46 protein-coding genes (1 of these 46 only partly in view) are annotated in these 57,671 nt (G+C 34.2%); 12 read left to right on the forward strand and 34 right to left on the reverse strand.

Features of this window, described 5'->3' with window-relative positions; genetic code table 11:
• Positions 1-7: 7 nt before the first annotated feature.
• The 4 genes from Q0871_RS12430 to Q0871_RS12445 all read right to left on the reverse strand — a co-directional run bounded on the left by Q0871_RS12430 (position 8) and on the right by Q0871_RS12445 (position 4,698).
• Positions 8-649: a response regulator transcription factor gene (locus Q0871_RS12430; RefSeq protein ID WP_299323853.1), complete on the reverse strand. Its 642-nt coding sequence runs from the start codon at positions 647-649 to the stop codon at positions 8-10.
• Between the two features lie 681 nt (positions 650-1,330).
• A complete protein-coding gene (locus tag Q0871_RS12435) occupies positions 1,331-3,106 on the reverse strand; it encodes a type IX secretion system membrane protein PorP/SprF (RefSeq protein ID WP_299323857.1) in 1,776 nt (591 codons plus the stop codon).
• A 65-nt stretch (positions 3,107-3,171) separates the two neighbouring features.
• Positions 3,172-4,398: a cell envelope biogenesis protein OmpA gene (locus Q0871_RS12440; RefSeq protein ID WP_299323861.1), complete on the reverse strand. Its 1,227-nt coding sequence runs from the start codon at positions 4,396-4,398 to the stop codon at positions 3,172-3,174.
• 171 nt (positions 4,399-4,569) lie between these two features.
• On the reverse strand, positions 4,570-4,698 hold the full coding sequence (locus tag Q0871_RS12445; protein ID WP_299323865.1) for a hypothetical protein: 129 nt from the start codon (positions 4,696-4,698) through the stop codon (positions 4,570-4,572).
• A 240-nt stretch (positions 4,699-4,938) separates the two neighbouring features.
• Here Q0871_RS12445 and Q0871_RS12450 point away from each other — a divergent pair, with 240 nt between their 5' ends.
• The 3 genes from Q0871_RS12450 to Q0871_RS12460 all read left to right on the forward strand — a co-directional run bounded on the left by Q0871_RS12450 (position 4,939) and on the right by Q0871_RS12460 (position 8,389).
• Entirely contained in the window at positions 4,939-5,391 is a 453-nt protein-coding gene (locus Q0871_RS12450) for a PA2169 family four-helix-bundle protein (RefSeq protein ID WP_299323870.1), read from the forward strand.
• Between the two features lie 282 nt (positions 5,392-5,673).
• Complete coding sequence (locus Q0871_RS12455) at positions 5,674-6,138, forward strand: (2Fe-2S)-binding protein (RefSeq protein ID WP_282050515.1); 465 nt, start codon at positions 5,674-5,676, stop codon at positions 6,136-6,138.
• 46 nt (positions 6,139-6,184) lie between these two features.
• Positions 6,185-8,389 (forward strand): molybdopterin cofactor-binding domain-containing protein, encoded by a 2,205-nt coding sequence (locus Q0871_RS12460; protein WP_299323883.1) that lies wholly within the window; start codon positions 6,185-6,187, stop codon positions 8,387-8,389.
• A gap of 71 nt (positions 8,390-8,460) precedes the next feature.
• On the opposite strand, the gene Q0871_RS12465 is transcribed toward Q0871_RS12460, so the two are convergent.
• The 10 genes from Q0871_RS12465 to Q0871_RS12510 all read right to left on the reverse strand — a co-directional run bounded on the left by Q0871_RS12465 (position 8,461) and on the right by Q0871_RS12510 (position 21,002).
• Positions 8,461-9,339 (reverse strand): DUF6268 family outer membrane beta-barrel protein, encoded by an 879-nt coding sequence (locus Q0871_RS12465; protein ID WP_299323887.1) that lies wholly within the window; start codon positions 9,337-9,339, stop codon positions 8,461-8,463.
• A gap of 108 nt (positions 9,340-9,447) precedes the next feature.
• Positions 9,448-10,923: a malate dehydrogenase (quinone) gene (gene mqo / locus Q0871_RS12470; RefSeq protein ID WP_299323891.1), complete on the reverse strand. Its 1,476-nt coding sequence runs from the start codon at positions 10,921-10,923 to the stop codon at positions 9,448-9,450.
• Between the two features lie 148 nt (positions 10,924-11,071).
• The gene (locus tag Q0871_RS12475; protein WP_299323895.1) at positions 11,072-12,397 is read right to left on the reverse strand and encodes a DUF3570 domain-containing protein; all 1,326 of its coding nucleotides are present in this window, start codon (positions 12,395-12,397) and stop codon (positions 11,072-11,074) included.
• A gap of 23 nt (positions 12,398-12,420) precedes the next feature.
• Positions 12,421-12,633: a DUF4266 domain-containing protein gene (locus Q0871_RS12480; RefSeq protein ID WP_299323899.1), complete on the reverse strand. Its 213-nt coding sequence runs from the start codon at positions 12,631-12,633 to the stop codon at positions 12,421-12,423.
• Positions 12,630-13,568 carry an FAD:protein FMN transferase gene (locus Q0871_RS12485; protein ID WP_299324769.1) on the reverse strand — a complete coding sequence of 313 codons (939 nt, stop codon included), beginning with the start codon at positions 13,566-13,568 and terminating at the stop codon, positions 12,630-12,632. Before Q0871_RS12485 ends, Q0871_RS12480 begins: the two co-directional genes overlap by 4 nt.
• 43 nt (positions 13,569-13,611) lie before the next feature.
• Entirely contained in the window at positions 13,612-14,052 is a 441-nt protein-coding gene (locus Q0871_RS12490; RefSeq protein WP_299323903.1) for a thioredoxin family protein, read from the reverse strand.
• A 73-nt stretch (positions 14,053-14,125) separates the two neighbouring features.
• Positions 14,126-15,268 carry an efflux RND transporter periplasmic adaptor subunit gene (locus Q0871_RS12495; RefSeq protein ID WP_299323907.1) on the reverse strand — a complete coding sequence of 381 codons (1,143 nt, stop codon included), beginning with the start codon at positions 15,266-15,268 and terminating at the stop codon, positions 14,126-14,128.
• 11 nt (positions 15,269-15,279) lie between these two features.
• Positions 15,280-19,617 carry a CusA/CzcA family heavy metal efflux RND transporter gene (locus Q0871_RS12500; protein WP_299323912.1) on the reverse strand — a complete coding sequence of 1,446 codons (4,338 nt, stop codon included), beginning with the start codon at positions 19,615-19,617 and terminating at the stop codon, positions 15,280-15,282.
• Positions 19,618-19,694: 77 nt separating this feature from the next.
• Positions 19,695-20,057, reverse strand: a complete 363-nt coding sequence (locus tag Q0871_RS12505; protein ID WP_299323916.1) for a hypothetical protein — start codon at positions 20,055-20,057, stop codon at positions 19,695-19,697.
• Between the two features lie 177 nt (positions 20,058-20,234).
• Positions 20,235-21,002, reverse strand: coding sequence for a TIGR00730 family Rossman fold protein (locus Q0871_RS12510; RefSeq protein ID WP_299323919.1), 768 nt, complete (start codon positions 21,000-21,002; stop codon positions 20,235-20,237).
• Between the two features lie 294 nt (positions 21,003-21,296).
• Here Q0871_RS12510 and pta point away from each other — a divergent pair, with 294 nt between their 5' ends.
• From pta to Q0871_RS12535, 5 genes are all read left to right on the forward strand, one after another.
• The gene (gene pta / locus Q0871_RS12515) at positions 21,297-23,390 is read left to right on the forward strand and encodes a phosphate acetyltransferase (protein ID WP_299323923.1); all 2,094 of its coding nucleotides are present in this window, start codon (positions 21,297-21,299) and stop codon (positions 23,388-23,390) included.
• 10 nt (positions 23,391-23,400) lie between these two features.
• Positions 23,401-24,585 (forward strand): acetate/propionate family kinase, encoded by a 1,185-nt coding sequence (locus Q0871_RS12520; RefSeq protein WP_299323928.1) that lies wholly within the window; start codon positions 23,401-23,403, stop codon positions 24,583-24,585.
• Between the two features lie 128 nt (positions 24,586-24,713).
• Complete coding sequence (locus Q0871_RS12525) at positions 24,714-25,043, forward strand: YtxH domain-containing protein (protein ID WP_299323934.1); 330 nt, start codon at positions 24,714-24,716, stop codon at positions 25,041-25,043.
• Positions 25,044-25,048: 5 nt separating this feature from the next.
• Positions 25,049-25,393: a phage holin family protein gene (locus Q0871_RS12530; protein WP_299323939.1), complete on the forward strand. Its 345-nt coding sequence runs from the start codon at positions 25,049-25,051 to the stop codon at positions 25,391-25,393.
• 2 nt (positions 25,394-25,395) lie between these two features.
• Positions 25,396-25,647 (forward strand): DUF6327 family protein, encoded by a 252-nt coding sequence (locus Q0871_RS12535; RefSeq protein ID WP_299323946.1) that lies wholly within the window; start codon positions 25,396-25,398, stop codon positions 25,645-25,647.
• Between the two features lie 68 nt (positions 25,648-25,715).
• Here Q0871_RS12535 and Q0871_RS12540 read toward each other — a convergent pair whose 3' ends face one another.
• From Q0871_RS12540 to Q0871_RS12575, 8 genes are all read right to left on the reverse strand, one after another.
• On the reverse strand, positions 25,716-27,020 hold the full coding sequence (locus Q0871_RS12540; protein ID WP_299323949.1) for a TolC family protein: 1,305 nt from the start codon (positions 27,018-27,020) through the stop codon (positions 25,716-25,718).
• Between the two features lies 1 nt (position 27,021).
• Positions 27,022-30,102 (reverse strand): efflux RND transporter permease subunit, encoded by a 3,081-nt coding sequence (locus Q0871_RS12545; protein ID WP_299323953.1) that lies wholly within the window; start codon positions 30,100-30,102, stop codon positions 27,022-27,024.
• Entirely contained in the window at positions 30,102-31,181 is a 1,080-nt protein-coding gene (locus Q0871_RS12550) for an efflux RND transporter periplasmic adaptor subunit (RefSeq protein ID WP_299323958.1), read from the reverse strand. The genes Q0871_RS12545 and Q0871_RS12550 overlap by 1 nt, the downstream gene beginning before the upstream one ends.
• 375 nt (positions 31,182-31,556) lie before the next feature.
• Positions 31,557-33,353, reverse strand: coding sequence for a ribonucleoside-diphosphate reductase subunit alpha (locus Q0871_RS12555; RefSeq protein ID WP_299323962.1), 1,797 nt, complete (start codon positions 33,351-33,353; stop codon positions 31,557-31,559).
• A complete protein-coding gene (locus tag Q0871_RS12560) occupies positions 33,354-34,628 on the reverse strand; it encodes a ribonucleotide-diphosphate reductase subunit beta (protein WP_299323967.1) in 1,275 nt (424 codons plus the stop codon). It lies immediately after the preceding gene.
• Positions 34,629-35,169: 541 nt separating this feature from the next.
• Complete coding sequence (locus Q0871_RS12565; protein WP_299323971.1) at positions 35,170-35,490, reverse strand: hypothetical protein; 321 nt, start codon at positions 35,488-35,490, stop codon at positions 35,170-35,172.
• Between the two features lie 117 nt (positions 35,491-35,607).
• Positions 35,608-38,100, reverse strand: a complete 2,493-nt coding sequence (locus Q0871_RS12570; RefSeq protein ID WP_299323974.1) for a DUF4132 domain-containing protein — start codon at positions 38,098-38,100, stop codon at positions 35,608-35,610.
• Between the two features lie 3 nt (positions 38,101-38,103).
• Positions 38,104-38,496: a hypothetical protein gene (locus Q0871_RS12575; protein ID WP_299323978.1), complete on the reverse strand. Its 393-nt coding sequence runs from the start codon at positions 38,494-38,496 to the stop codon at positions 38,104-38,106.
• A 148-nt stretch (positions 38,497-38,644) separates the two neighbouring features.
• Between Q0871_RS12575 and Q0871_RS12580 the strand changes: the two genes are divergently transcribed.
• The gene (locus Q0871_RS12580; protein WP_282075672.1) at positions 38,645-39,004 is read left to right on the forward strand and encodes a hypothetical protein; all 360 of its coding nucleotides are present in this window, start codon (positions 38,645-38,647) and stop codon (positions 39,002-39,004) included.
• A 2-nt stretch (positions 39,005-39,006) separates the two neighbouring features.
• On the opposite strand, the gene Q0871_RS12585 is transcribed toward Q0871_RS12580, so the two are convergent.
• From Q0871_RS12585 to Q0871_RS12620, 8 genes are read right to left on the reverse strand one after another with little or no spacing between them, the layout of a single operon-like run.
• Positions 39,007-39,642, reverse strand: coding sequence for a Pycsar system effector family protein (locus Q0871_RS12585; RefSeq protein WP_299323992.1), 636 nt, complete (start codon positions 39,640-39,642; stop codon positions 39,007-39,009).
• A gap of 15 nt (positions 39,643-39,657) precedes the next feature.
• Positions 39,658-40,896, reverse strand: a complete 1,239-nt coding sequence (locus Q0871_RS12590) for a sodium:proton antiporter (protein ID WP_299323996.1) — start codon at positions 40,894-40,896, stop codon at positions 39,658-39,660.
• 10 nt (positions 40,897-40,906) lie between these two features.
• A complete protein-coding gene (locus Q0871_RS12595) occupies positions 40,907-42,856 on the reverse strand; it encodes a thiamine pyrophosphate-dependent enzyme (protein ID WP_299323999.1) in 1,950 nt (649 codons plus the stop codon).
• Positions 42,857-42,874: 18 nt separating this feature from the next.
• Complete coding sequence (locus Q0871_RS12600; protein WP_299324001.1) at positions 42,875-43,531, reverse strand: NAD(P)H-hydrate epimerase; 657 nt, start codon at positions 43,529-43,531, stop codon at positions 42,875-42,877.
• 2 nt (positions 43,532-43,533) lie between these two features.
• Complete coding sequence (locus Q0871_RS12605; protein WP_299324006.1) at positions 43,534-44,268, reverse strand: hypothetical protein; 735 nt, start codon at positions 44,266-44,268, stop codon at positions 43,534-43,536.
• Positions 44,269-44,281: 13 nt separating this feature from the next.
• A complete protein-coding gene (locus Q0871_RS12610; protein WP_299324011.1) occupies positions 44,282-45,895 on the reverse strand; it encodes a glutamate synthase-related protein in 1,614 nt (537 codons plus the stop codon).
• Positions 45,896-45,912: 17 nt separating this feature from the next.
• The gene (locus Q0871_RS12615) at positions 45,913-49,419 is read right to left on the reverse strand and encodes a metallophosphatase (RefSeq protein WP_299324016.1); all 3,507 of its coding nucleotides are present in this window, start codon (positions 49,417-49,419) and stop codon (positions 45,913-45,915) included.
• 34 nt (positions 49,420-49,453) lie between these two features.
• Positions 49,454-50,119, reverse strand: coding sequence for a Crp/Fnr family transcriptional regulator (locus Q0871_RS12620; protein WP_299324020.1), 666 nt, complete (start codon positions 50,117-50,119; stop codon positions 49,454-49,456).
• 331 nt (positions 50,120-50,450) lie between these two features.
• On the opposite strand from Q0871_RS12620, the gene Q0871_RS12625 reads away from it, so the two are divergent.
• Complete coding sequence (locus Q0871_RS12625) at positions 50,451-50,924, forward strand: nucleoside deaminase (RefSeq protein WP_299324771.1); 474 nt, start codon at positions 50,451-50,453, stop codon at positions 50,922-50,924.
• 106 nt (positions 50,925-51,030) lie between these two features.
• Here the strand turns inward: Q0871_RS12625 and Q0871_RS12630 are convergent, their stop codons facing one another.
• A complete protein-coding gene (locus Q0871_RS12630; protein WP_299324024.1) occupies positions 51,031-52,527 on the reverse strand; it encodes a DUF4832 domain-containing protein in 1,497 nt (498 codons plus the stop codon).
• Positions 52,528-52,667: 140 nt separating this feature from the next.
• Entirely contained in the window at positions 52,668-53,765 is a 1,098-nt protein-coding gene (locus Q0871_RS12635) for a DUF5009 domain-containing protein (RefSeq protein WP_299324030.1), read from the reverse strand.
• A 610-nt stretch (positions 53,766-54,375) separates the two neighbouring features.
• On the opposite strand from Q0871_RS12635, the gene Q0871_RS12640 reads away from it, so the two are divergent.
• The gene (locus Q0871_RS12640; protein WP_299324772.1) at positions 54,376-54,582 is read left to right on the forward strand and encodes a DUF547 domain-containing protein; all 207 of its coding nucleotides are present in this window, start codon (positions 54,376-54,378) and stop codon (positions 54,580-54,582) included.
• Between the two features lie 33 nt (positions 54,583-54,615).
• Here the strand turns inward: Q0871_RS12640 and Q0871_RS12645 are convergent, their stop codons facing one another.
• Together Q0871_RS12645 and Q0871_RS12650 are read right to left on the reverse strand one after the other, a co-directional pair.
• On the reverse strand, positions 54,616-55,410 hold the full coding sequence (locus Q0871_RS12645) for a gluconate 5-dehydrogenase (protein ID WP_299324035.1): 795 nt from the start codon (positions 55,408-55,410) through the stop codon (positions 54,616-54,618).
• Between the two features lie 352 nt (positions 55,411-55,762).
• A complete protein-coding gene (locus tag Q0871_RS12650; protein ID WP_299324039.1) occupies positions 55,763-56,623 on the reverse strand; it encodes an acyl-CoA thioesterase II in 861 nt (286 codons plus the stop codon).
• A 456-nt stretch (positions 56,624-57,079) separates the two neighbouring features.
• Here Q0871_RS12650 and Q0871_RS12655 point away from each other — a divergent pair, with 456 nt between their 5' ends.
• Positions 57,080-57,671 carry the 5' portion of an acetyl-CoA C-acyltransferase gene (locus Q0871_RS12655; protein WP_299324044.1) on the forward strand. It continues 590 nt past the right edge of the window, so only the first 592 of its 1,182 coding nucleotides appear in the window; its start codon is at positions 57,080-57,082; the stop codon falls past the right edge of the window.

Raw genomic sequence — 57,671 nt, forward strand, 5'->3', positions numbered from 1 at the left:
TAGCACTTTAATACTGTTCTAACTGATTTTGAAGCTGCTCTAACTTTGAAAGCGCTTCTGATTTAGAGTTTACATCTAACTTTAAATAGATATTCTGTATATGGAAATTTACTGCACTGGGAGTTACAAATAACTTTTGCGCAATCATTTTATAAGTAGCTCCTTGACATAAAAAATCTACAATTTGGTTCTCTCTTTCTGAGAAAAAGGTAAATGTCTTTCTATGAAAATTACTAATGATCTTCTTAACGATATCATTACTCATCGCTGCACCTTCTTTCTCCATACTACGTAATGCATGTTCTAATTTATCTAAGGTCAATGGTTTTGTTAAATAACCATTTGCTCCTTTCTTGAATGCATTTTTAATAATGTCAAAATCATTGATTTCACTGAACATGATGATTTTTACTTCCCAGTCTTTTTTCTTGAAAAGTTTAATGGCATCTACCCCATTCATATCATCCAATTCAATTTCTGAAAGTACTATATGAGGTTTGGTAAACTTATAATCTTTAATGGCATCTTTGGCAGATGTATAACTGCCTACCACTTCATAACCATCAATTTCTTCGAAGTGATTTTTATATACAGAATGTAATGAGGTATCTTTTTCTAATACTATTATTCTAATGCTTGAATTTTTCATAATTTCCATAGTTTTTGAAGCTATCATTCTAAAAAAGAACAATAACTACAGTTAGTTTTGAGAAATTTCAATCAACTTTTACAAGGATTGAATAACTAAACAATAGACATGTATTATGACCTAATAGTGTATGCTATACGTTCACTTTTACATATATAAAGACAAATAATGCCCTGAAGAACAATCAAAACATTTAGATTGTACTTCGCAATTGTTCAGTAAAAATTAAATCAAAAACGGATTACCGCTTGTGAATCAACTCATAAAACTGAGGCGTTTGCCAAACTTTGGATTAATGAGATTTCGGAGTTCTAAAATGATAGAAATCTTGTGAAGAAAAAAATGTGTTTTGAAACCGGAATTTAGTAGGTAAAATTCATTCATGGTTGTGGGGGGATTTGGGGTTATACAATTGGGTTTGAATCTTATTGGTGATTGAAATATATATATTAATACAATATACCCGTTGAAAACATAAGATTTTTCGTTCAAATACAACCTTTCTATAAAAAATAAGGTAATTCGTCGATAGTTAACATAAAGTTAAAACCGAGAATCACCACCAATGTAAACCAAAAAATAAAGGAGGGAACCCAGTTATCCCCCCGGACAACAACCCCTCCTTTTATTGACAATTCAAATCAACCATATAACCGTAAAGGTTTATAGATTTTTAATATGTTACTCTATACTTATATCATCATCTTCAAAAGTATTAGATGCAGTAGCTGTTGTTTCGCTTACTTGCATAATCCATTTCTCTTGATTGTATTTTCCATTTAAATCTGTACTTGCTGCCATTTGTGCATCGTTCTTATAATCGTAATCTGCTAAGTACACATAATACAGACCGTTTTCTTTATTGTAGAATTGCTTTGGATCTAATCCTTTTTCTCGCAAATCTTTCATAAATGCATTCATATACTTTGTTTGACTATATACATTTGCAATGACATAGTAACCAGAATTCATATCGATAACATCAGCATCAACCATCATTTTCACCGGTAACTCTTTAAAATTATCTCTTGTAGATGGAAATTCTTTAAAATTTGCTCTTCTGGAAGAAGTTGCTGTTGCTACTGTTGATGATTTAGTTGCGGTAGCAAAAGCATCTGCAGGTTCTGTTACAAAATCAATAGCATCATCATTTAAATCGTTAGATGCATAAGATGTGTTTTCCTCTACACTAAAGTCTTGTAAAGAACTTTTAATCGTTGTATCAATATCATTACGTAACATTCTAACAATTAACTCGAATCGTTCTTCAAATGCTGCTATTCTTTCAATCTCTATAGAATCTTGACGTAGGATCAACTCATCTAAAATAATTTTGTTCTCATATGCTAAACTACTTTCTGAAGCCGTAGAAGTAGCTTTAGAAGATGTATCTTGTCTCTTACGACCAGATTTTCTAGCACTATCGCGTTCTTCAATCAAATGAGCTATCTGCTCTTCATAATTACGTACTATATTATCTATTTGATTGTCTGATGGATTATCTGCTACCGATATCGCCAAATCATCATCTTTAAATTTATATGCTAAAGTGATTTCATGATTCCAGCCTAAATTGGCATCTTCACTTGATAAGTCTTTCTCCATTAAATATCCTAAAGACATTTTATCACTTAGGTTAAAACCAACACCTGCGGCTACTCCATACTCTTCATCTACCGTTGTTTGTAACCAACCGTAGTTTGGCATGTCTAATAATAACGATCCAAAGTAATATAGACTACCATCATAATTCTGACCCACTTGCGCCATTGGCATTAAGCGAGCATCTGTGAAAAGTCCTCTTGAATGTTCGAATGAGTGTGTATACTGTACCGAAGCCTTTACACTCTTTGTAGACAATTCGGTTAAAAATTCGTTCGTTGTTTGATTGTATTTAAAAAGGTCTTCTGCGTAAAATCCGAAATCGAACTTACCTAACGACAAGTTCATACCTGGTTGTATGGCAATTTTACTTTCTTTTCTTGCATCTGCCAATTGAGGGTCTTCTTCACCAACGACAATCCTGTTTTTATCTAAACCTTGATTAAAATAAGTGACGTTCGTACCAAAGGTTAAAACAGATTTCTCTCCCAATCTTACTGCCGATGCGTAATTGGCATTGAATCCAAATTCCTGAACTACACCAGACCATTGACTGTAAACACCAATACCTACTGCGGTATTTTCGTTTAATTTATTACTGAAACCTAAAAAATAGTTTTGACTATTATCTTCGAATGTTGCAGATTGATTTCTATGTAGAATGTTTAAATATGATTTGTTCTCACGTACCAAAGAGAACGTTGGGTTTATAAAAAACCTATTGAAGAATAATTGGTTGTGGTACGTACTGCTTGATCCTAAATTTGCATTGGTTTCTTGACCTTTTACTGTTTGGACAAGAGCCAATAAGAATAAAGCAATAAGAAAACTATTGATTTTATAAGGACTTTCCATAACGATTGATTTTGTGATTAGAATTGAATTTGTCAAATGAATTGAGGGAAATGAATAATGGGTGGTTATTCATCTTCGAAAACAGAACTTGAATACTGCGTTCGTCTATCTGAGTTAAAGGCTTCTAAGAAGCGATCGTCTCTATCTTTATCATTGATAGGCTTATCACTTAAATTGAAAGCTACATTTTGTGTATGCTTACCTTGTGCCATTCTGTTAGACACTACATAGCCAGAACCATCGCTTTGTAAAAGATTTACCGAATACTCGTCATATGAACTGTTGATAGTGTTGCCCATGTTTACGGCAAGACCAACGCTACGTTGACCAACTTCTACCATATACACATCTAAGCCTCCATAACCTTCTCTACCGTCTGATGCGAATACTAAACTACCATTGGAAACAGGATTAGGGAGAACGTCATTCTTAACTGTATTTACTTTCGAACCCAAGTTTTTCGCTTGACCCAACATTCCGTTTTTTTGAATTGTTGATACATATATATCATATTCGCCATAAGTACCTGGCATATTAGATGCAAAGAATAATCGACTACCGTCTGGCGAAATTGCCGGATGCTTTGCAGAGTAATCACCAGGGCATACAGCCACTTCGGTAATTTTTTTCCACTCACCACCAACTTTATCGGCTTTGTAAATTTTGTGTATTTCTTTCTTTTTTGAGAACATACCTGTTGTAGGTTTTCGGTATGTTGTTTTACTGTAGTAAGCAGTGTTACCACCATTTGTCAATGCTACCGGTGGGGCATACTCACCAGTAGTTTTTACTGGAGCTGCATTGTTTGACGCAAACTCTTTAGTGGCACCTTGATCATCCCAAGGTAAAAAAATTCTTCTATTATTAGAGGTAAGACGAGATGGCACAACTGTTCGTGTCATTTTGTAATCGTCTTTAACTAACTCCGTCCAGTTTTCATCTGCTAACTCATTCTGAACTTCTTTACCTAATTGAGAAACTGCGTGGTCAAATCTTTTCTGATAGCTTCTTTTTAAAGTACCATCTGCAGAGATTTCCATCAATCTACCATACCAGTATAATGCATTTGCATATTTTTTGGTCAGGAAATTGGCATTACCTAAATCTTCAAAGATTTCTGCATCAGAAAAACCAAGTGTCTTTAGTTGATTATAATTCTCTGTACGGTTGGTAACTTCCTCAACCTTTCTTTGTTGAAAACTTGTGCCGTTGTCATTGTAGGCCAAATCTTGGCCATAGCCCATGGTTGCCATACAAGCAAACAAAAGGCTGATTTTAATTGAATTGTTCATGTTACTAGATTTTGGGGATTAATACTCCAAAGGTCTTGTAACTCATTCAATTGATTATTAATAAAAATTCATAGGTTTTTAAAAATTTAATGAACTATACAATCGATAAATTGCCATAATCTTCTTATAATCAATTATTTAAATAAAAAATTGAATTATTTTTGAACCTGTTTATTTTTTTCTCTTATCTGAAATGTAGGTATAACCTAAATATGCCAACTGTAAGCCCACCGCTGCCATTTTCAATTTTCTACTTCTTACTAATAATTTCGCTACTCCAAATAGTGGTGATAATCCCATAATCTTCTTTTTTATTGTTCTCGTCCAAAATAGTATTTAAGCTTATTTAAACTTAACTCTATCCGCAGAAAATATATACTAAAAAGTATAGGTAATACTAATGATTACGATAGTTTACAGATTATTCAATAGAGCAAAACTACTATTTTTTATGGCTAAGCTTATTCGTGTAATGCCTGTATCTTAATATTAGAAAATTTGATTTAATCAAAGGCATAACCGCCTTATAAAATTTAAAATATGAATACTGATATAGCAAAAATTGAAGCCCATTTAAAAGACTTGGTAAGTAAAAATGAAGATGCCATTAAAGGACTTGAAAAAGCATCTGAAAATTCAAAGGAAGTAGGAATCAAAAGTTACTTTGAGAAAAAGGTTATTGATCGTATGCAATTCTTAAGAGAACTTAGAGCAGCGGTGCCAGACCTAGATTTAGGTAGCGTAGAAATTGAAGGAAGTGCAGCAGGTACATTGCATAGAACTTGGATGGATGTAAAAGCATTTTTCGCAGAAGATAATGACGAAGCAATGTTAGAAGAAGCTGTTAGAGGCGATAAAGCAGCAATTAATGATTATGATAATGCACTTGCAGAAGTTATGATGCCACACCGCTTAAAAGAAATTATTAGAGCGCAAAAAGAATTTTTGCAGAATGATTTAGAAACTACTGAAATCTTAGAACATCACAGATAGTAGATATACTTATAAAGTGAAAAGCCCTTGCAATTGCAAGGGCTTTTTTTATGTCTAATTAAATACAAATATCGAAATTTAACACATGAATAAAAATGCTCAAATAAAATAGAAAAAATTATGGTCTTTTAATATACATTAACTTTACAATTACTTCAGTTGATCCAACATTACATCAAAATTAGCTTTCATATTAATTTTATGATAATTTATGATTCATTGCTTCCGTTTACTCTAAAAAAATTCCTAATTTCAAGGGACTCAAACAAATAGGAAAAACGAATGGCAAATTTCAGTTTAAAAGTTAATGGAAAAACTCAAGAAGTAGATGTAGATCCCACTACACCAATGCTTTGGGTATTACGAGATCATTTAAAATTGGTAGGTACAAAATTTGGTTGTGGTATTGCACAATGTGGTGCATGTACCGTTCATTTAGGCGATAATGCAGTGCGTTCTTGTCAACTGCCAGTTTCTGCTGTAGGCGAACAATCAATTACAACTATTGAGGGACTTTCTGAAAATGGAGATCATCCTGTTCAAAAGGCTTGGTTAGAAGAAGATGTGTACCAATGCGGATATTGTCAAGCAGGTCAAATTATGAATGCTAGCGCATTTTTAAAGCGAAATCCTAATCCTACTGATACTGAAATTGAAGATGCTATGAACGGTAATATCTGTCGTTGTGGTACATATACGCGAATCAAGAAAGCAATTAAAAATGCTTCAAGTATTTCTAACGCGTAATTATAACCCCACAATTTTGGGATTTTAACCTTCAAAAAAAATACAAATGACACTTATTAAAACAACATATAACAGACGTTCTTTTTTAAAAAGCGGTTCGCTTGCCGGTGGCGGTATGATTTTAGGATTCAGTTGGCTAGCATCATGCAAACCAACCCCTGAGCAAGTAAGCAACATACCCAAAGAGTGGTTCGATATTAATAGCTTTCTTAAAATTGGCGATAACGGTATGGTAACTATTATGTCGCCTAACCCAGAAATAGGACAAAATGTAAAGACCTCTATGCCCATGATCGTGGCAGATGAACTTGGTGTAGATTGGAAAAATGTAATCGTTGAACAAGCTCCTCTAAATACCGATATTTTTCAAAGACAATTGGCAGGCGGTAGTCAGTCTATTCGTGTAGGTTGGTCTGGATTAAGAATGGCCGGTGCAACCGCAAAACATATGCTAGTTGCCGCAGCTGCAGATACATGGCAGGTTGATGCTTCTGAAATTACGGTTGATGCAGGTGTTATAAGTCATACCGCATCAAACAACTCAGCCGGATTTGGTGATATGGCTTCAAAAGCAGCTACAATGCCTGTACCTGAAGAGGTGAAACTTAAAGAAACAAATGATTTTGATATTATTGGAACGGATAGACGAAATGTTGATGGTCCAAATATTATAACTGGTAAACCATTATTCGGTATTGATATTCAAGAAGAAGGAATGATGATCGCCATGATTATTCATCCGCCTGCGTTTGGCATGACCTATAAATCGATGAATGCAGATACTGTAAAATCTATGCCAGGTATTAAAGATGTTTTCCCTATTGATGTATACAAAGATGATACGGAAAAACAATGGTCTGATGCCGGTTCTATTGATAAGCTTGTTGCCATTGTTGGTGAGAGTACTTGGCAATGTATGCAGGCAAAAAAGGCATTGAATGTAGAATGGGAAGAATCTTCGGCTTTAGAAAGTACAGAAGGGCATGATGAAGCATTGACTAAATTATTGAATACTTCTTCTAAACAGCCAGCTCGTAAAGATGGTAATGTAGCTAGTGCATTTAAAAAAGCAGATAAGGTTATAGAACGCACATATAGTGCTCCTTTTTTAGCACACAATACCATGGAGCCAATGAACTTTTACGCAGATGTTACTGCTGAAAGAGCTTTGTTCAATGGTCCAATTCAAACTCCTGAGTTTTTAGAAAAGACACTGGCTTCTAGATTAGGTATGCCAGTTGAAAAAATTGATATTAAAATGAGCCGTATGGGTGGCGGATTTGGTCGTCGTCTGTATGGAACATTCGGTGTGGAAGCTGCGGTAATTTCTCAACACATGAAAGCGCCTATTAAATTGGTGTATACGCGTGAAGATGATATGACCCAAGGTACATACCGCCCAACATATAAAGTAAAGTATAAAGCCGGTCTTGATAAAGAAGGTAATTTAATTGCATGGCACGTTAAAGGTGCTGGATCTAATGATGATTTACTTTTTGAAAATAGATTTCCGGCAGGTGCTGTTGATAATTACTTAGCTGAAAAATTCAGTTTAGAAACAAATGTAACTACAGGTGCTTGGCGTGCGCCACGCTCTAACTTTGTTGCCGGTGCAGAACAAGCATTTTTAGATGAAGTTGCAGAAGCTGCAGGTAAAGACCCTATTGAATTTAGATTAGAGTTATTTGACAGAGCTATAAAAAATCCTGTAGGTGAACCTGAAAAGAACGACTACGACCCAGTACGTTATGCAGGTGTTCTTAAGTTAGTTAGAGAAAAAGCTGGTTGGGACGGAAGTCAAAAAAATGGTGTTGCGAGAGGTGTTTCAGCTTACTACTGCCATAACTCTTATGTTGCACAAGTTTTAGACTTAGCAACAGATAAAAAATCACCAAAGGTTACTAAAGTATGGTGTGCCGTAGATTGCGGAATTGTTATTAACCCTATGGCAGCAAAAAATCAAATTGAAGGCGGAATTATTGATGGTATCGGTCACGCTACGTATAGCGAAATGACTTTTGAAGATGGTAAACCTCAACATAAGAATTTTGACACCTATCGCTTAATTAGACATAAAGAAGCACCGAAAGAAATTGAAAGCTTTTTTGTGGATAATGGAATAGATCCTACTGGTTTAGGAGAGCCATCTTTGCCTCCTATTATTGGAGCTTTGGCAAATGCCCTTTATAAAGCTACAGGTAAAAGACATTATAATCAACCGTTTATTACTGAGAAATCTGTAATAGGTTAAAACCCTTATGCTATTGTAAACGAAAACGCCGAAATCTAAGATTTCGGCGTTTTTATTTTCCTTTAGTAAATTTATATCTTGAATCTTAAAACCGCTCTAAAATAACTTCTAGAGTGATTATCTATAGTCAGTAAGGTGTTGTTGCTACCGTCTTTTAATTTATTATTTAGACTAAAATTATAGGCAGCACGTAAATCTAATTGCAAATGATCCGTAAAATGATATTCGTACTGTAGACCACCGTTAATTAATGACATATTTATTATTTCTGCATATTCGTTGCCATTTACCAATGCACCATTTTGAATGTTAGAGGTAAAACCATCTAATTGGGTGTATAGTTTGAAGCGATGTTTTTCTGCAAGATGATACTGTAAATTTGACTTTGGAATACCAATATTAAACGACCAATCAGGTCTAAACTTTTTGTAATAGCTAATAAACGGTAAAGGGAAAACATACCCCCTATTTTGAGAATAAGATAGACCTACTATTAAACGAGAGGGCTTTTCTAAATCTTTTTCAAACTTTTTTATAAAAACCAGATCTCCTGAAAAAACAACATCTTCTGTTGATAAATGTTTTGCTGCATTATTTGTACTAATACCCGGCTGCAGACGTACTCCTAATCGCCACCCATTTTTTAAGGGTTTGGTAAAGCCAATAGTGAAGTCTAAAAGTTTAAAATCATTTAATAACTCCCTATCAAAAGGAAGCTCATCATCTTTAAAGCGAAGATGAACATTACTATAATCTACTCCTAAAAATAAATACTGCCCTTCTTTCTTAAGTTTTACTGGATAATTGACAAGAAATCTTGATCGCGTATATTCTACATCTGACCCTTTATTAGGAATAAATGTAAAATCCAAACGAGTCAAATCACTTAATTGCGCTTGTGCCGTAAAGCTAGTTATGAAAAGAAAAAATAATAAGAAATTAAACCGCATTTTCTATTTGTGGTATCTGCCCTGAATAATGATAATGCAAGTACTATCTTTTTATTGTGTTGACTTAGTGCTATTAAGCATAAAACTATCTTAAATAAAATAAGTTGGCTACAATTCTAAAACCTGGGTTACGCGTTCAAGTTGAGCATCAAACAATTCTTTGGTAACTTCTTTTTTATAAAAAGGTACCATTTTATTCAATTGTTCTTTTCCTTTTTCAGATGATGTTAATTCTGGAAATGCCTTTTCAAGCACATCTAACATGATCTTTACCGATGTAGATGCTCCCGGCGATGCACCCAACAAACAAGTAATTCTACCATCTTTACTACTTACTAACTGTGTACCAAATTCTAACGAGCCACCTTCAAACTCATCTTTCTTAATTGTCTGCACGCGTTGCCCAGCAACCATAATTTCCCAATCTTCGCTTTTGGCATCTTTAAGAAATACTCTTAACGAATCCATTCTATCTTCAAAACTCATAGCTACCTGTTCCACCAAATATTTTGTTAGCGGTAAATTGTGCCAAAACACACCCCACATTGATGGTATATTATCAAAATTGATAGATTTTAATAAATCTAAATAGGAACCTTCCTTTAAAAACTTGGGACTAAAACCTGCAAACGGACCGAATAACAATTCTCGCTTACCATTAATAAACCTAGTATCTAAATGTGGTACCGACATTGGTGGATCGCCAATACCGGCTTTACTATATACCTTGGCATTATGCTGATCAATTATATCTGGATTTTTACATACCAGCCACTCCCCACTTACCGGGAAACCACCATAACCATCCTTTTCATCAATCTCTACTTTTTGCAATAATAACAAACTACCACCACCGGCACCTATAAAGACATGCTCGGAATCTACCGTATTCTTGACACCTGTATTTAGATTTTCCATTTTTACCAACCACTCTACATCATGATCGGGATCAATATCTTCTACTTCGGTATTGAACAACACCTTAGTATCATACTCCTTTTCTAGAATATCGAACAATTGCTCTGTTAACGAACCATAATTCATTTCTGTTCCCCTATCAATTCTAGAAGCCGCCATAACTTCATCTTCGGTTCTATTGTGCATCATCAACGGAAACCACTGCTGCATCTTTTCAACCTCTCTAGTAAACTCTATGGTATCGAACATGAAATGCTCTTTAAAAGCTTTAAATCGATTTTCAAGGTAGTCGGCATTACCTTTCCCTTTTACCCAGCTGTGATGTGGCACCGGAGTAATAAATGATTTTGGATCTTTAATAAGTCCTTCAGCTACCAAAAAAGACCAATATTGTTTAGAGGTTTCAAATTGCGTACAAATGTCTATCGCCTTTTTTATGTTCACATGACCATCTTCATCTTCGGGTGTATAATTAAGTTCACATAAGGCAGAATGCCCTGTACCTGCATTATTCCAAGCTGCAGAACTTTCTTGAGCTACTTTATCTAATCGTTCAACGATTAGCACATTAAGATCTGGCTTTAACTGTTTTACCAATAATGCCAGCGTAGCACTCATGATACCTGCACCTACACAAATAAGGTCGTATTCTTTTCTCAATTCCATCAAAATCAAAATTTATTACTGCTTTATACGCTTGAAAAGTTAACTATTTCTTTTGGTTAATTCTGAACGTTGCCAAAATTAAAACCATATCATAAAAACAAAAAGCAGGTCAATAGACCTGCTTTTTATATATCAATCATCATAAATTTTAATCCATAACAAACTTAAACCCTGCGGTGACGATGCTAGAACTAAAGGTAGTATCTCTATCATATTTATAGAACTTTAAATCAATACTTTTAAGTCCGAGTTTCCAGATATGCAGCTTGGTAAAAATATCTGTGTATGAAACTCCCATCCCAAATTGGTTTGCCGAGTATTTTGATAAATCGTAATCTGACGTATAAAAGGTATCCGTAGAAAGTGCTTCTTCATAACCAAAGAAATAATCTGCCGCAGTTTGTTGGTAATATCGATATGATGGATAAACCGTAAACTTATCTGAAAGTTTAATAGGCACCTCTACACTTGCAGTGTGGGAGTTTATACCCCAATCATCGTAGTAATACCTATAGAAGCTCCTTACTACAAACGTTTCATTAATATACCAATTTAACCGACCGCCGGCAGCAACCTTAAATCTGGTATCTGGTAATTGTTCTATGGCATCTGCCAATTGAAAATTATCTATAAAAGAATCTGCTACATCGCTGAAATAAACCCTTTGAAACGGAGTAGACAACAAGCCATCTTGCTGAATAAAATCTAACGCCAGTGAACCTTGTAGATTCTTGCTCAGAATTTGAGAAAATCCTAATCCAACGGAATAAGAATTTCTTGATTCATCAGAAAACTCATTGAATATAGGGGCGTAATTTGTATTCCCCGTAATTGTATTATTACTGAAAAGTCCATTCGCCAAACCATTTGCACCACTGGCGAAAGGTCTTAGTTCTGATGGATATATAGCATTCCATTTATCTAAATATACATTAGCATTTATACTAACCTCCGTATTCTTTTCATTAAATAATTTTGTTAAGCCACCACCGAGACCAAAAGAGAAATAATCGTATTCTGAAGAGACCGATAGTTTACCTGACACGATTGTATTTCTATCATCTGAACTATGGCTATACGAACCTGTAAGATTCGTCCATGTATCTGAACTTGAAGCACCAGAACTTGCTACAAACGGATCAGCTGGCTCGCCACCATCAAAAGGGTCTACATTACTTGAAGAAGCCGATGTATATGCTGAAACACCTGCATCAATGGTAAGAACATCGTCATCGTTTAAAGGGATTGCAACTACGAATGTGCCTGTAAAATCTGTTAGGTCTTCTGTTCCTAAACCGCCACTTACCGCAGCATTATCCCCATCTTGCGAATAATAACTTGTTAAAAAATCTACCTCGGTAGTTTCTAAAACACGCTTTTTATAGGTCTTTACAGAATCTTGAGCTTGCTGTGCATAGTTTATCGTAAACGCGAATAATGCTGCTACAGAAACTGCTATTTTGAATATTTTCATTTTGTTAAAAATTGAATCCTATATTAATTACAACCGCAGCCACCACCAGTTTTTCCTCCGTTTGCACCTGCAGCAGCTTCTCTGTAGGAATGAGCCGTTGTTAAATTGCGGTCTACCTTTTTATCTTGCAAAACCATATCTGGATCATTAATATTTATTTTCTCGTACTCCTTCAACACTGTACAGCTGCTAAAAGAAGCCGCTATTAATGTAAAAACTAAAAACTTCTTCATCATGACTTTTCTATTTCTATATTCTTAGAAGTTATAATATTTCCTTTATCGTTTATAATAATACATTCTACCTGTGGCAGTTGTTCTATTCTATTTAAGCCGACCTCAATGCCCATAACAAATACCGATGTTGCCAACGCATCAGCTAATTCTGCTTTGGGAGCAAATACGGTAACACTAATAATACCCGTTGCCGGATAACCACTTCGAGGGTCAATTATGTGGGTATATCTAATATCATTGAAGGTTACATATTTTTCGTAATTACCAGAAGTTACCACTGCCTCATTGATTATAGGTAACAAAGCAAAGACTTTGTTCTTATCCATAGGATTAGTAATAGCTACCTTCCACTCTTTACCATTGGGCTGTTTTCCCCAAGTATTCATGTCACCAGATGCATTTATGATACCTGCAACTACACCTTTAGATTTCAAAAACTCTTTTGCCTTATCCGCGGCATAACCTTTACCAATGGCTCCGAAACCGATTTTCGTTCCGGCTAACTTCAGAAAAACGGTATGGTTCTCTTTATCTAAAATGATATTGTGATAACCCACTTTAGCAACAGATGCCTTTATCAAATCTTCTGATGGCATAACGGTCATGCTACCATCAAACTTCCAAATTTTATCCATAGAAGCATAACTAATATCAAAAGCCCCATCTGTCAACTTAGAAATACCTATTCCACGTTGTACTAAATTGAATAATTCTACATCAACTTGCACTGGCTTATTACCAGCATTTCTATTAATTTCCGATGTCTGCGAGTTTGGATCCCAAGAAGAAATCAGCTTTTCTATTCTTGTTATTTCGTTGATGGCCAAATCGATATACTCATCTCCTTCAACAGGATCTTTAGCCACTACAGTAATATCAAAGCGGCTGCCCATTAATTTAACGGTGCGCTTATAAGGCTCTTGAGCATACAGCATACCAACAGAAAAAAATAATACTATGAGAGTTAGTTTCTTCAATCTATTTTATGAATGAATTCAATTCTTCGATATACTCTTTTGGTGTCAGTTTCTTGTAACTGGTTTCACCATATACTTCACCATTGGCGTTCATAACCACAACAAAGGGAAATATCCCTTGCCTATTATAACTTTCAGCCAATGCTTTATTCTTGTTCAATTGCTCTTCTGGTAATGCATTATTCTTTCTACGAGGAAAATCTGCTTGCAACATTACATAATGCTCTTTTGCATATTCTTTAAACTCATTTGTAGACCATATTGCCCTATCTAATTTTATACAAGGTGCACACCAATCTGAACCTTGAAAAACTAGTATTATTGGCAGATCATTAGTTTCGGCAAGCTTTTTAGCTGTTGTAAAATCTGTATTCCAGTCTTGCGCTGTTATTGTACCAACACTAATTACTGTAAATAACAGTAATACTATATATTTTTTCATATCTATTTATTAAACTAACTTGTACTAAGTCAATTATTCCATCAATAACTTTCTTTTTTCTTCTATTTTAAAGCTACGCTCCTATCAGGCTAAACGCACCTTTTGCCAAAAATTGTGCATCTTGCTTAAAAGTTGATGAATTACTGAACGAGGTTCTATTTTCATAACTACCTAAGATCTCGACAGGTACTTGCTTAAAATAATAACTACCATCTTTTTTTTCATCTAAGACCAATACATAAGCCTCGTTATCTACTACTGCAATAGCCTCTGAAGGCAGCGACATTTGCTTTGATGTTTCTGTAATAATATTCGCCTCTACGAACATACCAGTTAGAAAGTTAGCTTCGTCTTCATTTTCTATATGTGCATGAACCTTTATAGTTCTATTTTCACCTATAGAGGTACCTACCAAATGTACTTCTGCCATATATTCCTCATTTGAAGCTTCTGGTATTCTAAATACGACTTCCTGATCTTTTTTTACTTTCATAATATCTTTTTCGAAAACCGAAAGTTCTAAATGAATATGGTCATTATTAATGATTTCCATAATTGAAGTTGCGGGAGAAACATATGTACCTTTTGAAACATTTACACTTGTAATACTACCTTCAATAGGCGCAAAAATGGTAGCTACCGAACTTATATTTCCTTTTTCTACTTGCTCAGGTGATATATTCAACATGATTAATTGCTTTCGAAGTCCGTTATATTTTGCTACCCCAGTTTTATAATCGCTCTCTGCTTTCAAAAAGCTTTTCTTAGATGTTATGTTTTCAGCTACCATTGTTTGCTGACGTTCGTACTCTGACTTCAAATAACCCAACTGCCCGTTGACCTCCATGTATTGTTGTTGTAAGGATACAAACTCCGGATTCTCAATAGTAACCAACAACTGACCTTTACGCACTTTATCTCCAATTAGCAAAGGTGTGGTTTTAATATAACCGCCCATTGTAGCACTTACCACCGCTCTATTTTCTGGTGGCACATCTATCATACCAGAGGTTGTTACCATTACCGGAAAATCACTTTCAGTCATACTAGCAATCTCCATTTTATTCTGATCGAATTGTGCTTGTGTAATTTGAATTCGGTCATCTGTTTGTACTTCAGATGTGCCATTCTCGTTTAATTTATTTGCCTTCTCCCCACAACTTGAAATTATGATGAACATGAAAAGCATTATTATTTTGAATATATATTTTTGCATGATGTCCCTATTTATAATGTTAAGAAATTAATGTCTGTAGCGGTTTCGTTATACGCTTTTATCTTATCTAAATAGGCCAATTTTATATCATAGGCACTTTCTAAACTTTGTATATATTGAAAGAAATCAATTTCACCATTTCTAAAGCTGATGTTCGCGGTCTTCAATATTTCATCTGATAGCTCTGCACCTTCGTTCTCATAGTAATTCAGTGAATTTTGAATTTGAAGGATTTGCTGTCCTAAGATTTCTTGCTTTGATTTTATCTGGATTTTATATGCGACGGACTCAGCTACTGCTCGTTCTTTGGCAATTTTAGATGCCTTGATTCTAGAGGCATTACCACTGAATATTAGCGGAATTTTTAGCCCTAGTTGATAACCCAAAAGATTGTCGTTCAATTCTGAATTTGTTCCTTGAAAATAGGCTAAACTGATATCTGGTAATAGTTGCTGTTTTTCTAGTTTACGTACTGCAGCCATTAGTTGCATATTATTCTCATAGTACACAGACTCTGGAGAAGCATCTACATTTACCTCATTAATGTCAATTTTCAAGTTCATTTCTTCAGAAATAACGAAACTATCCTTTACCTGAATTAATTGCAGTAAATTGGAATACGCAGCAAACTTTTCCTGAATAGCTTGCTGATAGTCCAGATTAATTTTTCTCTGCTTAGAAGCGGCGGTTATTTTCTCTAAATAATTGGTTTCACCCAGTTCAAATCTACGAGCTGCTACCTTAGAAAAATTGGCATATAAACTATCCAACCTTTTATACATTCTAACTTTTTCTCGTGCAATTTGATACTCGTAATAACCTCTGGTAACATCTTTAGTTATTGCTTTACGCTGTATATCATATTCGCTTTGCACCAAAGTAATTTTCACCTTATTGACTTTCTTTTCAGAAAAATAAGCAGTTGGAAAACGAAAATCCTGCTGAACTCCAAATACCTTTAATGGCACATCATTTATGGCAAGGTTATTCTCATCATATTCATAATACACATGGGTTTTATTGAACATAAATGCGCTATTGATCAATGCTTCAGATTCATCAACTTTTAACCGACCAGCTTTTAACCCCATGTTATTTTCAATAGCAAGAGGAATTAATTCATCAAGATTTTGCCCTTTTGATTCTTGTGCCGATACGCCAATTGAAATAAGTAATGCAATAACAGCAATACCATTTTGCAAAGTAGTTTTTGGTATTGGCTTTCTTGAATTCTCATGTTTATCGAAAATGGAATATAACACTGGTAATACTACTAAAGTTAATATGGTTGCCGTAAACAAACCACCGATAACCACGGTTGCCAATGGTCGTTGTACTTCTGCGCCTGCATTGGTAGATATTGCCATGGGTAAAAAGCCAAGTGCTGCTGCGGATGCTGTTAATAATACCGCTCGCAACCGATCTTTTGCACCTTGTTTTATTAAATCGTCTAAACTCTCAAAAGAATATTTTTTCAGCTCTTTGAAATGTTCAATCAAAACAATACCATTTAATACTGCGATACCGAATAATGCTATGAAACCTACACCTGCAGAAATACTGAACGGTAAGCCTCTCATCCATAATAACAATACACCACCAACTGCTGCCAGCGGAATTGCCGAGTAAATCATTAGGGCTTCTTTTACCGACTTAAATGCGAAATATAGCAATACAAAAATAAGTACAAGTGCTATAGGTACCGCTACTAAAAGTCGGTCTCGGGCACTTTGTAAATTTTCAAATTGACCGCCATAGGTAATGGTATACCCTGTTGGTAATTTTACATTTTCATTAATTAATTTTTGAACATCATCTACAACCGATTGTAAATCGCGATTACGAACATTTACACCTACCACTGTTCTTCTCTTGGTATCATCTCTTGATATTTTTGCAGCACCTTTTTTATACGTGATATCTGCCAGCTCGCTTAACGGAATCTTTCCTCCGTCAGGCAAATCAACGTACAGGTTTTTAAGGTCATCTATATCTTGTCGTTTTGCTTTATCTAATCGCACGACTAAATCGAACCGTTTTTCTCCTTCAAAAACATTACCGGCAGTCTTACCGGCAAATCCCATAGAAACCATATCGTTCAGTTCTTGAATATTTAATCCGAATCGAGCAATTTTTGCGCGGTCATAATCAACACTCATTTCGGGTAATCCTGCTATTTTCTCTACACTAATATCTGCAGCTCCTTCAACGTCTTTAATTAATGCGCCAATTTCATTTCCTTTATTAGCCAAAACATCTAAATCAGGACCGAAAATCTTTATAGCAATATCTGCACGAACACCTGTAATTAGTTCATTAAAACGCATCTCTATAGGTTGCGTAAATTCTACTTCCATACCTGGAATAATGGCTAGTGCCTCTTTGAATTTATCGGCTAGCTTATCTTTAGATTTTGCACTTGTCCACTCCCCTTTCGGTGCCAACTTTATTATGACATCACTTTCTTCCATAGACATGGGATCGGTTGGTACCTCGGCAGCTCCAATTCTAGTGACTACCTGCTGAACCTCTGGAAAATTATCTAGTAAAATCTTCTCTATCTCAGTCGTAATTTCAACAGTTTTACTTAATGAGGTTCCTGTTTTTAATACGGGTTGAATTACAAAATCACCTTCATCTAAAGTTGGTACAAACTCGCCGCCCATAGTCGTATATAAAATTGTTGCTCCAATTAGCAGTATTGCCGCAATGCCCAGAACAACCTTCTTGCTTTGTAATGCCCAGTTTACAATAGGCTCATATTTCTTATTCAACCATTTCATTAAACGAACAGATATGTTCTTGTCCGACTCTTTCAATGGTTTTAAAAAGATTGATGCTGCAACAGGCACATAAGTAAAACACAAAATCATTGCCCCAACTAATGCGAAACTAAAAGTCAATGCCATAGGTTTAAACATTTTACCTTCTACTCCGCTCAATGATAAAATGGGAATAAAAACGATTAGTATAATCAACTGCCCAAAAATGGCAGAATTCATCATTTTAGAAGCTCCATTAAATGTAATTTTATCTTTTAGCTGCTGCTGTTCTGTTTTGTGCAAAGCATTTATTTCTTGCTGTTTTCTTGTGATTTCAAAGGCTATAAATTCTACAATAATTACGGCACCATCTATAATAATACCGAAATCTATAGCCCCTAAGCTCATCAAATTGGCATCTACACCAAATATGTACATGAGTGATAATGCGAATAACAAACACAGCGGAATTACAGATGCGACTACCAAACCTGACCTAAAATTACCGAGCAGTAATACCACTACAAAAATGACAATTAAACACCCTAGTATCAAATTCTCGCTTATCGTAAATGTAGTTTTTGTAATAAGCTCGCTTCGTTCTAAAAACGGATTAATATAAACGCCTTTTGGTAACGAAGTTGAAATTTCTGCAACGCGTTCTTTTACCGCTTCAATTACTTTTTTAGAGTTTGCATCTTTCAACATCATTACTTGACCCAGTACCTTCTCGCCTTCGCCATTACCAGTAATAGCACCAAAACGAACTGCGCTACCAAAGTCAACTGTAGCTACATCTTTAATATAAATGGGTAATCCACCTTTAGTGGTGATAACAATATTTCGAATATCCTCAAGTGATGAGATCAATCCCTCGCCGCGAATAAAGAATGCCTGATTTACCTTTTCAATATACCCGCCACCCGAAACACTATTGTTAGTTTCCAACGCTTTAAAAACATCACTAGCTGTGATATTCATAGCATTGAGTTTTTGAGTATTTATAGCAACTTCGTATTGTTTTAGAAATCCGCCCCAGGTGTTGACCTCTACTACACCGGGTATACCGGATAATTGGCGTTTTACAATCCAATCTTGTATGGTCCTTAATTCAGTAGACGTGTATTCATTTTTGTACTCTGGTTCTACTTCTAAAACGTATTGATAAATTTCACCCAGCCCAGTTGTAATAGGTCCCATTTGTGGCGTACCTAAACCTGCAGGTATTTTCTCTGAAGCAGAAGCAATTTTCTCGGCAATAAGCTGTCTAGGCAAATATGTACCTAAATCATCTTCAAAAACTATAGTAACAACAGACAACCCAAACTTAGATACTGAACGAATTTCTTTGACTCCCGGTAAGTTCGCCATTTCAAGTTCTACCGGATATGTTATGAATTGCTCCATATCTTGTGTAGATAAATTACGTGATGTTGTAATTACCTGAACCTGATTATTGGTAACATCCGGTACAGCCCCAATAGGTATTTGTGAAAGTGCAAATAAACCGTACCCAATAATAAATACGGTAGATAGAAGAATAATAAGCTTATTCTTTAAACTGAAATTAATGATATGTGATAGCATCTTTTCATATAAATCAATGTGAAGCGCTCAAATTCATAAACATGAATCTGAACTAATAAATTAAAAAATCGATTGTATTATGAAATGCGGGGCGGCTGTAAAATGCCTTGCGAGTGTAATGAAGAAGATGGTGCTTGGTAATAGAAATTTGCGTCTGTATAATCTGAAAAATCTACTTCGTTTAATTCTGATTTATACGTGTTGAAAATTATGTCTGCAACACAAATATGTGATGTTCCATTATGATTAAAAGGTAACTTTTCGTGATCTTTCTTTTCTTCTTGATGTTCGCGTTGATGATCCGCTTTTAATTCACCATAATGTTTAGAAAGAAAAACAATCATATTATCGCCATATTGTTCATTATGAAATTGAGCGTGCTCTATTAATTCATCTAACTGAACAATATCATCATAATGCACACCAAAACTTTGCAGCATGATGAGCGATGATAACAGTATGGAAAACAGTTTGTTCACGTTAGTAAAATTAATAAAATTATAAGTACTATTATTTAAACTCAGTTTAAACTAAATGGTTATTTAAATAATAATTGATTTTAAGCATGTGGTATTCTTATTTGATAATTCTTAAACATTAAGATTTGAACAACGTTTTTAAGTAGTTCTAACTGTCTTTTTCTCGCCAAACCACCACTTGGTTCGCATTGGTTTTTTAATAAGTTTAAATCTTTTGACGGCATGTTCTCTAAGATGTTCTTTCATTTCTTCAACAGAATCGGTCAAGAACATTAAGTCCATATCTTTTTTAGATATGCTTTCTTTTTCTGCCATCGTTTGTATGTGATGGTAAAATTCTTTATGATATTCTTTTCCGAAAATAACCACTGGAAAATCTTGAATCATTTTGGTCTGTATTAAGGTAACGGCTCCAAAAAGCTCATCTAAGGTACCAATGCCACCAGGCAACACCACAAATGCGAAGGAGTACTTGAGCAATAAAAATTTACGAATAAAGAAATAGGGAATATTTATCCATTTATGTAAATACGGATTTGGTTTTTGCTCATGCGGCAGTATTATGTTACACCCAATAGAATAGCCATTATTTAAGTAAGCACCTTTATTAGCAGCCTCCATAATACCTGGTCCGCCACCTGTCATTACCGTAAAGCCCATTTCAGATAAAGCTTTACCTACTTCCTCTGCTTGTTTATAATATGGATTATCTTCTTTAAAACGGGCAGACCCAAATACGGTAACACACGGACCAATAAAATGTAGTTTTCTAAACGCCCTAATAAACTGATACTGTACCTTAAACGTAAACCATAACTCTTTAAACCTACTTCGTGGTCCATCAAGAAAAGCGCGTTCTTCGCTTAAAAAGAAAGAATTAGTACTTGTTTTTGTTTCGTTCGGCATTTGGTAATTTCAATTTTTAATAGAACCAAATGTAGTTGTTACCGACAAAGGTGAAAATGATTTATCTCATGTTTATAATATGAGATATGTCATTTTTAAGCAGGCGTATCCTAGCTATTTTTGACACCTTAAATGTGATGCTTAAGCTTCTTGTATTATTAAAATTGTAAAGACCATGACTTCAAATACAACTTTAGAATTATCAACTTTAAACTAAAGTGTCAGATTTTTACAATGTAAGCCCCAATCCGCAAAGAATCCTATAAATTTGTTAAACACTAATCCCTTTTACACGTGAGTAAAGCTATATATATTGTTACTACAGAACCTAATAGTGGAAAATCTATTGTCTCATTAGGTCTTATGCAACTTCTTTTAGGTAGAACTGCCAAAGTAGGCTATTTCAGACCCATTATCGACGATGTGCCCAATGGTAAAACTGATAACCACATTGATACTGTTCTCAGCTACTTTAATGTTGATATGAAACCAGAAGAGGCTTATGCATATACGCGTAGCCAAGTGGTTCAATTAAAGAACCAGGACAAAGACGACGAAATTGTAGGGCATATTATACACAAGTATAAAACCATTGAAAATAAATTCGATTTTGTTTTAGTGGAAGGAACCGATTTTTCTGGAGAAGGTGCAATTATTGAGTGGGATATAAATGTGCTTATTGCTAAAAATTTAGGTATTCCGGCAGTAATTCTCGCAAGCGGAAAGAATAAAACCTTAGATGAGTTAGTTGGCAACCTTTACATGGCTTACGACTCTTTTAAAGAGAAAGGTGTTGAGGTGCTGCTTATTGTAGCCAACAAGGTACAACCAGAAAATGTTACTATTGTTTCTAACGGATTAAAAGAAAAACTGCCTGATGATATTTTGGTAGGTACTATACCCGTAAATAATGTTTTAGGTAGCCCAACATTGAAAGAGATCGCTCAAGAGCTAGATGCTAAAGTTCTTTTTGGCGAAGATTATATAAACAACCAAGTCGGTAGTTTTAGCGTTGGCGCTATGCAATTACGTAATTACCTGACGCATTTAAAAAGCGATAGTCTTGTTATAACACCTGGTGATCGTGCAGATATTATATTAGGAGCACTACAGGCGAATATATCAACAAATTACCCTAGTCTTTCTGGTATTGTTTTAACTGGTGGTCTTATTCCCGAAGATTCTATTATTAAGTTAATAGAAGGTCTTTCTGATATTATTCCTATTCTATCGGTTGCCAGAGGAACTTTCTATGTCACCAATAAAATTGGTACTATTAGACCACGTATTTACGCTGAAAACACTGAAAAAATACAAACATCTATTCAAGAGTTTGAGAAGTATGTACCTACCGAAGAATTGGCTGAAAAGCTAATTACGTTTAAAGCGAAAGGTATAACCCCTAGAATGTTTCAATATAACCTTCTTCAAAAGGCTAAATCTTCTAAGAAGCATATCGTTTTACCTGAAGGTTTAGATGAACGTATTTTATTGGCGACCAAAAAACTGATCGATGCCGATGCTGTTTCTATTACTCTTTTAGGAAATAAGGAACAGATTATTTCTAAAATTAAAGAATTAGATATCGATTTGGACACCAATGATATCAATATTATAGATCCAACTGCATCTGACCATTTTTTAGATTACGCCACTACCCTATTTGAATTGCGTAAACATAAAAATGTAAACTTGGCAATGGCGCAAGATTTAATGGAAGATGTTTCATATTTTGGTACTATGATGGTACATAAAGGTCATGCCGACGGTATGGTATCGGGTGCCATACATACTACTCAACATACCATTAGACCAGCACTTCAGTTCATTAAAACAAAACCTGGAGTTTCTATAGTATCCTCTATATTTTTTATGTGCCTACCAAACAGGGTTACCGTTTTTGGAGATTGTGCCATAAACCCTAACCCTAATTCTGAGCAGTTATCTGAAATTGCTATTTCATCTGCTGCTACAAGTGCTGCCTTTGGTATTGAGCCAAAAATAGCCATGCTATCTTATTCATCAGGTGCTTCTGGTGTTGGTGAAGATGTTGATCGTGTACGTAAGGCTACTGAAATCATTAAAGAAAAAAGACCTGATCTTAAAGTTGAAGGTCCTATTCAATATGATGCTGCGGTAGATGCGAAAGTAGGACTCAGTAAACTGCCGGATTCTGAAGTTGCAGGGCAAGCTAGTGTCTTTATATTTCCTGATTTAAATACAGGTAATAACACGTATAAAGCCGTACAACGTGAAACTGGTGCTTTGGCTATCGGACCAATGTTACAAGGTTTAAACAAACCTGTTAATGATTTAAGTCGTGGCTGTACCGTAGATGATATTTTTAATACTGTAATAATAACTGCTATTCAAGCAGAAGGATTTTAAACCAATTTTCATGAATATTTTAATTATAAATTCTGGAAGTTCTTCTATAAAATATCAACTTTTAGAAATGCCTTCCACCAAGGTTATTTGCGTTGGCTCCATAGAGCGTATTGGTAGTATAGATGCCATATCCAACTATAGAACCGATAACAATAAAGTTGAAAAAATTTATGAAATAGCAAACCATAAAGCCGGTCTAGAAAGAATTACCTCACTTTTATTAGATGCTGAAATAGGTGTACTAAAGAGTACCAAAGAAATTGATGCTATTGGGCATCGCGTTGTTCATGGTGGTAGCGATTATACAGAAACCACTTTAATAAACGAAGAGGTTAAGAGTAAGATTAAAATGCTCTCCAGTTTAGCTCCATTACACAACCCTGCTAATTTGCAAGGTATCGTTATGGCAGAAGAAATCTTTACTACGGCTAAACAAGTGGTAGTTTTTGATACCGCCTTTCACGGCACTGTTCCTGTTAAAGCAAAAAAATATGCTATTCCTAATGAACTATATGAGAAAGACGGAATTCAAGCTTACGGATTTCATGGTACTAGCCATAAATATGTTTCAGAAAAAGCAAATGACTATCTACATAAAAAAAACACAAAGTTAATTTCAATCCACCTAGGAAACGGGTGTAGCATTACAGCAATTAAGGACGGAAAAAGTATTGATCACAGTATGGGGTTCGCTCCTTCGAACGGACTTATAATGGGCACCCGTAGTGGAGATATCGATCACTCTATCATTTATTATATGGTGAATACCTTAGGATATAGCTTAAGTGATGTCAACGATTTATTAAACAAAAAAAGTGGAATGCTTGGTCTTACCAGTTCTAATGACCTGCGTGATATTGAAGAGGAAGCTAGTAACGGTAATAAAAATTGTATTCTAGCTTTAGAAATGAATGCGTACCGTATCAAGAAATATATCGGAGCATATACTGCTACAATGAACGGACTTGATGCCATCATATTTACTGCAGGTATTGGAGAAAATTCCAGCCTTATGCGTCAATTAGTTTGCAAGGATATGGATTACTTTAATTTCCACCTAGATGATTCAAAAAATGAGCTAAGATCAAAAAATACTAGAGAAGTAAATACAGAAGATTCCAAAGTTAAAATTTTAGTCATCCCTACAAATGAAGAATTAGAAATTGCAAAGCAGGTCTATGAGCTACTTCACTAATTTTCAGTGAAATGTAATCGCAATTTTATTTTTCTGTTTATGCTAGTATAATTTTTGCATATGATTTAAATCATATGTCAGGCATTTTTAAGTGTTTAAATTTATCTTGAAATATTAAATTTAATACTATGCAAAACGATAATGGAAATACTTTATTAGCAATCTTAACTGGAGCTGCTATAGGTGCTGGAATAGGAATTTTATACGCACCTGATAAAGGAATTGAAACACGTCATAGAATCAAAAGAAAGGTTGAAGACACCAGTCATGATATAGCTGAAAGAGTTTCTCACGCAAAAGATGAGCTAACAAAAACCGCTAATGAACAGAAAGATGCTTTTGATAAAAAATTAGACGAGGCTATTTCAACGATGAGTTATAAAGCTGATGATATCATTGATAAGTTAGAACAAAAATTAGAAGAATTAAAAGCACAAAACGCTCAACTACATAAATAGCAGTTATGGCTTTTGAAGAATTCAAAAATGACCTCATGGGGCTAAAAACCGAAATGGGGTCATATTTAGAACATAGTGACGAATACTATAGACTTAAAATTTTTAAAGTCTTGTCAAAAAATGCTACCGGCATATTAAAGTTTCTCTTAATAGGTTTAAGTAGTCTTTTTGCAATTTTATTTTTGTCATTTGCAGCCTGTTTATGGCTGTCTGAACTAATGAATAGTTACTTCATTGGCTTTATCATAGTATCCGGGTTTTATATAGTCTTAGCAATAATGCTCTATATATTTAGAGAGCAGCTGAACAAACCTGTACTTAAAAAATTATCCAAATATTATTTTGACTGATTATGAGCAAGCAATACCATTCTTTTGAAGAAATAGATGAACGCTTGAAAGTTCTTAATCTTCAGCGTCTAATTGCCCAGGAAAGCATTAAGCTACAATTTAATAGCGCTAAAACAGATTTAGTACCACATCAACTAAGACAGGGACTAGGAGCTGCCTTTAGTCAAAAAGGGACGATTAAAAGTTTGGTAATCACTTTCCTTTCTGGTAAACTACTTGATTTTATTAAAAGTAAACGGAGACATAAAAAATAATGTTCTACTACTTTTCTCAATTAATTATGATTTATTAATTGTAATACCTTTTAAGAATGTAGTGTACTTTAAATTTCTAAATCACCTGATAATTGCCTTAGAATTATCTCTGATAATTTTGCCTGAAATTTAGCATTACTAAATCTTACTTTTGCATTAATGTAATTTAATTGAGCCGTTCTAAACTCAATTGTAGGTATAATCCCTATTCTAAATTTTTCTACTGTAATATCTAAATTTTCTTTGGCGATAGCCTCGTTATTACCTTCAAGTTCTATAAGACTGATATTAGTTAAATAGGTTTGATAGGTAGTACCCAATAAAGATAATAATTGTTGTTCTTGTTCTTCAATGGCAATGGTCGCATTTTGTAATTCTAACTTGCCAATCTTTTCATTTCTATTTTGATTAAAACCGTCAAACAAATTTAACGTTGCTCCAAAACCATAGCTAAAACCATTAGATTCTGAACTTGTGGTAAAACCTAAACTAGATTCTGAACTACCAAAATCATAACCTGTGGTTGCATAAATAGTTGGGTATCTAGATGCTTTGATCTGTTTAAGTTCTAACTCGCTTATTCTTTTACTTATTCTTTGTGCATTTAATTGCGGATTATTAGAAATCACCGTCATTTCCAAATCTGGCAACAACAAACTCTGATCTACAAATATTTCGGGTATCGCCTTAAATTCGGTTTTAAGATCTCTGGCCAATTGCCGGTTAAGTTCAATCTTTGTATTGGCATATGTCTCTTTTTGACGCTGCATTAAAGTTAAATCTGTATTCAAATCTACTTTGGCATTTAATACCTCTAGCTTAGAAGCTTTACCAATAGAAAATCTGTTTTGCGCTAATTCAACCCGCTGTTTAGATATCAATATTGTGCTGTCTAATGCAGATAATTGCTGCTGTTGCTGTACTAAGTCATAGTAGGTAATCATAACTTCGCCGACTTTAGTCAGAATTACCTGTTTTAACTCTTCTTCGCCTAGATTCTTATTCTGTTTTAATTGTTCGTAATTGGCGAACATGCTCAAACCATCGAATAGCGTCCAATCTAAAGCTACTCCGTAATTTAGACTGTTATTCTTGGCATTATCTTGTTCTACCTGAGAACCGTCTGATCGGGTTTGAGATAAATTTTGAATGCTATTATTATCTTCAATGGTTGCTTCAATACTGGGTAGCATGCCTGCAAAACCCGGACTCACAGATAGCGAATCTATTTTTAAATTATTACCTGCAGTAATTATTTGGTAATTATTTTCTACAGCAATCTTTACAGCATCTTGCATTGTAAGAACCTCTTGTCCAAAGCAATTGAAGACAAAAAGACATAATATGAGGGTGATATATTTTAAGTAGTTCATTTTAATATGTTTCAAGCTCTTTAAATTCTGGTCTTTCTACTTTTTCTCTAGACCACAACATATAAAGCGCAGGTATCACAAATAAGGTTAGCATTAACGAGAACATAGTACCGCCAATAATAACTACACCCATACCTATTCTACTGGTTGATGCAGCACCGAGTGATAATGCAATGGGTAATGCCCCAAGTGCAATGGTTAAACTAGTCATTAAAATAGGTCGTAATCTAGATTCTGATGCTTGTAAAATAGCTTCTCTTTTTCCGAGACCCTCTTCTCTTAACTGGTTTGCGAACTCTACAATTAGAATTCCATTTTTAGTTACTAGACCTATTAGCATTATGGTACCTATTTGGCTAAAAATATTCCATGACTGCCCAAATAACCACAACGAAAATAAAGCTCCCGCTACTGCCATTGGTACGGTTAAAATGATGATAAATGGATCTATAAAACTTTCAAATTGTGCAGCTAGTATTAAGAAAATTAAAAGGAGCGCTAAGCCAAAGGCAAATAAAGTATTTGAACCACTCTCCACAAAATCTCTAGATTCTCCACCTAAATCCGTAGTAAAAGATTCATCCAAAACTTTATCCTTAATACGCTCCATTGCTTCAATACCGTCATTAATAGTTTTACCTGGCGCCAAGTTAGCAGATACGGTAGCCGCCATGTACCTATTATTATGATATAACTGGGGCGGACTACTATGTTCTGATGTCTGAACTAAATTATCTAACTGAATTAGTAATCCATCTTTATTCTTAACAAAAATGGATGTTAGATCCATTGGCGCATTTCTATCTTCCTTATCGAACTGACCTATGACTTGATATTGTTTTCCGTTCATTAAAAAATATCCAAATCTCTGTCCACTTAATGACAATTGCAATGTTTGTGCTACATCTCTAACAGAAACACCTAAAGTCTCTGCTTTTTCTCGATCAATGGTTACATAAATTTCAGGTTTGTCAAACTTTAAATTGACATCTACGAACGAAAATGTTTCATCATTTTCAGCTTCGGCCATAAAAGCTGGAATGCTTTCTTCGAGCTTTTTAAAATTCTGTGCCTGAATTATAAATTGTATAGGTGGACCTCCTCTTCTATTCACTGATATCGTAGGTCGTTCAGATACGTTCGATTTTCCACCAACATATGCTTTCGCCCATCGTCCTAAATCTTTAGCTATTTCATGTTGTGAACGCTCTCGTTCACTCGGGTCTACCAATGCAATATTAGCTCTACCACTGTTAACCGATGAAGATCCAAAACCGGGCGAAGTAAGTACCAAACTAACTTTCTTCTCAGGAACAGAATCGTTTATTAACTCAGTAATATCTGTCATTAACCTATCCATATACTCGTAAGACGATCCTTCAGGAGCATTGACATTTAAACGTATAAAACTACGATCATCATAAGGTGCTGTTTCTTTTGGAAGTAATGTATAGAAAAGCGCAATTAAGCCTAAACACCCTATCAAAATCGGAAAACTCAACCACTTTTTCTGCATGAAACCCCTTAATGATTCTGCATAAGAGCGATTCATTTTCAAGAAATACTTTTCTGTTATATGGTAAAATTTTGATTGCTTTTGCTTCCCTGGTTTTATTAGGTATGCATTTAACATAGGTGTTAACGAAAGTGATACAAAAGCCGATATAAGTACGGCGGCACCTAGTACTACTCCGAATTCACGAAAGAGCCGACCTACAAATCCTTCCAAAAATATTACAGGTAAGAATACCGCAGCTAAGGTTACCGAAATTGATATTACGGCAAAAAATATTTCATTAGAACCTTTTATAGCTGCTTCGATCGGGCTCATACCCTCCTCCACCTTTTTATATATATTTTCGGTTACAACAATACCATCATCTACTACCAAACCGGTAGCCAATACAATAGCAAGCAATGTCAATACATTGATTGAATACCCAAAAAGCCACATCACAAAAAAGGTAGCAATTAATGAAACTGGAATATCAATTAATGGTCTCATAGCCATAGACCAATTTCTGAAGAATATAAAAATTACTAGTATTACGAGTACAATCGATATAAGCAGGGTTTCTGCAACCTCTGTTACCGCTCTTCTAACAAATACGGTATCATCTATAACTACATTCAATTTAAAGCCCTCAGGTAAATCTTTCTTGAGCTTTTCATACTCCTCATAAAATGCATCGGCAATTTCCAGATAGTTCGTACCCGGTTGGGGAATAACTGCAGTTGCAACCATGGGTTGACCAGAATCACTCATTTTGGTCTCCATATTCTCCCCTTCTAGGGTAGCCTTACCAATATCACTTAATCTAACCAATCGTTCATTATCTGCCATGATAATGATATTATTAAACTGCTCTTCAGTATTTAGATTACCTATAGTCTTAACGGTTAGTTCTGTATTATCTCCTGTTAACTTCCCTGACGGAAGTTCAACATTCTGCGCTAATAATGCATTTTGCACATCTGCCACTGTAAGACCATATGAAGAAAGTTTTAAAGGATCTATCCATAATCTCATAGCATACCTACGTTGCCCCCAAATTTGCACACTACTAACACCTGGTATGGTTTCTATTCTTTGAGCGATGACATTTTCTGCATAATCAGAAAGTTCTAAGATATTTTTACCATCACTTTGCACGGTCATCGAAAGAATTCTTTGTGCATCTGCATCAGATTTAGAAACTACCGGTGGTGCGTCTAAATCATCAGGAAGACTTCTTACGGCCTGCGAAACCTTATCTCTAACATCATTGGCAGCATCCTCTAGATTTTTATCTAAATTAAACTCAATACTAATAGAGCTTGAACCTTGTACGCTAGAAGATGTAATGTTACGTATACCATCAATAGAGTTGATTGCCTTCTCTAACGGTTCCGTAATTTGAGATTCAATAATATCTGCATTAGCGCCTGAATACGTAGTACGTACGGAGACTTGCGCGGGATCAATTGATGGAAATTCACGCACTCCCAAATAGGTGTAACCAATAATTCCGAAAAGAACTATCGTTAGGTTCATTACTATTGTTAAAACCGGCCGCTTTATACTTAGAGTTGATAAGTTCATTATTCGGCTTTACGTGTTTCAGTTTGACTAAAATCTATTGTGACAGGCGTTCCATTTTTTAGCGCCATTACCCCATAGGTTAAAATGGTATCACCTGCTTTTAAACCAGTAAGAACACGTACTTCGTTACCTGTTCTAGCTCCAATTTCTACAGCTATTTCTTTTGCTTTACCACCTTCAGAAATAAATATACGCTTACCATTTTGCACAGGAATCAATGATTCTGATGGTACCATTAACGCATTATCTATACTTTCTAAAGGAAGCATAACATTGGCATAAGTACCAGGGTATAATTTACCTTCTTTATTTTCTGCAATTGCACGCATCTTTAAGGTTCTTGTTGCTATCTCGACCTCTGGTTCTATAGCATAGACTTTTGCCTGATAAGTTGCTTTAGAATCTGATGTTGTAAAAGTCAAATTAGACCCTACTGTTACTTGAGATGTATACTTCTCTGGAATTGAAAATGTTATTTTAAGTTTACTGGTGTTTACCAATTTAGCAATTGGTGTTACTGGTGTTACATAAGTTCCTTTAGATATAGACCGTAACCCTATTGTGCCCGAAAATGGTGCCCTCACTATTGTTTTAGAAAGTTGTGCCTGTATCAATTGCGATTCTGCACTAGCTGATTGATAATCTGCACTTACTATTTCATACTCTTCTTGACTTATTGCTTGTTTCTCTAGTAATAATTTAGCTCTACGTTCATTTTCAGAGGCTAATTTTTGGGCTGTTCGTACTTTAGATAATTGCGCCTGTAGTTCAATATCATTAACCTTAAAGAGCACCTGACCCTGTGCCACTTTACTACCTTCTTTAAAATTAATACTCTCTACAACGCCAGAAACCTCACTTCTAATCTCTATCTGTTCATTGGCTTCAATGGTTCCCGATAATGAAATATTATCATTGAACTTTTGCGGATGCAATACCATCCCTTTCACTCTTGTTGCGCTAGTGTTTTCAGTTGAAGATTTGGGTGCTTCTAATTCGCTATTGGCATTGATACGATAGAAAATTAGAGCAACAATTCCTATAAGCAATATGCTGTAAACAATGTATTTTGTTTTCATAGGTGGTGAGAAAAGAATTAAGTTAGTTTGGTTACTAACAAATCTAAACCTAATCACCAATTTTGGGTATACCTTAAGCTATATTTAACAAGGTTTTAGCACCTTAGTTGTCGATGTCGTAGAAGAAATTTTGCTAACTATAAAGACGATTAAAGTGTAAGACATTAAAAATATAAAAAGGTTTAATCGAAATAATATTTTAACATACTTAGCACTATTTTAAAACAGTCTGTGTTCATTTAAATTGAAAAAGCAAAATTTAAAAAAATAATTATGACCAGTAAAACATAAAAAATCTGGTGCTTTAAACAAACATTATTTGCTTTCTAAAACACCAGATTTAAATCTTACTATTATTTCTAGTTTATTAAAGGCTTAAGCCTCACAACTAGCACAATCTTTCTTTTGCTTAAATTTTTGTGCCGCGTTCATACTATGTTGGTAGTACAATGACTTCAAACCTAATTTCCATGCAGTTACGTGAATTTTATTAATTTCTTTAACTGGCATATCTGGATGAACGATAATATTTACCGACTGACCTTGGTCAATATGGTTTTGTCTGTTCGCTGCTTGATAGATAATATCCATCTGATCAATTTCAGAATATGTTTTAAATACGTCTTTCTCTAAGTCTGAAAGGAAATCTAAATGCTGTACAGATCCGTCAAAATCACGAATACTATGCCATACTTCAGTTGTATTCATTCCTTTTTCTTCTAAAAGTTCTACCAAGAAAGGATTTCTAATTGTAGTCTTCACCTTGGCTATATCCTTTACATACGTATTAGACCATATTGGCTCAATACCTTGAGATACTTGACCTAAGATAAACGCAGAAGATGTTGTTGGTGCAATTGCATTCAAAGTTGCATTTCTTCTACCATAACCTTTCAATACTGCAGGCTCACCAAATTTATCGGCTAGCTCTTCTGAAGCACTGTATGACTTTTCTTTTATCGTTTTGAATATTTCACTATTCAAGTTATATGCTTCTTGACTGTTAAAAGGCAACATTCTAGATTGTAATAATGAATGCCATCCTAAAACACCTAAACCTAAAGCACGGTTATCTTTTGCGAAGTTGTATGCACGCTCCATAAACATAAACGTTTGACGATCTTCACGACTTTCTGAATCACGGTAAGCTTCTAATTTTTCACAAAACTCAGTAATAACAGCATCTAAAAAGAATACCATTGTTTCAACAGCATCGGTATCTTTCCATTTATCATAATGAAGAACGTTTACAGAAGATAATACACATACAAACGACCATTCGTCACTTGATGGTAACATAATTTCTGTACAAAGGTTACTTGCATGAATTTTGTGTCCTTTTTCTCTGTATACATCCGAAGCACCATTGTTGGCATTGTCTTTAAAGAAGATATATGGATACCCCATTTCACCTCTTCTCTGTAATACCTTTGCCCAGATAGAACGCTTTTCATTATCGCCATCTACCATTTCTTGCATCCACTCATTGGTAACAGTAACACCATGAGTTAGTTCTTGAATCGGATTCCCTTCGGTACCTATTTCTAAGAACTCTTTAATATCTGCATGCTCTACAGGTAAATATGGAGAAAAACGACCACGACGAACAGAACCTTGGCTTACTACATCTACCATAGATTCGAAGAGTTGCATAATATGTACTGCTCCTGAAGCTTTACCATTATTCTTAACGTCTGCACCTCTATGTCTAATGTTACCAAAGTAACCAGATGTACCACCACCTAATTTAGACATCATACCTACTTCTGACTGCGTATACAAAATGTTACCCATGTCATCAGATATGTTAGACCCAAAACAACTAATTGGCAATCCTCTTTCTTTTCCAAAATTAGACCAAACTGGCGATGCTAATGAGTAAAAACCTTCACTCATGTAACCGTAGAACTTGTCTGAAAAACCAGGCATGCCCAATATTTTCTCAGCTCTATCTGCAATTTCACGAATACGTGTTTCTGCTGATACTCCCGGAGTTAAATAGCCAGAACCTAAAAAGTTACGGCTATCTTCATTTAACCACTTAAAACCTTCTTCTTTGTCTTTCTTTAAGCTATTAAGGGCTTCTTTTCTAGCTTGTACAAGTTCATCTGAACCATTCAATTTTACTTCTTCTTGAATGCTAGTCTCTAAATTAATTTTTGAATCGTTCATTTAAAATAAGTCGTCACTGGTTATACTTTGTGTTCTTTTGCTATAGTTGATAGAGCGTTTTACGAAGAAATCGCCGTGTTTGGTTCCGATAATTTCATCATCGAACCATTCTGTTTGCGATAGTAACTCTTCATCAACGTCGAATATTTTTTCGATTCCAATACTTTCGATAGAATCGTTAAATCTCTTTTTAATGAATTCTTTTACTAGTTTCTTAGGCAAGAAATCAATTTCACCGGCTTCAAAAATCCAATCTATTATATCACTTTCTGATAAGAATGCTTCTTTACACATTTCTTGTACAGTACTGTGAAATTCCTTATTGAACCATGTAGGGTTTTCGTCTTTAATAATATTTATAATATCGATACCAAAATCGCCATGAATCTGCTCTTCTTTAGAAGTAGCCTCCACAACATTAGAGATACCTTTAAACATATTCTTATGCTTGTTAAAAGCCATAATAATCAGAAACTGAGAAAACAAAGACACATGTTCTATAAATAAAGAGAACAATAAAACCGACTCTGCATATTCTTGATTATCCTCACTCTTAGAATTTTTAAGAGCCGTCTCTAAATAATGAACTCTCTTCATTATTACAGGTTTCTTCTTCAAGTTTTTAAACTCTTCGTTTAAACCTAATATTTCTAGTAAGTGTGAATATGCATCATGATGTCTTACTTCACTTTCTGCAAAAGTTGCACCTACAGAACCTATTTCTGGTTTTGGCATCTTGTGATAGATATCTCCCCAAAAACTTTTAACAGCAACCTCTATTTGAGAAATTGCCAGCATGGTATTCTTTATTGCATTTCTCTCAATATCGGTCAACCCAGTTTTAAAATCCTGAATATCACTTGTAAAGTTAAATTCTGTATGGATCCAATATGAATGTCTTATTGCTGATACATAATCATACAATGCAGGGTATTCATATGGCTTAAGATTTACACGTTTTTCGAAGACATTAGACTTTCTTCTTTGCGCTTGTTCATTTCTGTAAAGAATGTACCCCTTAGCGACATCGAAGTAACCACCTTCCATTAATTTATTCTCAACGAAATCTTGAACCTCCTCTACTGTAGGAATATAATTGACATCAGCTTGCTTTCTTTCTAATAGTGCTAAATGAACATTATTAGAGATAATTTCAGCTTCACTGGGTCCACCATGTTCAACAGCTGTCATAGCCTTTAAAATGGCATTTGTTATCTTGTGCAAATGAAAGGGTCTTGTTGCAAAATCCCTTTTAATGACTTCTGTGATTTTCATGTTAATTTAAAGTTAATAATCTGGTTAATAAGAGAGATGTAAAGGTCGAAAATTAATCACCTTAATTTTACATATACCCCTTTAAGCTTTTAACAGGGTTATCAACAATTTCATTTTCAGATCAAAATAGCCTGTTAAAAACTCTTTTAAAATAAACCTATAACTATCTAAAAAACAAGTGTTTAAAATAAATTATATGAATATAGAAGTGAAATACCCTTAAAGAAATACTTCAGCTAAAACTTTTGTAAAATATTTTTTACGAAGTTCCTCATAGGTAAATTATAAAAATAATATACTATCAACCTTGAGGTATTTTTTCGATTTAATTTTGTGTATCGCTAAGTAGTTTTTCTTCAATTATATAGCTAAAATGACATCAACCTCAACATTATATTTTTTACTTAAACAACAACTTTAGCTACTTAGGTAAACACACCCTTTTCCAGATTATTTTACCTTTTGCTCCTCCAAAAAATTCTGATTGTACTTCTAAATTAATTATGCTTTTTTTTGTAAGAATATTTGATAAATAAAAATCTTACGCGGGAGTCTTACCTAACCACATCTTTTCATTTTGATCATTTAAATAGTAAATATTATGATATACGCCTTCTGGTTTTTCTTTGAAATGAATGTATAATTTGGTAGTATTCTCTTTAGTAAAGGTCTTCACTGAAAAAGATGAAGTAGTAGGTTTTGCTTCCTTTTTATTATATAATAATAATAATAACTCACCAAGAAATGCGGTACCTTTTCCTTTCGTTATCAATCCTATTTTAGATATTAATTTATTTTTTTGCGTAGGAATAGAAATGGCATTCGTAAACCATGAGATAGATTTCTTTAGAGGAAATGTCAAAGTCTCTCCGTTTGATAGCTTAAAGTAAATCGCCTAACAAATCATATCAGATTTGCTTTCTTCATATTCATTCTAACTTTTAATCATTAAATAGTAAACTAGAGCTCTTATGCAGTACTACCTTTTAATCTGACTAATAATTGTTCTGTCTTTAATCTTGGTATCATCTGCTAACATTAAAGCCTTACTTAAAATTACTGATAATGTAGAATCTCCCTCAAACGGTAGAAATACCTCATTTGCCTTTTTAGATCGATCTGCTACAATACACAAATATTGATCATTAGGTTTCATCAATATATTACCACTACCTAAATGTATTTTATAAATTCTTATGTCACCTTTTACTACTAAAAAATTACCTTCAAAAGAACATTGTTTGGCAATCTTCAATTTTGGAATTAGATTTTCAAGAAGCTCCTTTCTTTCTTTACCACTTACTGCTAGATTACCGAATGAAAAATCTGACCAATAGCCATGATATCTTTCTTCTCCTCCATCTCGCCAATTAGGATCTGCCCCAATACTGGTTACCCCTACAAAAAGGTCTACATCTCTCATTGCCTCAGAAAAAACAATAGCAGGAACTTTATCCATTTCTACCTGACTCTCCTCATCATAAAAACGAACCTGATCTGTCTGTAAGTAATTGAAAATACCGAAATCATTGGCAGAATCTTGTATACCTTCTACCCAGAACTCTACAAGATATTTCCAAGCCGAAATTTTTAAAACAGGTGTATTATGCGAATCCCATTGACCTTGAAGTGTATATGCCCAACCACGCTCCCTACAAAGCGCAATAAATATATGTTGCCTTAAAACATGTGCTGCAAACCTATTAGAATACGTGTTTGTATTTATTTCTGCATCTGTAACAATATATAACTCTCTATGTGCTTGTTTAAACGGTTGTTTAATTTCATTTTTCTCCAACCATCTTCGCCAAGATTGAACTTCGTTTACAGAAGAATTTACTGGGTGCCATAATGTAATTTTGGCATTGTTATAATTATTTAAGATTACTTCACCAACATCTATAAACTCAATATTTTCATAAATAACACTCGTGGTTTTATCATCTATCTTGAAATTCCAAATTAATTTAGTTCCAAAAAATCGTAATAGATTATTATCTAAATACAACTTTTTCCATTGTTCGAAGTCCCATTCGCGTTTAGCTAAAAATATCTTTTCAATTCTATTCTTTTGAGCAGTAAGATTTGACTGTATATCTTTTACCTTTTTCTTATACCCTTTTAATTCTTCAGAAAAATTATCCTTTACAAATTTTGGGATGGATTTTATCTTCTTGCCGCTTTCATTTTCCCAAAGCAAACTAAAACTAGAACTGTTTTCTATTGTACCAATAGCTGTGTATTCTCCAAATTTTTGAATTAGTTGAAAATCTGAATTTAAACCGAAATCTTGAACAGCCAATTCTTCAATTTCGTGCATTGTTTTACCTTCCGCTTTAGCGACACGTTCAATTGCCTTGGTAATTATTGATTGCACTGAAGGGTACTTAATTTTCATTCTAAACTTAGTAAGTCTAGAAATACCATCTTGATATGGAAGCTTAGAAAAAGAATAAATGCAACCATTACCTAATTTAGCGCTTAGCGCGCCAACATTTCTTAATTTCTTATAACTCAACAACCCTAAAACCTCTATTATTTGGTTTAGCTCATCATCATTTATCACAGCACTGGACCAAACAGTAGACCTTAATATTTGAATATTCTTATCTGCAATAAAATCGAACTCATATTCTTGATTTTTATGAATCTGCCTAAAAAAATCTAAGGTTTCTTCTATCCATTTGATAAAACTTGGTTTTATCTTATCTACCCCTATTTTAGTAATTAAATCACCAGATATTTTTAACCATGAATTGGCAGGTGCACTTTTACCGCCACCTTTGGAAAAGTGTTCTAATAATTCTTTAAAAACGGCTTGATCACTTTCGTTTAAAGCAATAATAGTTTCATAAATACTATTACCCAAAGGATCGTTACGGTCTATTTCAAATTCTGAAGAATTTTTACCAATGTTTGAAACTCTAGTACCCAGTCTTATGTCGTCCGCAGATAAATAATTTCCTTTCGTAATCGCCTTTTGCACCTTACTTAAGGTAGACCTTAATTCTGGGGATACTCCCATTTTCTGTACTTCTTTCTCTATTTTACCTACCAACGGTACTATAGGCCAGTTGAAGCTATATAAATGTCCTTCGCTACCATGTATAAAGCCGTTTATAATTTCTAAAATGTCCTCATCATCAAAATGTATATCTGAAGCCCTAATTAATAAACTCAACACATTTTTAGCAGTGTCTTTTAAAAAGTACCCATCATCTCCCCAATCTGTTTTAGTTTGACCATTTTTAAGATAGATTAAATCAAAAATAAATTCTTTTCTAAAGGAAGATGGCATCTTCTTTAGTTCAGTATATTTTGGTATATCGGTTAATTTAACAGAATATCCATCTCTATATTCTAAGGCTTCTTCAAAAAATTCTTTACGAAAACTGATTACCTGGGGACTAATTTCTAATTTACTTTCAATGTCATTATTCACCCCAAATAATTTCTTAATAATATCTTTCATAGACTATCCTCCTACTAATTGTGTAAGTTTCACAAAGGCTATCTCAGTTGTTTTAGACACCAAAACTTCTTGCTCTAAATCTTCAGCTTGCTTATTGTCAATAAGTATAAAATAACCGTTCTTTTGAAAGGCATCTAAAGCAACCAAAATCTGTTTCTCTATATCTATTTGTTTGTCACGTTTTTTTAACCTGAATCCGTTTAATGTTTTCTCAGCTTCACTAGGCTGAATTAAACCTTTGAAATATTCAGGGAGATTTTTATTATACGTTTTAACCTCAGATTCTACTCGAGCAGATATCAATTCTTTGACCGTAGTTCGTTCATTTTGAACAGCAATCTCTATCTGATTTAGAATATCGCCCGTAAACGTCGCATCTTTTATAGTTAAGACCATTTTGAAGTTTTTCTAAATTTATGGATTTTAAAAATTTCTAAAGAAACTTATTTGTTTAAATCCATAAAAAACAGATCATCCCTTTTTAAACATAATCAGAGAAAATATCCATTAATTTTTTGATATTTTCGCCATAATAGCGCATTACATGAATATTGAAGATTTAGTTGGGGAGTACAGCATTATTGGTAGCAACCAAGATGAAGAATCTAATAGCTACAAAGGAAAACTGATTTTGTCTTTAGATTCAAATAGCCGAATAAATGCCATATGGACTATTGGCACTAATCAACAGCAGACAGGTACTGGATTTTTTAAAAACAATATTCTAGTTATAAACTTTAGATACAATGGAGAAGACCATAATATTTACAAAGGTATTGCTGTTTATCAGTGTATCAGCAAAGATATTTTAGACGGATTTTGGTCTGAGAAACATGGAAATCCGCTTTTCTTAGGGGAAGAGCGTTGTTTTAGAATTAAAACGAACGCTGTACCATTAAATTAAGATTACATAGCAAACATGATATGGCAAGCTATAAATCCTACCACTGCCAAAATAATACCTACTAAGAAAACATGAAAAGAAGTTCTAAGTAGTTTAAACTTTCTATCAATTGTCTTCCCTAAGTGAAACGTATCTCTTGCAATGGTCTTATAAAGTTCGTCTCCTTTGTACATTAGACCTGTAAGTTCTTCTGTGTACTCTTCTTCATTCATAGTATTAAAATTACCATAGAACAAAAGGTTATTGGTACTCCTATCTCCATGCGTAAGTTCTGGTCTAGTAGCAAACACTGCATAGGCTATAGATATGAGATTAGTTCCCAACATTATAATTGCCGGATATATAAGATGCGGGTCTTTATCTAACTGACTTAATACGGTTCCCAGGATTATTGATAAAATAAGTGCGTTGATGGAAATAAGAATATTCGATTTTCTATCGATCATCGCGTTCAAAGTATACTGATTTTTAGATACCAAACGAAACAAAGTTTCTGCACCACGTTCTGAACGAGGTTCAACTTTTGCTAGTTTCTTCTTCAGTTCTTTTAGTTTCTCTTTATCAATACCCAATTCGGCAATCAATTGCTTATCAATCGCTTTTTCCTGCTTTTTTATTACTTTTTCTGATTCTTCCATCATTAAATACTTTTACTAGCTATATATTTTCTTTGCTACTTTACCAACACTCAACCCTTGTACAAGTACCGACACCAATACAACAACATAGGTTATGTACAATATTATTTCTGAGGAAAGGTCTTCTGATAAACTTAGTGCCAGTGCTATTGATATACCACCGCGCAAGCCTCCCCAGGTTAAAATAGCCACTGTTTTTATAGGTTTACTTTCTTCATGTTTTAGTAAGCTATACGGTAATAATACAGATATAAAACGAGCCAAAAGTACCACGAATATAGACAAGAAGCCTAATGTTAGATATAACGAATCAAATTTAAGAAGGTGTATCGACAACCCTATTAGAACGAATAGAATAGCATTAAACACTTCATCTAGAACTTCCCAAATCTCATTCAGCATTTTCCGGGTCATTCCTTTATTTGATGCTATATTAATTTTATTACCAATGACCATACCCGAAACTACCATAGCCAGAGGTCCAGATACATGAAGTATTGAGGCTATTGCATAACCGCCTATGACAATGGCTAAACTTATTAAAACTGCCAGTTGTGGATTTTCATTAATAGATTTAATAACTCTATACCCTATATAACCTAAAATCAAACCGTAGACAATTCCACCAACGGCTTCCATTAAAAATAACTCACCAATAGTACTACTTAATGATTCATTACTATTTTCATCTAAACGCGCAACAATTAGCAAACCAGAAAATACCACAACCCCAATACCATCATTAAACAAAGATTCGCCCTCTATTTTAACTCCTAAGCTTTTCTGAATATTTGCCTTTTTCAAAATTGACATTACCGCTATGGGGTCTGTTGGCGAAATTAATGCTCCAAAAAGCAAAGCATGTATAAGTTGTAATTCTATTGATAGGGATTGAGCAAGATAATAGGTTAAAAAACCGACTATTGTAGTAGAAATAAGTACTCCGAATGTTGCAAACAATAGTATGGATTTCCGCTCTTTTTTTAGGTCATCTATATTAACATGTAAAGATCCAGCAAAAAGCAAGAAACTCAACATACCGTCCATTAACAGACTTCTAAAATCTGTATTGATTACCACATCGCAGAAGTAAAGATAAAATGCAGGAAATATATTTTGAGTCAATGTAATTAAAACGACCGTTGACAAAGCTAAAATCATTAACCCAATGGTTGATGGTAACTTTAACCACTTATAGTTAACGTAACTAAAAAAGGCGGCAATTAAGAATATGATACTAAATGATTGAAACATGTTTTCTTTTTTAAATCAAACTAGCGTCAGTGATTATTTCCAGTAATGCCGGACCATCGTGTGCTTTTAGTTTTTCTAAAGCAGGTATTAATTCTTCTATTTTGGTAACTCTAATACCAAGTGCTCCACAATTCTCTGCATACTTTGAAAAATTAGCATTGTGTAAAGAAGTTTTCCAAACATCCAATTCAGCCGCTTTTTGCTCCTTTGAAATTTTACCGATTTCCGAGTTGTTTAAAAGCACATGCTTAATATTCATATTGTATTTCACCAAAGTCATCATCTCACCTAAATACTGACCAAAGCCACCATCACCTGAGACCGACCAAATAGGTCTTTCGTTGCCTTGAGCAGCCCAAGCGCCCATTGCTGCAGGCAATGCAAAACCAATAGAACCCAAGTAACCGGACATTAATACAGATTGATTTTTAGGTTCAAAATAACGACCAAAAGAATAGGTGTTATTACCAACATCTACGGCAATAACCGCATTGTCTGGCACTACTTTGTTCATTGCATCAAATACAGCTATTGAACTTAAACCCACCGTACTTTCATCTTGTAACCTACTTGCTTTTTCTTCTTGCCATATCTCCCATCGTTTTGCAATTTCTGGGCGTCTATCTACCGTATTTATTTTTCCTTCGGTTTGTTCTTCTATAATGGTCAAGGTTTCAGAAATCTCTCCCCATAGGGCAGCATCAACTTTATGAAATTTACTTAAAGCTGCTGGGTCATAATCTACCTGTATAATAGGTTTTTTAGGCGTAATACCTGTATGATTAGAAAACGATGCTCCAAAAACAATCAATAAATCACTCTCGTTCATAAACCATGAAGCTATGGGCGTTCCGCTTCTTCCTAGTACTCCACAACCTAATTCATGATGGTCAGAAATTTGTCCTTTTCCTTTAAAGGTGGTGATTACCGGACAGTTTAATTTTTCAGCAAATGCGATTATAGCATCCATTTGAAATCGAGCGCCATGCCCTACTATAATTGCAGGTCTTTCAGATTCTGTAATCATACCTACTGCTTTCGCTACCATTTGTCTTGGTGGTGAAATATTAAAAGGTGTAATTCTATCTTCTGGAGTCTGTGCCTTTTCGTTATCTGGCTTTGGCATAAAGGCAACCTCATCTGGGAAAGTAATATGAGATACATCTCTATTTATTAATGCGCTTTTAATAGCCAAGCTCATTAACTCGCTATGCTTAGAGTTTTGTTGTACACTATGGTTAAAATTGGCTACGGTTTGAAAAGCACCTACCAAATCTACCTCTTGAAAAGCACCTGTTCCTAGTACTTGTGTATTTACCTGACCAGAAATAGCCAGCATTGGTGAACGGTCTACTTTAGCATCCCACATACCTGTGAACATATTGGTAGAACCCGGACCTGCAATACCAAAGCAAACTGCGGGTTTCCCCATTAGTTTACCATAAGCAGATGCCGCAAATGCTGCAGCGCCTTCATGACGTATTCCGAAAAACTTGAAATTTCCTTTTTCTTCTTGACGCATCATGGCATCGGCAACCCCTAGGTTTGAGTGACCAACCATACCAAAACCGGTATCAACGCCCCAATTTATCATGGTTTCTATCATCACATCAGAAATCGTTTCTGCGTGCTTCTCTTCCTCTTCAATACCTACAAAAATTTCATCGCCTTCTTCCTTTGTTGGAAAAGTTTCAATACCATCATCAAAACCACCTGGCGGCACACCGGTACATGGGTCAAAATCCCAACCGTGCCAAGGACAACGTAACAATCCGTTTTCAATAGAACCTTCGCCTAAAGGACCACCTTGGTGTGGACACTTATTATCTAGAGCAGAAAATTTGCCTTTAAAATGTGTTAAACAAATACCTTTATGAGCAGCAGTAACAGTCATTACACGACCTTCTGCCAATCTCTTTTTATTATCTAACACTTTATGCCACACTACTTTCTTTTCCATGGGTCGGTTTTTTTCTGGTTATTTAATTTTTATCAATTGGTATTTTTTAAAATCAGGCATTTGAATATTGAAATGCTCATAAACCGATTTTGGAATTCCCAAATCAGCCATAAATACTTCTACTCCGTTTGGTAATTTTTCTAAAAGAATTTTAGGAGCTGCCAAGGTCATTACCTGGTTCGCTTTAAACCCTGATAATTCACCATCTTTAGAAATACCAACGGGAATGTCCAATGATATTCTAAATGCCGCTGATGCGTTTGCTAATGCAATACTTTTTACAAATGCCTCTGACAATGGTAATCTTTGAGAGAATCCTAAATAGGCATCTACCCAAATATCCGTTGTTTCTGGAATACCTTCTTTAGCTCCAAACAACAACGCTCTTTCTAATTGTGCTTTTGGTAGGTCTTTGGTAATAGGAACTACCAAATCTAAATTCACATCAAACCCCCAAGCAGCAAGTCTGCGAGCAGCTACTAAACCGCCGCCGCCATTGTTTCCATTACCAACGCCAATAGTGATAACAGAGGCCTCAGTTATCTTTTTAGCGATTAATCTTGCTAGTTGAAGCCCCGCATTTTCCATCATCAATTCAATGGACAGGTTGTATTTTTCAACCGCCCAATAATCCATCTCTTTAAAGGCTTCTAACGAAAGACTGGTTACTTGCATATTTACTTTTTATAGGTATTGATAGCTTTCGTGAAAAACTGTACCACTTGTTCTTTGTCAATTTTTGTAACAGGCAAAACTGCTCCTTTAAATCCGTCGTTTTTCCATTCACCTAATGAAAGAGAATCAAACTTAGCGGTATCTAAACCGCTATGACCTTTGTATCCGCTGATATAAAAATAGTGCTCATTGATCATCGTATCAGGTACAGCTAAACCAAAGCCTATAGATAAATCATCAGAAATAATAACATAAGCACCTGAATCAAAATGATGGGGCCAAATACGAATGTCTGATGACAAACCATTAACCTCAAGTGTTCTTTCTAGACCAGATTGCGTCAAACTTCTTAAATCGGCAAGTTCCTTTAATTTAGATGCATCTAATATAAAGGTGAAAGAATCATCAATTGAATATGGTAGCTCGTAATGAAAACCATAGGTGTATTTCTTACCCAAAAATGTATCCGCAGAACTTATCAGCCATTCTAATATTTGTTGATGGGTTTTACCATCTAACGTAAAAGAAGCATTGTTCTTAGGGGAATTCCATTCTAACGAAAAGGTATTATAATTTAATGAAAGAACGTCCCCATCTGTTGATAATGGGTGGGTTTCTAGACGTTGTTTTTTAATTGACCATCCAAGATTAGTATGACTATCATCTGCCTTCTTCTCTACAAAACTTATTCCTGCAGCTGCTAAATATTGCGCTGCTAAGTGCATCATTTTATCCATCTATATATTGTTTTTAAGCGTTAACACCGCCATAATTAATTCCTGTTAAACGATGCATATCATGATTAAAAGTAGATAAGTCATCAAAATTGAATTTTGAGATATCATCATGACCGCAAGCTCTCGCAATAACTTTGATCAGGTTATTTGTGGCATCAAAATAGTTATGCAATTGTTTCGCCGAAGAATCAATAATCAACCTACTACGCAATGATTCTTTTTGCGTTGCAATACCCACAGGGCAGTTGTTACTTCCGCAAGCACGCATACCTAAACAGCCAATTGCCTGCAAGGCCGAATTAGATACGGCAATAGCATCGGCACCTAACATAAGGGCTTTACCAAAATCTTCAGCAACTCTTAAACCTCCGGTGATTACCAAGGTGACATCTGTAGCACCAACTTTATCTAAATATTTTCTTGCTCTTGCCAAAGCAGGAATTGTTGGTACATTGATATTATCTCTTAATATAGTTGGTGCGGAACCTGTTCCCCCACCTCTACCATCTAAAATGATATAATCTACACCCACATCTAATGCAAACTGAATATCTTTTTCTATATGACTTGCGGCAATTTTGAATCCGATCGGTATACCACCTGTACGCTCTCTTACCTGAGCTGCGAAAGATTTGAAGTCATCTACACCATGAAAATCTGGGAAAGTGGCTGGTGAAATTGCCGTCTCACCTTCTTTTAAACCTCTTACCTCAGCAATTTCCTTACTTACTTTAGCACCTGGTAAATGACCACCAGTACCTGTTTTTGCTCCTTGTCCGCCTTTAAAATGAAATGCCTGTACATTATCTAACTTATCCCAAGTAAAGCCGAATTTTGCCGAAGCCAATTCGTAAAAATACTTGCTATTATTTTCTTGCTCTTGAGGCAACATACCACCTTCTCCTGAACAAATACCCGTACCTGCCAGTTCTGCACCTTTAGACAACGCTATTTTTGCTTCGCGTGACAAAGCACCAAAACTCATATCACTCACAAAAAGGGGAATATCTAAATGTAAAGGCTTTTTAGCCTTTGGTCCTATAACCACCTTTGTAGCCACCTCATCTTCATCTAGCAACGGTCTACTTGCCAATTGGGCAGGCAAAAATTGAATATCGCTCCATTTTGGTAACGTATTTCTATCTACACCCATGGAAGCCGAAAAACCGTGATGCCCTAAATTTTTAAGTCCGTTGGTAGCTAATTCTTTTATATACCCTGTATATGGTTCTGTTTCTTCAGGGTGTGTATCCGCGTAAGCGCCCAAATACGCATCTCTATTGAAAGGTTGCGGACTATCTACTAAATAAGCATCTATCTCTTCTTCATCTACAAAAAGACTACCGCCCTCTATTTTAGTAGTAAACTTATGTAATACCTCAGCATTATTATATTCAGAAACACCGGTATCTACTCTATAATCCCAACCGTGAACACCACAAATAAGGTTATGACCATCTACATGACCATCAGACATTAATGCCCCTCTATGCAGACATCTACCATACAAAACAGAAATATCATCATCAAATTTTACGATTACTAAATCCAAACCATTGACTAATGCGTGTTCTGGTTTTTTGTTTTCTAAAGTGTCTACTTGGGCAATTGCAATTGGTTTTTTCATTGGTAGTAATTTTTTAATTAAAAAGAAAAGCCTAGTGCGAAGACAACACGCCCACCATCTAAACTATTAAAATATCCTATGTTAGCCGTAAAAGCTTCAGCTCCTATAAGCCAAGCTGATGCACCTACTGAATTATGCCATTTATTTGAAGTGTCATCTTCAACCCAAACCCTACCATAATCGAAACTACCGGTAAGTCCGAATCTAAAAGGTACAAGGCTGGTTCTTAACCCTCCTAAAGGAAACCTTAAATCTGTATTCTGATAAAAAGATTGTTTTCCAGTAAATCTTTCATTTCTAAATCCTCTTAAGCTCTTGATACCGCCAATAGTTGCTGCATGGTAAAATTCAAAATCATCACCGATCAATGCTTCACCTGCAATCTTGGTTGCAAAAACGATACTACCGCTTTTAGTTAATTTGTGATCTATGATTAATTGTGGTTGTATGTACGCAAAACTATTATCTGCTTCGGTATTATCTATATTCGTTTTATAACCTATGGTCAGCCCTGCATCTAGCCCCAAGGTAGGAAAAGCGGCACTATTTTTATTTTTGAAATTATAAGCAGTTTCTACGCCTGCATAGGTTTGCCTATCAAAAATTGTATTAGTCTGTGGTAGTTGTGCTACAAAACGATCGGCTGTATTATCAACCTCAAAAGATTCTATTAAAGGTTTAAAATAGAAAGAACCTCCGTTAATACCTTCCCATTGTAATGACACTGCTGCTTTAAATTTACTAATTCTAATTCTATTAAAATCTAAATCCACCTCATCAGCGTCATAAAGCGTTTCATTACCAAAGCCGAAGAAATTTTCTGAAAAACTAGGACTTGTGTATAAACCTTCTAAACCAAAATTCCAGTTATGAAAAATATTTGAAAACTCCCCTTTATACGACAAATCAAAACCTGATGTACTGGTATAATATGCAGCATTAATACTATGCTTATAAGTAAATGGATTACGTTGTAAACTATATGAAGTATGATTACTAATCACTCCTAATTTAACTCCGTCATCTGGATTGAATGCTATTATAGGTAACAACTGATTAAAATTATATTTTACTTTTTTATGATCGTAATTATTTAATTCATAATCATTTACCAACCATTTTTTAGATCTTTTATTCACAATGGTATTCTCCTTATCCTTGTAATCATAAAGTTTTACCTTTCGTGTGTTTTTAAAGTCGTAGGTGTCATTTTTCTTTCCACCTACAATTTTAATTTTTATAGGATGGTCTCCCTCACCTTCTACCGTGAACGTATCTTTTCCATCCAACCCAAATAGCCAAATTTCTTTGGTAATGTCATTCGAAAATGTATGATTTAAAAGACCTAAATCTTTACGGTCTATTTTTACCGTAGTCTTACCTTCTGCTAATCTAGTTATGGTAAAATCATCTGCTTTCTGTGTTCCTGTAACAACTTGAAACTTGTTCAAATAGAGATAATATGCTTTTGTTATTTTTTTAAGATTATCTCTTCTACCTTTTAATTTCTGTTTAATATCATCTATGATTGGTCCTTTTATCTCATCAGGAATTGCTTCAAAAGCATTTTCAATATCAGCATCTGATAACTGATCTTGAATATGACTGGTTTGCTTCTCCCACTCTTCCCAACCAGAAGCATGGATAAAAGTTAAGTCTAAATGATATGGAGATGATGCAAACCATTTTACACTTCTAAGATCTTCATCATAAGTTTGCATTTTACGTAGCCCTGGTATTACTCTTGTCAGAAAACTGATTAAAGTACCGTCGTATTTTGAAAATGCTTGGTCACGGTCTCTTGGTATCGGGCTACAATACTCCGTTCCGTCTTCATTCTTATAAAGTGCCCAGCGCCATTGGTCTTCATGTCGATCCCAATCTCCCAAAAGCATATCGAATATTCTTGCACGGATATAAGAAGACTCATCCACTACCGATTTACCCGATCTATTTATTTCTTGTAAAACATCTGCAGTACTTAATATTTTTAAAGGTTTTCCAAAACTTTCTGCTTCTATCTGTGTATCGCCCACATGCTCTTCAATCATGTACAATTCATCACCAAACTCATCATTATAAACCCCTAATGTTTCTTGTTTAGGAATATAGTATAAAATAGGATTGGTATGGTTAACACCCACTGCTTTAGAAAGGCTACCAATAGCAAAAGGAGTATATGGGTTTGAAGTCGTATAAAAATCGGCTAGAAATTTATCTACGGTTGTACCATCTAAAACATCGCCAATATAAGTTTCTTGAAAAGCATTCGCTTGTAGAAACTTTATGGTACTCTTTTTTAAAGCACGCATAACATATTGCTTACCTTCTTTATCTTCTAATCTAAGTGATTTTGATTGTTGTCCTCCTCCTCGCTTTAACGGGGTTAAACCTCCCATTAAAGTATCTAAGAAAACTACTGGTGCGTTAACTTCTTTACCATAGAATTCTCGGTAATGATCACCCCAAAGCGCTTTATAGAATCCGCTTTTTGTTGCAGCTTCTTTCGTATAAATAGCCGCTGATTTTTTAGCTCCTAGATTTTTATCGAAGTTGTATACTTGTAAATCTTCAGTTTCGCTTTTTAGTACAGTAGTCTTAAAAACTTCATTAAAAGAACCATTTTCTAAAGCATAGTAATTTGCCTTTACACTACCGCCAGTTGTAATATCTAGGCGAACATAACCTTTTCTGGCTATAGAAAAATCATCTGGTTCACCATGTTTAACAGCTTCTAATTTCCCAGCAGCACCACTTGTAATTTGAGGAACACTACCATTAATATATTGCAAATTTTTACCTTGACCCGATAAGAAGATAACATTATCTGCCCCTATAGCCATTGTTTTCAACCTGTTTCTAAGCGTTCGGTACTGCTTATTTTGAAACTCTTGAGTTGAGAAGCCACCAATACTACTAAAAAAGCCCTGCTTGCTATTTGTTTTTATGGGGTGATATAATGCAACAAATACAATTTTACCTTGTGCTTTTTTAATTCGATTTTCAAATTCTAAAAAAAATAAGTTCCTATTCTGAATTTCAGAATCTTCATTTATATAAATATGATTGTCCCAGTTTTCTAAGAACCATTGAGAATCTACCGTAATCAATTCTACGTTTTCTCCTAAATCTTGATGCTTAATAGGTTCAGCATCATCTGGAGAAAATTTGGCTTTACTATTTTTTTGTATATATTTTTCAATTTCAGAAACACCTTTATGGCCTTTTGACCATTCTTTATTACCAGATATAAAAATGACATCATTACCCAGGTTAGACATGATTGACAACTGCTTATCTAATGACTTTTCAATTTCAGTCTTAGGTGCAGTGTTTCCTATTATTAATACTGTAGGTTTCTTAGCTAACTGCGATTCTTTTGAAATTTTAGAGAGAACCTCAGTATTTGTAGTATCCCATGTGTTACCAGTAACAAAAATAGACCGTTCTATTTCCTGAGAAGAAACGGTAGTTGCAAATAGCGCTAAATGGAATATTAAGAGAAAATGGGCTAACTTTTTCATTATAATCGGTTTATTTAGTGTGTGTTTAAAAAATTTATAAGGCACTTTTTGAATATGATATAAATTTTGAATCATAATCAATAATATTATCTTTTCGCATTATGCTTAATACATTATTTACTGTCTGCCTAGAGGTATTGGTCAAGTTGGCAATGTCTTTATGGGAAAGTAGGTTTTTTGCCACTACCCTATCATTTTCTATTTCACCAAACTCTTCTATAAAAGCTTTTATAAATTCAGAGATTCTTGTTTTACTGTCCTTATATAATAGGTCTTGCAGTCTTGTTTCTAATTTTCTGATACGAAGACCATATATTTTTAACAGACCATTTTTTAAAGACTTATACTTTTCCATTAAGCCTTCCATCATGTCAGATTCGATATAACAGATTACCACGTCTTCTAGAGCAATGGCTACTTCTTTAGACGATTTATCCTTATCATAAATAGATAGCTCACCAAAAATATTCCCCTTTTTAACGACGTATTTTACAATGTCATTTTCTGAGTCCATGATTTTAACAGATCCATTTTTTAAAAAGAAAATGCATTTTTTATCTCTTGCCCCTATTTCAATGATACCGCCTTTGTCTATATGATCCATTTCTAGAAGATCACAGAGTTTCATCATAGAAGGCATCCCTAATTTTTGAAAAAGGCTAAATCCTTCTAAGAACCAATATTTCGTAATTGCTTTCAATATCTATTTTTAATAAAAACCAATATTACTGATTATCAACAGTATGCAGAAAATTTAAATTTATTAGAGTTACTTTACACGACAGTTTAATAAAATTTATGGAGCTTCAAATTGGAAAAGTAACGTAATTAATATTCCTCCTAAATCTTTTAAAAAAATTGGTCGATTTTAACATTCAGTCGTAATAATATTCTAATCTTTCATAATTTTTTTAACAATTACCTAGAATAGGACATTCGCTTTCTAAAAACTACTACTAAGAATTGCACATAAAAGATGTAATTTTGCACCCCCAAATAATGAATACATACTATTAGAATTTATAATTATGATGAAAGATCACGCGTTTTTTATGAGAAGAGCCATTGAAATGGCAGCAAAGGGAATGAACTCGAACGCCGGAGGACCTTTTGGTGCCGTGGTAGTTAAAGATGGAGAAATTATTGCGGAAGGACATAATAAAGTAACCTCAACCAATGACCCAACAGCACATGCAGAAATGGTGGTTATTAGAGATGCCTGTAAAACATTAAACACGTTTCAACTAACTGATTGTATTATATACACCTCATGCGAGCCTTGCCCTATGTGTTTTGGTGCTATTTATTGGGCTAGACCTAAAGCTGTGTACTATGGTTGTGATAAAGCTGATGCAAAAGCTATAGATTTTGATGACCAATTTATTTATGATGAACTTGAAGTGGGCATGGACCAGAGACAAATTCACTTTAAACAAATGTTACAGGAAGAAGCTGTAGAAGTGTTTAATAACTGGGCTTCTAAACAAGATAAGACGAATTATTGAATCAAGAATGCAAGCCTCTGCCCACCGTATATTTTACCTTTCCATTTTAAAAATGAAATGTAAGTGATGTATAGCTTTGTTTGAATATTAAATAGAAACAAATAAACTAATTAATTTTTATATCAGAATATAACAAATTCCAACCCGTTGAAGGATCCCATATAGAATTAGCATTTAATTTACCAGCTAATCGAATGGAATATTCTGGACGATTATATATTGTTGGTTCTTGATCTGCTAAATTTAAATATAATTCATAGTTTCCATTAGGTAAGGTTTCTGGCCAAAGTATATTTAATTTAATATCTTGTAATTCATCTGTAAACCAATATCTAGGATCACTATCAATTTTAGTTTTAAATGTTTTTTGATTTTCTTTATTTTTAAGAATTAGTTCTGCAAATCTGTAATTATAGGTTGATGCATAACCTTCATTAACAATATCCAATTCGATATTAATTATTTCATCGTTATTTATTTCTTTAGGAAACATTCCTCTTTTAATTACAAATCTGTATCCTAAATTTCTTTTTATTTCATCGATACATTTATTTGTCCAATCTCCATTTACCGCTCCAGACCATGCTGTATTTAAAAAAGAAGTATGAAAGCGTTTTAAATAAGTTTGAGCACCGCCACCTTCAGCATCGCAATCGTTATATGGGCTATATACATCTTCACCATTATCTCCTCCAGGACAAGTTTCTCCACCAAAAACAAGAAATTTGGTTTCTTCAGCCACATACTTTTTCAAGTTTAATGTATCACTTACCGCTGGCCATTCATGAAAGGAATTGTAAGTCCAATAATCATCATAATTTGCTAAAATACAATCGTTATGATGCGCAAGCCTTGCTATTTTACTGCCGTTAAAAGCATTATCTATAGTTAACGGATTAGTCTTTTCCGGATGTGCTTTTACGCCATCCATTGCTCGTAATTTATAATACGGTGCACGCACTTGAACCATTCTAGATACCGGGACAACCTCTAATAGTTTATCTATAACCTCATTACGGTCTAACCAATTTTGATCAGTTACGGGACCATGTTCTAAATCTCCAAAAAAATCAGAATAAAATTGCTCTCCCCACGGACCAATCAATCCCATTTGAACTACTGAAATAACATCTTTATTCTTCTCTAAAATAGATTTTAATTGATTTAAATGTTCTAAAATAATATTTTTAGGTGCATCTTTAAAAGGAGGCTCACAACAAGAATTGCTATAAGAAAAGCGCAAAACTAGTTTATTACCTACCTTACGTATTATGTCCATATCTTTTTGAATTGCAATTAACATTTCATGAGATATGGGTTTGTCTTTAAAAAGATCTAATTGATAAGACCTATAGGTAAGTGAACTCCCTACAGAAAAACCACCAGCTGCCGGGTTAGGATTTCTTAAATTAAGTAAAATTTTTTCCTCTAACGGCACAAAATTACTCGCTGAAGTTCCAAAAGGTCTATAAAAACCTCTCTCCGGATTTATAAATTCATCATTATCAGTTTCATAAAACACTTCAACTAAAGCTGGCTCCCTGTCTATACAAGAAAAACAGCTTAGAACGAGAATATACAGGTAAATGATTTGTTTTTTCATATTTAGGAAGAATGTTATAATTTTTTAAGGTATTAAGTGTATATAAAAATTTTAAATATTTTTTTTATAACATAATTATATTATGAATATCTATATAAGAAATAAACTGTTTATACACAGGACAATTATTTATAAAGGATTTAAATTTTTATATATGTTTTATTCTTATTCATGTACCAAAGTAATGCGTAGAGAATTAAAAAACCTCCAGTAACTATAATGGTTTCATAAAACGGTCCTGTATATTGTTTTAAACCAAATAACAATTGATCAGCAATGGCAGGAAAATTTATTACATGAGAAAGTACATAAGCTGTAATAGCATTAATGCCTATTATTTTTAAAGGTTTGCCCCATTTTACATAACCTTTGACATCAATAACCCAGTAAAAAGTAGCAAGGAGCAAAAAACAAATACCTGAAGAAGTCAGAACAAAAGAACTGTTCCATAATTTCTTTACAATTGGGTGCCAAAAATTTAAAATTAACCCCAATATAATCCCTAAAACACCAATTAAAACAAGGCTGTACGCTACTTTTTTTCTTGGTAGTTGAGATTTTAATAATTCTCCTGCAAATACACCAGATAAAGTAGTTGCAATAAAACCTAATCCACTTAACAACCATGTATATTGGTAACCATCGTCAAACCTTCCAAAAACTAACCTATCTATATAAATAGCAATGTTTTTATCAGGTAACAACTCACTGTTACCAGCTCCTGGTATATTTGAAAACTCTAATATAAGTGTGTAGAGAATAAGACAAATTGTAAAAATTAAATATCTGCCTTTTTTATTTAAATGCATATAAGCAATACAAGTAAACAAATAACCAACCGCTATTGCTTGTAGTGTATTACTATAAATTTTAAAATTTTCTATATTTAAATGTAATAGGTTTCCTTGTACTACCCACCCCAAAATAAATAATATTATAAAGCGCTTAATAAAATGTTTATATAGTGAAGAGGCGTTACCCGTTTCTTGAACTCGCCTTTCTAAAGAAAAAGGAATAACCACACCAACCAAGAATAAAAAAAGTGGCATTACTATATCATACAAACGAAAACCAAACCATTCTGGATGATTAAATTGTGTAGCTAAAACCTCTGTAAATTTATTTTGTGAACCTTCGTGTAACTCGATAAAAAAACGATCTGCAAATATTATCATTAACATATCAAAGCCTCTTAATACATCAATAGATAATAACCTGTTATTTTTAACTTTAGTCATAATTCTCATTTACAAATTTAATACGTAAGGTTTTTTATTCATGTAAATAGTGACCTATTTAATAAGCAAATTCAAACCAATTATAAGACTTTCTTTTAACCCATGAACAACAAGCAAAGAATTTAACATATAAGATAACCTGGAGCATAAACACTGCTGCTATTGGTGGTAAATTAAAGATAATTGTATAACAGAATTCTTTTGGTTTATCATAATTGTTCTACTTGGAATATCCAAGTATAGGTGCCGTATCTAAACCTTAAAAGTATATTTGAAGACCTTAATCTTTTTGAAAAAGATAACAGTCAGCAAATCAACTTTTTAAAGGATTATAAAACGCGATGGTAAAGAATATGTTTTTCGCTTTGTATTCATATCGCAAGCCTGCTATTATTTAAGACATATTTACTGTTTGTGCATATTCATCGCTATTAACTAAAAGTTTATTTTGCATATTTGTGATAAAACCAGCTAATTCTGCAACAATCTTAATTCTAGATTTTTATGATAAAGAATCTTGCAAATTAGCCTTTGGCACACCTATTTAAACAGCTTATCAAATCAAGTGCTTATAGATAGTTGGTCTGTTAAAGAACAATTGGCTTATTAAATTAATTTATATAATGCACATACGATAGCTTTAATTTTAAGAAATTACCCAACTAAGAGCATTAAAGATATTGACAAACCTTGGGCTACGGATTTTATTAAAATTGGAGATAAAAAATTGTCTTTAGGTGCATTAGAACATAGTATTCTAAGAAAAATGAATCTAAATTTTATAATTAACGTAATCTTGCTTTACTTTTTAAATTAAAGTTGTCTTCGAATATCTCCAAAAAATATAATTTTAATTTTCGTTACTTGGTTTGCCTATAGTTGCTAAAATGCCACCATCTACATATAAAATATGTCCGTTTACAAAATCACTAGCCTTAGATGATAAAAATATAGCTGCCCCTGCTAAATCATCTGGGTCTCCCCATTTTGCAGCTGGCGTTCTATTTAAAATAAACTCATTAAATGGGTGTCCATCAACTCGTATTGGTGCGGTCTGACTTGTTGCAAAATAGCCCGGTCCTATACCGTTTACTTGTATATTATGCTTTGCCCATTCCGTTGCCATATTTTGTGTCAGCATTTTTAATCCGCCTTTTGCAGCGGCATAAGCACCAACAGTATTTCTACCTAGCTCACTCATCATTGAGCAAATATTGATTATTTTACCCTGTTTTCTTGCTATCATGGTTTTCACCACATGTTTAGATACAATAAACGGACTCACCAAATCAACATTGATTACCTCTTTGAAGTCTTCAACCTCCATATCTTCTAAAGGTGTTCTTTTTATAATTCCCGCATTGTTTACTAAAATATCAATAGCACCAACCGTGACCTGAATATCGTTTACAGCTTTTATTACAGCAGCCTCTTCGGTAACATTAAATTTAAATCCGTAAGCATCAATACCCAACGACTTATAAAATGCTACTGCATCATCAATTTTAGATTGCGATGAATTCCCGTTAACAATCAATCTTGCTCCCGCCAAACCTAGTCCCTTTGCCATTGCCATACCAAGACCATGCGTACTGCCGGTTACTAGAGCAATCTTTCCCTTTAAATTAAATAATTCAGTACTCATATTTTTACTTTAATTCTATTACTGCAACATTCACATCGTTATACTACTATAAATTCTCACCAAGCATACATCATATAAATGCGAAGTTCAATGCTTATGAAATTACGATCTAGTGGTTATACTTACATAAATAATTCAAGTAGTTACCCTATAAAATCACATATTGCATATCCTTTTGTTATACCCAAATAAGAATCTAGCTCTAATGTTATGTTAAACTGTACACTTAAAAATCATCTATGATAAATGAGCTTTCTTAGAACTTTGTTTCAATTGATTTTAAAAAGACTTGATACATATAAAAATCATATTTTAAAAAACTCAAAATTTTAAACTACAAACCGCATTGTAATTATACATTTTGCCTCATTAACCCTTCTTGCGCGACCGAAGCAACTAAAACCCCTTTTCTATCGTAAACACTACCTCTTGCAAATCCGCGAGAATTAGATGCACTAGGGCTGTCCATACTATACAACAACCATTTTGTAATATCAAATTCTCTATGAAACCAAATGGCATGGTCTAAACTAGCATAAAACGTCTCACCCTTATTCAATTGCTCTCTATGCGGTAAAGTGGCGGTTGTTAGTAAGTTATAATCAGAAGCATAAGCTAATAATTGTTGCTGCATTGGTAAATTAATTTCAGCAGTATCAGATGTTTTGAGCCAAGTATTAAAAAAAGGAGATCCATTCTCTACCAACTGTGTTGTAAATTTTTCTACCGGTTTAAATTCAAACACTTTAGGCTGTATTGCTTTAAGTCTTTTATATGCCGTAGGATGCAGTTCTTTTATCTCTTCAACTTGTTCTAAACTTGTAGTTAACTTCTCTGGTGGAATTAAATTAGGCATTGGAAACTGATGGTTGACTCCGTCAGCTTTTACCTGAAAAGATGCCGCCATATTAAAAATAGCTACTCCATTTTGTTTCGCCACTACTCTTCTCGTAGTAAAACTACCTCCATTTCTAATTGTATCTACCTCATAACGGATAGGATATCTTAAGTCTCCGCCTAAAATAAAATACCCATGCAAGGAATGGGCTATGCGATCTACTGGAACCGTTTGATAAGCTGCATGCAAAGCTTGTGCTAGCACTTGCCCTCCAAAAACCCTTCCCCAGGGCGCTTGATAATTTTGCCCTTCAAAGGTAGTATCATCTATTTTTTTCAGAGTTATCAACTCTATTAATTCTTTAATTGTCTGCATGTAAAATAACTAGTTGTAAGGGGAACAATTTAAGTATAAAAAAACTAAAAGTGCGTGGTTACTGCTATTCACTTTTAACAAATTGATAAACAAAAACACCTGTGATTTTTGAAATTTCCATAACTAAACACTTGATTTCATTTATATAATAATGGAACATACTATACCATTATAACATATGATGTAAATAAAAATTCAATTCTAAAGGAAATAAGCTAATTATGAAAAAGGTGAATTCCATTAAACTATTATATTAAATCACTGAAATTTTGTTAAAATATTGATTATTCACAAAGCTTTTTCTACCATTGTTATTAATACATAAAATCTAATTTTAAAAAAGGAGTAAGCTCGTTTCGTTTTAAAATCTCTTATCAATATAAAAAGATTGTCAATTCAGCTTACCATATAATCTGTAATCAAACATCTAAAAAACTAATTTATAATACATAAAAAATGAAAGACGCAGTAATTGTATCAACAGCTAGAACTCCTATAGGGAGAGCATATAAAGGGGCTATGAATGCCACCCAAACACCTACAATGGCAGGTTGGGCTATATACGAAGCTGTTAAACGTTCTGGGGTAGATCCATCAGAAATAGATGATGTAATTATGGGTTGTGCTCTACCTCAAGGATCTTCAGGTATGAATATTGGACGAATGGCTGCTCTTGCAGGTGGTTTACCCGTAACAGTCTCTGGTATGACAGTTGATCGCCAATGTTCTTCAGGTATGATGGCGATTGCGACCGCTGCTAAACAAATTTTGTATGACGGAATGAGTGTTGCAATAGGCGGCGGAGTGGAATCTATTTCTATGGTTCAAAACGAACATATGAATACATTTCATATGGTAGATAAAAAATTAAAATTTGTTCATAAAGATGTTTATATGCCAATGCTGCAAACTGCAGAAGTTGTTGCTAAGCGCTATAATATAAGCCGTGAAGCGCAAGATGCATATGCTCTTCAATCTCAAATGCGAACTGCAGCTGCTCAAGAAGCAGGAAAATTTGATGATGAGCTTATACCAATTGAAACGATTA

It is taken from the genome of uncultured Maribacter sp., from assembly GCF_947500985.1.
Taxonomy (GTDB): domain Bacteria; phylum Bacteroidota; class Bacteroidia; order Flavobacteriales; family Flavobacteriaceae; genus Maribacter.

Excerpts from the sequence above, each read along its gene's own strand:
- Q0871_RS12450 (WP_299323870.1), top strand. The coding sequence starts at position 4,939 with ATGAATACTGATATAGCAAAAATTGAAGCCCATTTAAAAGACTTGGTA.
- Q0871_RS12650 (WP_299324039.1), bottom strand. The coding sequence starts at position 56,623 with ATGCAGACAATTAAAGAATTAATAGAGTTGATAACTCTGAAAAAAATA.
- Q0871_RS12460 (WP_299323883.1), top strand. The coding sequence starts at position 6,185 with ATGACACTTATTAAAACAACATATAACAGACGTTCTTTTTTAAAAAGC.
- Q0871_RS12440 (WP_299323861.1), bottom strand. The coding sequence starts at position 4,398 with ATGAACAATTCAATTAAAATCAGCCTTTTGTTTGCTTGTATGGCAACC.
- Q0871_RS12485 (WP_299324769.1), bottom strand. The coding sequence starts at position 13,568 with ATGCTGTATGCTCAAGAGCCTTATAAGCGCACCGTTAAATTAATGGGC.
- Q0871_RS12585 (WP_299323992.1), bottom strand. The coding sequence starts at position 39,642 with ATGGAAGAATCAGAAAAAGTAATAAAAAAGCAGGAAAAAGCGATTGAT.
- Q0871_RS12500 (WP_299323912.1), bottom strand. The coding sequence starts at position 19,617 with ATGCTATCACATATCATTAATTTCAGTTTAAAGAATAAGCTTATTATT.
- Q0871_RS12435 (WP_299323857.1), bottom strand. The coding sequence starts at position 3,106 with ATGGAAAGTCCTTATAAAATCAATAGTTTTCTTATTGCTTTATTCTTA.
- Q0871_RS12545 (WP_299323953.1), bottom strand. The coding sequence starts at position 30,102 with ATGAACTTATCAACTCTAAGTATAAAGCGGCCGGTTTTAACAATAGTA.
- Q0871_RS12600 (WP_299324001.1), bottom strand. The coding sequence starts at position 43,531 with ATGCAAGTAACCAGTCTTTCGTTAGAAGCCTTTAAAGAGATGGATTAT.
- Q0871_RS12465 (WP_299323887.1), bottom strand. The coding sequence starts at position 9,339 with ATGCGGTTTAATTTCTTATTATTTTTTCTTTTCATAACTAGCTTTACG.
- Q0871_RS12575 (WP_299323978.1), bottom strand. The coding sequence starts at position 38,496 with ATGGTCTTAACTATAAAAGATGCGACGTTTACGGGCGATATTCTAAAT.
- mqo (WP_299323891.1), bottom strand. The coding sequence starts at position 10,923 with ATGGAATTGAGAAAAGAATACGACCTTATTTGTGTAGGTGCAGGTATC.
- Q0871_RS12595 (WP_299323999.1), bottom strand. The coding sequence starts at position 42,856 with ATGGAAAAGAAAGTAGTGTGGCATAAAGTGTTAGATAATAAAAAGAGA.
- Q0871_RS12495 (WP_299323907.1), bottom strand. The coding sequence starts at position 15,268 with ATGCAAAAATATATATTCAAAATAATAATGCTTTTCATGTTCATCATA.
- Q0871_RS12645 (WP_299324035.1), bottom strand. The coding sequence starts at position 55,410 with ATGAGTACTGAATTATTTAATTTAAAGGGAAAGATTGCTCTAGTAACC.
- Q0871_RS12555 (WP_299323962.1), bottom strand. The coding sequence starts at position 33,353 with ATGAACGATTCAAAAATTAATTTAGAGACTAGCATTCAAGAAGAAGTA.
- Q0871_RS12490 (WP_299323903.1), bottom strand. The coding sequence starts at position 14,052 with ATGAAAAAATATATAGTATTACTGTTATTTACAGTAATTAGTGTTGGT.
- Q0871_RS12590 (WP_299323996.1), bottom strand. The coding sequence starts at position 40,896 with ATGTTTCAATCATTTAGTATCATATTCTTAATTGCCGCCTTTTTTAGT.
- Q0871_RS12635 (WP_299324030.1), bottom strand. The coding sequence starts at position 53,765 with ATGACTAAAGTTAAAAATAACAGGTTATTATCTATTGATGTATTAAGA.
- Q0871_RS12570 (WP_299323974.1), bottom strand. The coding sequence starts at position 38,100 with ATGAAAGATATTATTAAGAAATTATTTGGGGTGAATAATGACATTGAA.
- Q0871_RS12455 (WP_282050515.1), top strand. The coding sequence starts at position 5,674 with ATGGCAAATTTCAGTTTAAAAGTTAATGGAAAAACTCAAGAAGTAGAT.
- Q0871_RS12550 (WP_299323958.1), bottom strand. The coding sequence starts at position 31,181 with ATGAAAACAAAATACATTGTTTACAGCATATTGCTTATAGGAATTGTT.
- Q0871_RS12520 (WP_299323928.1), top strand. The coding sequence starts at position 23,401 with ATGAATATTTTAATTATAAATTCTGGAAGTTCTTCTATAAAATATCAA.
- Q0871_RS12525 (WP_299323934.1), top strand. The coding sequence starts at position 24,714 with ATGCAAAACGATAATGGAAATACTTTATTAGCAATCTTAACTGGAGCT.
- Q0871_RS12535 (WP_299323946.1), top strand. The coding sequence starts at position 25,396 with ATGAGCAAGCAATACCATTCTTTTGAAGAAATAGATGAACGCTTGAAA.
- Q0871_RS12530 (WP_299323939.1), top strand. The coding sequence starts at position 25,049 with ATGGCTTTTGAAGAATTCAAAAATGACCTCATGGGGCTAAAAACCGAA.
- Q0871_RS12445 (WP_299323865.1), bottom strand. The coding sequence starts at position 4,698 with ATGGGATTATCACCACTATTTGGAGTAGCGAAATTATTAGTAAGAAGT.
- Q0871_RS12540 (WP_299323949.1), bottom strand. The coding sequence starts at position 27,020 with ATGAACTACTTAAAATATATCACCCTCATATTATGTCTTTTTGTCTTC.
- Q0871_RS12610 (WP_299324011.1), bottom strand. The coding sequence starts at position 45,895 with ATGAAAAAACCAATTGCAATTGCCCAAGTAGACACTTTAGAAAACAAA.
- Q0871_RS12430 (WP_299323853.1), bottom strand. The coding sequence starts at position 649 with ATGAAAAATTCAAGCATTAGAATAATAGTATTAGAAAAAGATACCTCA.
- Q0871_RS12580 (WP_282075672.1), top strand. The coding sequence starts at position 38,645 with ATGAATATTGAAGATTTAGTTGGGGAGTACAGCATTATTGGTAGCAAC.
- Q0871_RS12510 (WP_299323919.1), bottom strand. The coding sequence starts at position 21,002 with ATGCCGAACGAAACAAAAACAAGTACTAATTCTTTCTTTTTAAGCGAA.
- Q0871_RS12615 (WP_299324016.1), bottom strand. The coding sequence starts at position 49,419 with ATGAAAAAGTTAGCCCATTTTCTCTTAATATTCCATTTAGCGCTATTT.
- Q0871_RS12560 (WP_299323967.1), bottom strand. The coding sequence starts at position 34,628 with ATGAAAATCACAGAAGTCATTAAAAGGGATTTTGCAACAAGACCCTTT.
- Q0871_RS12505 (WP_299323916.1), bottom strand. The coding sequence starts at position 20,057 with ATGCTGCAAAGTTTTGGTGTGCATTATGATGATATTGTTCAGTTAGAT.
- Q0871_RS12630 (WP_299324024.1), bottom strand. The coding sequence starts at position 52,527 with ATGAAAAAACAAATCATTTACCTGTATATTCTCGTTCTAAGCTGTTTT.
- Q0871_RS12475 (WP_299323895.1), bottom strand. The coding sequence starts at position 12,397 with ATGAAAATATTCAAAATAGCAGTTTCTGTAGCAGCATTATTCGCGTTT.
- Q0871_RS12625 (WP_299324771.1), top strand. The coding sequence starts at position 50,451 with ATGAAAGATCACGCGTTTTTTATGAGAAGAGCCATTGAAATGGCAGCA.
- Q0871_RS12480 (WP_299323899.1), bottom strand. The coding sequence starts at position 12,633 with ATGATGAAGAAGTTTTTAGTTTTTACATTAATAGCGGCTTCTTTTAGC.
- Q0871_RS12605 (WP_299324006.1), bottom strand. The coding sequence starts at position 44,268 with ATGGATAAAATGATGCACTTAGCAGCGCAATATTTAGCAGCTGCAGGA.